Source organism: Agrobacterium sp. ST15.13.015, assembly GCF_027871645.1.
In the GTDB taxonomy this organism is placed as follows: domain Bacteria; phylum Pseudomonadota; class Alphaproteobacteria; order Rhizobiales; family Rhizobiaceae; genus Agrobacterium; species Agrobacterium leguminum.
Map to the genome: position 1 here is coordinate 288,358 of NZ_JAQAHF010000005.1, position 56,762 is coordinate 345,119.

The window sequence follows — 56,762 nt, forward strand, 5'->3', positions numbered from 1 at the left end:
TCCTCCCGCCGCGCAACGGCCTTGGCGGCGGCGTCGAGAAGCGCGATCAGCGCAGGGAACATGTCGCGGAACAGGCCGGAAATGCGAAAGGTGACGTCTACTCGCGGCCGCCCCAGGCTCGCCGGCGGCAGCACCTCGATGCCGGTGACCCGGCCGGTGGCGGGGTCGTGGATCGGTCTCGCCCCCATCAGATGCAGCGCCTGCGCTACATCCTCACCGCCATTGCGCAGGCTGGCGCTGCCCCACAGATCGAAAACCAGATGTTTCGGCCAGTCGCCATGGGACTGAAGATGATGGCGCAGCACCTCTTCGCCCGCCATGCGGCCCAGCTCGAACGCCGTCGGCGTCGGCATGGTGCGCGGATCGGCGGCATAGAGATTGCGGCCCGTGGGCAGCACATCGAGCCGCCCGCGCGCAGGTGCGCCGGAAGGGCCGGGGACGATATGCCGGCCATCGAGCGCGGCAAGCAGGGCAGCTTTTTCCGATTTGGCGCTTTCAAGCCTCAGAAGATCGGTCTCGTCTTTTGCACAGCGGCCAAAAACATGCTGGCCGTCCTTGATGGCGAAATCCTTGAGGTCGCAGAGAAAGGCGTCGATGCGTGAGAGAGCCGCATCGGCATCATCCTTCGCAGCCACGCCCGCTTCCGCCGCAAGCCCGGTCTCCAGCGCTTTTTCGACGATCAGTTTCGCCAGCCGATCACGCCGGCGGCGATCCAGCCCATCCGCCTGCGCATATTCATCGACCAGCTGCTCCAGCGCCGACTGTTCCGGCGAAAGCCCGGCATTGACCAGCACAGGTGGGACATGGCCGATGGTCACGGCCGCGATCCGCCGTTTTGCTACCGCCGCCTCGCCCGGATTGGAAACGATGAAAGGATAGACGACCGGCAGCGAGCCGGTGACGATCTCGGGAAAACAATTGCGGGAAAGCGCCACCGTTTTGCCGGGCAGCCATTCCAGCGTGCCGTGCGCGCCAACATGCACGATGGCATGCGCACCCGCAATGCGCTGCATCCATGCACCGAAGGCAACAAGCGCGTGGCGCGGCGGCAGGGCAGGGTCGTGGTAGTCCACCCGGCGATCCTCATTGCGGCCCCTGTCCGGCGCAAGCGTCACGAACACTTCGCCGAAACGGGCGGCGCGGAACCGGAATGCGCCGTCAATGAGTGCATCGTCATCGGTTGCCACGCCCCATGTTGCGTTTACGGATGCGGTGGATGCCGGCGGCAGGGCGGAGAAAAAAGCCTCGTAGGTGGAAAGATCAATTGCCGCTTCCTGCTGTTCGACACAGTCGAGCAGCGCCCGCGCGGTCTTAGGAATATCCTTGACCGTATAACCGGCCCCGGCAAGATCGTGCAGCATTTCGAGAACGCTTTGCGGCACATCGAGACCGACGGCATAACCGGTTCGCCCGGGTGCCGCACCGGGATAATCGGGCATCAGAATGACGATGCGGCGATCCCGTGGAAGGGCATTCCTCAGCCGCAGGAAAGCGGCGATGCGATTTGCCACCTGCTCGACGCGATCAGCCTCGGGTACATTGAGCAAACTCGCGCCGCCATCCACGCGCGCCTGTTTGAAAGAAATCGCACCGGCGAGAATCCGGCCATCCAGTTCCGGCAGGACGACATGCATGGCAAGATCGGAAGGATTGAGACCCCGCGCGTTTTCCGCCCATCCGTCCCGCCGCGTCGTCGCCATCACCACCTGAAACACCGGCACGCCGAGACGGTCGAACAGCGTTGTGTCATTGTCATCCGTCTGGCTGGCGAAGGCGGTGGCGGCAATGATGGCGGCGGGCTTCAGATCGGGAAGAACCGTTTCGAGAAAACGGATCGCCTCGCCATCCTTCAGACCACTGACAAAAATCGGCAAGGGTGCAAAACCGCGCTGCGAGAGCGCCTCGAAAAGCGCATCCACCGGTGCTGCATCTGCCGCCAGAAGCATGGAACGATAAAACAGAATGGGCAGAACGGGCGCACCGTCGGGAAAACCCGGGCACGCTAGCGCCCTATCCACAACGCCCCTGCCGGGCCGGTAAAAACCGGCTTTCGGCAGCGGTTCGGCTTCAATATCCGGCCATGCCTCGCCCCTTGCAAGAGCGGCGAGACCAAGGGCAAGCCGATCCATATTCTCCTGCCCGCCCTCACGGAAGAAGGAGAGGACCGAGGCCAAAATCCGCCGATCGACGGTCGAGGCCGCTTCCAGTTTCTCGTCCCTTTCGCTGCACTCACCCGGCAAAAGCAGAAGCTTGATGCCGCGCCTGCGCGCAAGAATGGAAAGCTGATCGACACCGTAACGCCAGCGTTCCGCACCACCGAGAATCCGGATAAGAATAACCCTGGCATGTTCTGCCGTCTTTTCGATCCAGAGATCGACCGACATGGGATGTCGAAGCTCGGAGAGGTTGGCGGCTGACACGGAGGGGAGCGCAACCTGTGTTCGCCGCCAGGCCTGTTCCAAGCCGGCCAGATCGCTTGCCGAAAAAGACAGCACCACCACATCCGACCGGGGCTGGTTGAGATCAACCGGCTCGATCAGGTCGTCCAGAGACGAGGATGTGGTGGCGAGGATGTGCATCGTCAGGCGGCCAGCATCTGTTCGATCTTTTCGCGGTTGATGCCCTTTTCCCCGATGACGACGAGGCGGCTGCGGCGTTCCTCACCCGCAGCCCAGGGCCGGTCGTAATAATGGTTGACGCGGCTGCCGACAGCCTGCACCTGCAGCCGCATAGGCTTTGCGGAAACCTCGATAAAGCCCTTGATGCGCAGGACATTTTCCGCAGCCGCCGTCTCGGCGATACGGGCTGCCAGCGCGTCCGGATCGGTCACGGCCGGCAGATCGATGACGAAGCTGTCGAAATCGTCATGCTCGTGGTCGAGTTCACCGTCATGGTGGGTACGGCGGTTTTCGATGTCCTCTTCCACCGCAAGGCCAAGGCCGATCAGCACGGCGGGTTCGATGGCGCCATTGGAGGCCACGACGATCTTTGCCGCCTTCGGCAGATGTTCGAGAACATGCGCCTTGGCCTTGTTGAGGCCGGCATCGTCAAGAAGATCGGCCTTTGTCAGCACGATAAGATCGGCGCAGGCGACCTGATCCTCGAAAACCTCTTCGACCGGGTCATCGTGATCGAGCGCCTCGTCATTGGCCCGCTGGGCGGCGAGTGCTTCCATGTCGTGCGCCACCTGTCCTTCAGCAAGGGCGGCGCCATCCACCACGGCCACGACGGCATCCACCGTCACGCGGCTCTTGATCGCCGGCCACTGGAAGGCCTGCACCAGCGGCTTCGGCAGGGCGAGGCCCGAGGTTTCGATGAGGATATGCTCCACCTTCGGCTGACGGCTCAGAATCTGTTCGATGGCGGGCTGGAAATCATCCGCCACCGTGCAGCAGATGCAGCCATTGGCCAGTTCGACAATGTTTTCTTCCGGGCAGCTTTCAATACCGCAACCTTTGAGAATCTCGCCATCGATGCCGATATCGCCGAATTCGTTGACGATGATCGCCAGCCGCTTGCCGTCCAGCTTTTCGAGAAGGCCGCGCAGCAGCGTGGTTTTGCCAGCCCCCAGAAAGCCGGTGACGATGGTGCAGGGAACGCGGTCCAGAAGGGTGCTCATGATCTCTCCTCGGTAAAATCGAATGGGGGAATGCGCGCCACCATGCCGCGCTTTAAGGGTTCGGGGCGGCCGCGCCAGGGCATCAGGCCGTCGGGGGCGGCAGCCAGCAGCCGCGCACCGGTCAGCAAATCTTCCGCATCACCGGTCGTCAGCCCGCCGAAGACATAGGACCAGCCATTGGCGCTGCGCAGCACGGCACTAAGCCCGCGCTTGCAATTGGCGAGGCAGTTGACGGAACGAACGGTGACGCCCGTTTCCTCCGCCTTTGCGAGGACGGCATCGGCGAAACGCGAACCGGGGCGCGGTTCGGCATTGGGATCGGCTTCATCGCGACAGCTTCTGCAAACGAAGACGGTCACGCCGGACGCCGTTTCGTCCTGCGTGTTTCCGCCTGCACATGAAGATGTTGCTGAAATATCCAAACCGTATCGCTTCCCGCGCCTTGCAAAAAATCTCGGGGGTGCGGATGTCGAATACGGTATGCGGACAGGCGCAAACCGGATGTTCGATCTAACCGACTGACCGGAGCACCCCGCCCGGCAGACGTTTTTCCTGAAACGGCAGGTCTCCTGGCTCGCGGCTTTACACCCTGACACCGCCTTCCCGAACCCGTTGAGGTGTCCAGTGGCTTTACGGTGCGGGCTTACCGCTTACAGTTGCGGGGGCAGCCACGGAATGACCCGGTAGTCGGGCTGGAACCGTGTTCCCTCTTAGCTTTTCCCGTTGCCGGGAAAAGACCGTCAGTTCGTTACCCTTAGGCTGAACGGGCGTGGGGGTCAATGCCGCGGCCCCGTGGCCCGCACATTGCTGGGTGCGGCAAATTGGGTATAGTCGCCGCTCCGAATGGCGGGGGCACCGGGTCCCGCGCCGCTGGATGAAAAGGAAAACGCGATGACACGCGACATCAGCGACAGCGAAGCCGAACGTCACCGGCAGAAAATGGTCAACCGCAAGACGGTGCAGGACGCCGAAGTTGCGGAAAAGACCATCGAAAAAGGTCTGCTGATGATCAATACCGGTCCCGGCAAGGGCAAATCCACCGCCGCATTCGGCCTTGCCCTGCGCATGCTCGGCACCGGGCGGCGGGTCGGCGTCGTTCAATTCATCAAGGGCGCATGGTCGACGGGAGAACAGCAGGCGCTGACTTTGTTCGGCGACAGGGTCGTGTGGCGCACCATGGGCGAGGGGTTCACCTGGGACACGCAGGATTTGAAACGCGACATCTCAGCGGCGGCAAAGGCCTGGGAAGAAGCCAAAATCCTGATGGCCGACGAGACCATCGGCCTGCTGATCCTCGATGAGCTGAACATCGCACTCCGTTACGATTACCTGCCGCTGGAGGACGTGGTCGAAACGCTTTCCAGCCGCAGGCCCGATCTGCATGTCATCGTCACCGGCCGCAATGCCAAGCAACCGCTCATCGACGCGGCCGATATGGTGACGGAAATGACCCTCGTGAAACATCACTTCAAGGCGGGCGTAAAGGCGCAGGCAGGGATAGAATTCTGATATGGCTGCACGCGTGCTGATGTTTCAGGGAACCGGCTCGGATGTCGGCAAATCGCTGATGGTTGCCGGCCTTGCCCGCGCCTTCGTCAGGCGCGGCCTGTCCGTCATGCCGTTCAAACCGCAGAACATGTCGAACAATGCGGCGGTGACCGCCGATGGCGGCGAGATTGGCCGCGCGCAGGCGCTGCAGGCTCGCGCAGCGGGCGTGCCGCTTTCCGTGCATATGAACCCGGTGCTCCTGAAGCCACAGAGCGAGACCGGCGCCCAGGTGGTGGTGCAGGGCAAGATCGCCGGCAATGCCAAAGCGGCCGATTATCAGCACATGAAGGCCGGGCTGATGCCGCGTGTGCTCGAAAGCTTCAACCGCCTGAAACAACAGGCCGATCTGGTGCTGGTGGAAGGCGCGGGCAGCGCTTCCGAAATCAACCTGCGTGCCAATGACATCGCCAATATGGGTTTTGCCAGAGCTGCGGACGCGCCTGTGATACTGATCGGCGATATCGACCGGGGCGGCGTCATCGCCAGCCTTGTCGGCACGAAAGCCGTACTCGAAGCTGAAGACGCGGCGATGATCGAAGGTTTTATCGTCAATCGCTTTCGCGGGGATCCGGCCCTGTTTTCAGACGGCATGCGAATAATTGCGGAAAAAACCGGCTGGGCCTCTATCGGGCTCCTGCCGCATTTTTCCGATGCCGCGAAGCTGCCGGCTGAAGATGCTCTCGGGCTTTCCGGCCCGGCTGAACGGAAACCTGGCGCGAAGATCCGCATCGCCGTACCGATCCTGCCGCATATTTCCAATTTCGATGATCTCGATCCGCTGGACATGGAACCGGATGTCGAACTGATCCGCGTGCGGCCGGGCGAAACCATTCCCGCCGACTGCCGGCTGGTGCTGCTTTGCGGCTCGAAAGCCACCATCGCCGATCTTGCCGTGCTGAAAAATACGGGGCTCGACATTGATATCAAGGCGCATGTGAGACGCGGCGGCCATGTTCTGGGCCTCTGCGGCGGCTACCAGATGCTTGGAAAAACCGTTGCCGATCCCGAAGGCATCGAAGGACCGCCGGCAACAGTCGACGGGCTCGGCCTGCTGGATGTCGACACTGTTCTGACGGGCAACAAAAGGCTGGTTTCCGTTACAGGGAGAAGTTTCGACGGAATTGATTTATCCGGCTATGAAATGCATGTCGGTGAAACCACGAGCGGAACCGACAGCCTGCCGTTTTCAAAAATTGATGGGCATGAAGACGGCGCTGTGTCGCCTGACGGCCGCATCTTCGGCACTTATATTCACGGCCTGTTTTCAGATGACCGCCAACGCAGCGCGTGGCTTGAGCGGCTTGGCGGACAGAACACGGAACTGAACTACGATGGACAGGTGGACGCCGTTCTTGATCGCCTCGCAGCGCATATGGAACAGCACCTCGATCTCGACCGTCTGCTTGCTATAGCGCGATAAGGATCGCCAGAAGTCCCAGCAGGCCGATCAACAACAGGTCGGCAACCCGCGCAAGCCCCAGCGCCGTGCGAATATCGCCGGCGACCAGCGCCGACCTGCCGCCTTCGCCCATGAAACGCGCCTCGATCATCTGCCCGCCATAGGAGCGCGGCCCTGCGAGCGCAAAGCCGAGAGCGCCGGCCAGCGCCGCCTCCGGCCAGCCGGCATTGGGAGAACGGTGATGATGGGCATCGCGACGTATCGCGGCAATGGCCCCGCCGGGTGATGCACCCTTAACAAAAAACGCGGCAACCACGAAAAGACCGCCGCTCAGCCGTGAGGCCGGCAGATTGACCAGATCGTCCAGCCGGGCGGAGGCCCAGCCGAAGGCCTCATGGCGGGGTGAGCGATGACCGATCATGCTGTCGGCCGTATTGATCGCCTTGTAAGCCGCACCGCCCGGCAGCCCCAGGAGACCGAGCCAGAAGGCGGGCGCGACGATGCCGTCGGAAAAATTCTCTGCCAGACTTTCGATGGCCGCCCTGCAGATTGCCGCCTCGTCCAGCTTTTGCGGATCGCGCCCGACGATCATCGATACCGCCTTACGGCCACCTTCCACACCCTCGCGTTCCAGCGCAGTGGCGACAGCCTCCACATGCTGCTCGAGACTTTTCTGCGCCGGGAGCGAAGCGCCAAGCACGGCGACCAGCAAAAGGCCGAAGGGCAGGAAAAGCAGAACGGATTGCACTAACCATGCGACAAACAGCGTGAGCCCGACAAAAACAACGAGGGCCGCCACCCCTGCCCCCTTGCGCTGTGAAAATGACGCGCTCTCCCGGTTCCATTTTTTGTCCAGCAGCGCGATAAGCGAACCGATCCAGGTGACGGGATGGCCGATGCGTTTGAACAGCCAGTCCGGATAGCCGGTCAGGCGTTCGATGACGAGCGACAGGAAAGCGAGAGCAAAGAACATGGGCGAGACAGTACCAGAAAAGGCGAAAGCTGCGATCCGTCACGGCGGCAATCTCGGCAGGGCGCGTCTGCTGTTTCCTGAAGCGCCGGAACCATGGATCGACCTTTCGACCGGGATCAATCCGCACTCCTATCCTCATTCGCCGATCCCCGCCAGCGCATTCGCCCGCCTGCCGGAACCGGACGCCGCCGAAGAATTGAAACATCTGGCCGCAACCCATTTCCGTGCGCCCTCCGCCCGGCTTGTGGCGCTTTCTCCCGGCACCCAGATGCTGATGCCATTGCTGGCCCAGATCGCTATCGCCCGCGGGGCCAAGAGCGGCGCAGTACTTTCACCAGCCTACGCGGAACATGCCCGGACCGCACGCTTGGCCGGACTGGCTATGACCGAGGTGGAAAACATCGAGGCGATGTCGGCTCACGACTATGCCGTGGTGGTCAATCCCAATAATCCCGATGGTCGCATCACGGATCGCGCCACATTGTTGTCGCTGGCCGACGCCATGCGCCGCAAGGGCGGACTGCTCGTCGTGGACGAAGCATTCATAGAGACGGGACTTGCCGAAAGCCTCGCAGATGCCGCCGGTCAGGAGGCGCTGGTGGTCCTGCGCTCCTTCGGCAAGTTTTACGGCATGGCGGGCGTTCGGCTGGGTTTCGCGATTGCGCAGCCCGATATCGCTGCTGAACTTGAGGCAAGGCTCGGCCCCTGGGCGGTTTCCGGCCCGGCGCTGCACATCGCGGTGCAGGCTCTGGCGGATGGGAAATGGCAATCATCCATGCGTCTGCACCTTGCCGAAGACGCCCGGCGCATGAACGCCATGCTGGAGAAAGCGGGGCTGGCAATTGCCGGTGGCACAACGCTGTTTACTCTGGTGCGGGATACACGCGCCGCAGACCTGTTCAGCCATCTTGGCCGACACGGTATTCTGGTCCGCATTTTTGATGAAAGGCCGAACGACATGCGTTTCGGCCTTCCCGGTAGCGAAACGGAGTGGCAGCGGCTCGAGGAGGCGCTGTCATCCTTTGACTATTCCTCGAAGGTATAGGTCTCAATCGACTCCGGCTTCATTTCGATGGAGAAGCCCGGCAGTTTCGGCGGCATGTAAGCGGCATTTCTGATATCGCAGGGCTCGATGAAATGCTCGTGCAGGTGGTCGACATATTCGATCACGCGGCCTTCCTTCGTGCCTGATACGACCAGATAGTCGATCATCGACAGATGCTGCACATATTCGCAAAGGCCGACGCCGCCGGCATGCGGCCACACCGGCAGGCCGTATTTCGCGGCGATCAGCAGCACCGCCAGCACCTCGTTCAGCCCACCCATGCGGCAGCTGTCGATCTGCACCACATCGATGGCGCCCTCGGCGATGAACTGCTTGAACATGATGCGGTTCTGGCACATTTCACCGGTCGCCACCTTAACGGACCCGATGGCCGCACGGATCTTGCGATGACCGGCAATGTCGTCCGGGCTGGTCGGCTCCTCGATGAAGAATGGCTTGGCGAAGGCGAGCTTCTTCACCCAGTCGATTGCCTGATCCACTTCCCATACCTGGTTGGCGTCGATCATCAGGTAACGGTCGGGACCGATCACCTCACGGGCAATGGTGAGGCGGCGGATGTCGTCTTCCAGATCGCGGCCAACCTTCATCTTCACATGGTTGAATCCGGCATCGATGGCTTCCTGGCAAAGGCGGCGCAGCTTGGCGTCGTCATAACCGAGCCAGCCGGCAGAGGTCGTGTAGCAGGCATAACCTTCGCTCTTCAGCGTCTCGATACGTTCCTTCTTGCCGCTTTCGGCTTTTTTGAGGATCGCAAGCGCATCGTCCCGGGTCAGCACGTCAGTCAGATAACGATAGTCGACGATATCGGCGATTTCTTCCGGGCTCATATCGGCAACGAGCTGCCAGACCGGCTTGCCCGCCTTCTTGGCCAACAAATCCCACACGGCATTGACGACGGCGCCGGTTGCGAGATGCATCGCACCCTTGTCCGGCCCGATCCAGCGCAGCTGGCTGTCGCTGGTCAGATGCCGCCAATATTTGCCGGGGTGCTCGGTGACGGTGGCAAGATCGGTGCCAACGACCAGATGACGCATCGCTTCGATGGCCATGCAGCAGATGTCGTTACCGCGGCCGATGGTGAAGGTCAGCCCGTGGCCTTTGAGACCCGGCTCATCGGTATCGAGAATGACATAAGCCGCCGAATAATCCGGGTCGGGGTTCATCGCATCCGAACCGTCGAGGCTCTGAGAGGTCGGAAAACGCAGGTCGAAAACACGCAGATCAGTAATTTTGGTCATGGCCGTTCACTCGCGGTCAGTGTCAAAGGAAATCGTTCAATCGTGGTGGAAGGTTTCTTCCATCATCGCCCACCACTCGCCTTCCTTCCGGCTTTCGAGCGGTTGCTGGCAGGGAATGGTGAAGGACCACCATTCCTGGTTCTTGGGGCTTGCGGCCATCTTCGCCATGTCGGCGCTGATATCGCTGCCGTGATATTCCCAGTAGCCGAAGAGCAGATTTTCCGGCTCGCGCAGGAAGATCGTGTAGTTGTGTATATTGCAGTCGCTGATAAGCGCCAGAACTTCAGGCCACACAGCCGCATGCAGCCTTTTATACTCCGCGATCATCTCCGGTTTGACGCCTATGACCATGCCCATGCGCTGCATGAAAAACTCCGTTATTGCTTGATGGTGGCGAGCGCAGCGCGCAGCTTCGACTGTGGCAGGCTCAATCCCAGCCGTTCCGCTGCGGCAATGATCGGGGCGAAGCGGCGGCGTTTCTTTTCATCGTGGTTGCCGGCGATATCGGAGAGCCGATGGGCGAGAAAGGGATTGCGCAAACGCTCCCGCAGCACGCCAATATAGGCCTGCGCATCATCCCCCATGCCTTCAGCAGCAAAAACCGGCAGAACCTCGTCCCGCCAAAGCGTCTCAAGATCCGTAACGAGAGCATCGTCGGCCATTGCCTGACGCACCGTCTCGTCCTTCGCACGCGCATCCTGCAACCAGCGTTCCGCCAGATAGGAGTGGCCGAGATTGAGCAGGAAAAGCTTCAGCTTTTCATAGTGATCGAGATCGTCCGTCAGCACCACGGCAGGGTGCGTGCAGGGAAGGACAAGCCCGTCCTGCTTCTCTATAGCCCATAGCGCATAGGGTTCCGCCACGGCACCCACCGGGTCGATAGGCTCGGAGACGATGCGATCCACCAGACTATTGGCGAAACGGCACTTCTCATTCAGATAAAAGGCAAAACCAGCCGGCAATTGCCACTCATCGGCAAGCCGGCGAATGACCTGTTTCAGCCTTTCGCCATTGCGCGGCACGAGTTCGCAGGGGAAGATGGAGACAGGTGCTTCCGGATTGCGCTGAAAACGCTCCAGCAGCAACATGCAGAGTTTCGCCGGAAAGCTTTTCGGTACAACCGTGAAATCGCCAGCAAGCCCGGCGTTATCCGCCGAATCCAGCTCATAACCGCGATCGCCCGTATTGGACAGAATGACCGCGGCCTCGCAGGCAAGTCGGCGCACATCCGCCCAGTCGGTCGCAGCCGTCAGCGCCCGCGCGACAGCTCCGCCCTGAATTTCCTCGTCCACTTCCTGCCCCTCGCGGATGCCGCGAATGCGCACGGGGTAGGGGACGCCGCTGTTCAGCGCCGCAACACGCTTCAGGCTCTCCGCATTGCCGGTCGTCTGGACAATCGCGATGCGCCCGATAGCCTCGCCCTTTTCCAGCGCCTGCGAAACAAAGAGATCCGCATGCGCCAGAAGAAAGCGGCTGGTGCCGAATTGCAGGATGGGCGTATCGGGCGTCATGCGACCTCCACCATGCCCTTGATAACTCCGGCCTTCGGATCGGTCAGACCAGCGAATCTGGAGGGCACATCGGCAAGCGTCATGCGATGGGTGATCAGCGCTTCCGGTACCTTGCCTTCGCGCAACGCCTGCAGGACGCGTTCGAAATCCTGAGGCGTGGCATTGCGGCTGCCGAGCAGCGTCGTCTCCCGCTTGTGGAACTCCGGATCGTTGAAGCTGATATCGCTGGCAACGATAGAGACCAGCACATAGGAACCGCCATGGCCGACAAAGGAAAAGCCGCGCTCCATGGCTTTCGGATTGCCGGTCGCATCGAAGACCGCATCGAAAAAATCGCCGCCGGTGATGTCGGAAAGGCGATCCCTGTCGCCCTCGCCGAGCGCCACCGTATGGGCGACGCCGAGATGCTCCTTACAGAACTCCAGCCGGTCGGTGCGTCCGTCGATCATCGTTACTTCGCCGCCATCAAGAACCGCAAAAACCGCAACCGCCATGCCAATCGGGCCGGCGCCGACGATCAGAACCTTCTGCCCCTTCTCGACTGCGCCACGGCGCACCGCATGCGCACCGATAGCCAGAAATTCGGTCATCGCCGCCTGATCGAGACTCAACCCCTCTGCCTTCAGCACGAATTGTTGCGGCACGCTCAGATATTCGACCATGCCGCCATCGCGATGAACGCCCAGCACACCGATATTGCGGCAGCAATTGCTCTTGCCCTTCAGGCAGGCGCTGCATTTGCCGCAAGAGATATAGGGAATGACGGTGACCACATCGCCGGCGGACAGATGGCTGCCTTGCGGCGCTTCTTCCACCGTGCCGGAAAGCTCATGGCCCATGATGCGTGGATAGGAAAGATAAGGCTGGTTGCCGGTGAAGATGTGCAGGTCCGTGCCGCAAACCCCGATGCGGCGAATACGCACCAACACTTCACCTTCGCCACGGACTGGTTTCGGCAGTTCCTTGGAGACGAGTTGACCTGGGGTTTCGCAGAAAATCGCCAGCATGCATCACCTGTGGGAAAGGGAATAAAAACGAATGGCGTTACCGCCGAAAACTGCTGCATGGTCTTCTGCCGGCACGATATCGTGGCAGAAATCAAGCCATGCCTGATAATCGCCCGCCAGCCGCAACACCGGCCAGTCGCTGCCAAAAATCACGCGGTTGCCGCCAAAGAGTTCCAGAATGGTCTCGGCATAAGGCCGTACCGCTTCCGGCCGCTGCTCACCGCGCTCGGTCAACAGACCGGAGAGTTTGCAATGGACATTCGGGAGAGCCGCCAGAGCGGCCATATCCTTGCGCCAGTTGCTGTAGTGACCGGTAGCAATCAGGGGCTTCGCGCCATGGTCGATGACGACAGGCAATTGCGGATGGCGGCGGGCAAAGGCGAGAAGATGCGGCAGATTGGGCGGCAGGACCAGCGCATCGAACGTCAGACCATGTTTTACCAGCGCCGCCACGGCGGGATCGAGTGCCGGATCATCGATCCAGGCGACATCCTCCATGCCCTGCAACATCGGGCGGACACCCTTGAACGCCGGATGTTTTGCCCGACGGGCGATTTCACTCGCTGCATCGGCGGATTTCATGTCCACCCAGCCGACCACACCCTTGATGAAATCGGTCTTTTCCGCCAGTTCCAGCATGAAATCCGTGTCAGCCGCCGTCTCCATCGTCTGGACCAGCACGGTGCCGGAAACGCCGGCAGCGGCCAGCAAAGGCGACAGGTCGGCGGGGAGAAAATCCCGGTAGATGGCGGCGAGCGACGGCGGCGGCCATTGCCCGGCGCGATCTTTCATCAGCCAGAAATGCTGGTGGGCATCGATGAGCATTGCCTCAGGCCTTCCCGCCGGGCACCGGCGCGCCTTCAGCAATCAGGCCGCGCCTGTGCAGTTCGGACCAGAATTCATCCGGGATAGACTGCTCGAACCACTCGATATTGGAGGCGAGCTGCTGCGCATTGCGCGCACCCGAAACGACCGTGACCGACGCCGGATGGGCAAGCGGAAATTGCAGCGCGGCCGCCTGCAGCGATACGCCGAGTTCCTCGCAAACACCCTGCAACGCATCGACACGCGTGAGAATATCGGCAGGCGCGTCGGCATAATTGAATTTGCGGTTGCCGGCCAGAATGCCGGAATTGAATGCACCGGCGACAACGATGGCGACACCGCTTTCGGCGCAACGGTTCATGAACGCAAGGCTCTGCTGCTCCAGCAGCGTATAGCGGCCGGCGAGCATGGCGACGTCGATATCGAAGACATCCATGGCGTCGCTGACGATTTCCCACTCATTGACGCCGAGGCCGACGGCCCCCGTCGATCCTTCCTCGCGCAGCTTGCCAAGCGCGCGGAAGCCACCGCCGGTGGTCAGCTGCTCCCAGTAATGCTGGTGCTTTTCGCCATGGGTGAAGGAGCCGATATCATGCACATAAAGAATATCCGGCTTCAGAACACCGAGCCGTTGCTGGCTTGCCTCGAAGGAACGCAGGATACCGTCATAGGAATAATCATAGACCGGGCGGAACGGCAGGGGCGCTATATAGGCATCCTCCTCCGGACCGACGGTCTCGTCAGGTACCATCACACGGCCGACCTTGGTGCTGAGCGTATATTCGTTCCGGTCATGCTCCGTCACCATAGTGCCGAGGCGACGCTCCGACCGCGTATAGCCATAAAACGGCGCGGTATCGAAATAACGCATGCCGCTTTCCCATGCCTTGTCGAACGCACCCTTGGACTCTTCATAGGGCGTGACGCGGTAGAGATTGCCCATCTGGGCGCAACCGAGGCCCATGACGGTGACGTCGACGGCGCGGCGCGGCAATTTACGTGTATCGGAGACTTTCATCGCAGGGACTTTCCAGCTTGTCTTTGGAAAGACGCGCCGCCGCAAAGCGGCGCGTCATCACGCAATCAATAAAGAACGTTCTTGGCTTCCGGCTTTTCGATATTGTCTTTGGTGACAACAACGACGCCGGTGTCGACGAACTTTTCGACCTTTTCCTTGCCGATGAGCTTGGAAATGGTCTCTACGCCCTTTTCACCCATCTGATAGGAACCCTGAACCACGATACCGGCCAGCGTGCCATCCTTGACGAAGCCCTGAAGGTCCTGATTGCCGTCGAAGCCGATGGCGACAACCTTGCCGGCCTTACCGCTCTGGGCGAGCGCGCGACCGACGCCGATTGCCGTCGGCTCATTGGCGCCGAAAATGCCCTTGAGGTCGGAATTGGCGGCCAGAACGTCGGTCGTCTGGTTCAGCGCGGTCGCCATCTGCGACTGCGAATAGAATGGGCCGACGATCTTCAGGTTGGAGTTCATCTGGATGTAATCGGTGAAACCGCCGACACGGCCGATTTCAGAACCGGCACCGGCGACATAGGACATGACGGCGATCTTGCCTTCCTTGCCCACCTTGTCGATCAGCGCCTGCGCTGCCAGTTCACCGGCTTTCTTGTTATCGGTCGCCAGAAACGACTGGTAATATTGCTCCGAGCCCTTTGCGAGCTGCGAGTCGATCAGAACCACCGGAATACGGGCTTCCCAGGCCTTCTTGACGGCAGGCACCAGCGCGTCCGGATCGGAAGGTGCCAGAACAATGCCCGCGACCTTACGGTTGATGGCGTTTTCGACCATGTTGACCTGGTCGGCAATGGCGGACTCGGCAGCCGGCCCCTGGAAGGTCATGGTATTGCCGGAAGAGTTCCTCATCGCCGCATCAGCGCCCTTCTGGACGTTCTGCCAGAAGGTGGAGTTGACGGTTTTGACGATGACGGCGATTTCACCGGCCTGCACGGTGGAAACGCTCCACAGCGCAATTGCGGATGTCAGAAGGGCAGTCGCAATTTTCTTCATTTCTTCCTCCGTGATGTCGGCATACCGGGCCTCCCCTTGCCGATCTTTTTTGCGGAAAGGGTCCGCAGGCCCTTGATCAGCGGCGGTTGCGCAACTGGTCGATCCAGACGGTGACCAGAATGACGAGGCCGATGATGATCTGTTGTGTGAAGGCGGAGACGCCATTCATGTTGAGACCGTTGCGCAGGATGCCGATGACGAAAGCGCCGATGGCCGTACCGGAAATCGTTCCCACGCCGCCGATCAGCGATGTGCCGCCGATAACGGCGCTGGCAATGGCGTCCAGCTCATACATAACACCCTCGTTCGGCTGGGCGGTGACGAGGCGAGACATCAGCACGCAGCCCGTCAGCCCGGCGAGCGTGCCGGACAGGATGTAGGTGAAATTTGTGACGCGGGCGACATTGACGCCGGAAAGGCGCGCGGCTTCGGCGTTGGAACCGACAGCGTAAATGTGACGGCCGAGGATCGAGCGGTTGAGCATGAAGGAAACGGCAAGCGCAATCACCACCATCAGGATGACGGGGTAGGGGATGCCGGGAAACACCACATTCGGAAAGCCGTCGTCACCGATAGTGACGATGCGGAAGAGGGCGCCATTGCCGAGTTCGCCGAAAGATTCGCCGAGGCCGGAGACGGCGCGCGCACCGGTGATCTGTAGGGCCACACCGCGGGCGATCAACATCATACCGAGCGTGGCGATGAAGGGCGGCAGCTTGAAACGGGTGACCAGAAGACCGTTGATGAGACCGCAGAGTGACCCCGTCAGAATGCCGAGCAACATGCCGACCGGCACCGGCATGCCGAGTTCCTTCACCGCAAGGGCGGCGACGACACCGGCAAGCGCAAGCACCGAACCGACGGAAAGATCGATGCCGCCGGTGATGATGACACAGGTAGCCCCGATGCCGAGCAGGGCGATGGACGTGACCTGCAACGCAATCGTCATGCCGTTATTGACGGTGAAGAAGGCGCTGCTGGTGGCGGAAAAGACCGCGACAAGCGCAAAGAGGCTGCCAAGTGCGGCAAACTTCTGGATAATATCCTTCTGGCGGTCGCTGACTGCGAAGCTCTTCTTGGGTTCTGCAATATTGGCCATGTCGTTCCTCACTGCGCGGTCCGGCCGTAACCGGACGCATACCGCATGATTTCTTCCTGATTGGTCTTGGCGGTTTCGAGCACGCCCGTAATCCGGCCCTGGTGGAAAACGGCGATACGATCCGTCAGTCCCAGAATTTCCGGCAGTTCCGAACTGATGAGAATGACGCCGATGCCCTGCGCGGCGAGCTCGTCCATGATCTTGTAGATCGCGAATTTCGCGCCGACATCGATGCCGCGTGTCGGCTCGTCGAAGAACAGCACGCGAGATTGCCGGAACAACCATTTGCCGATGATGATTTTCTGCTGATTGCCGCCGGAAAGCAGCCGCACCGTCTGCCCGATCGAGGGAGTACGGATATTCAGGAGATCGACGTAGCGCTTTGCCACATCGTCATGTTTCTTGAAATCGATCAGGCCGAAACGGTTGGAAACCTCGCCGAGATTGGCAAGCGTCGTATTGGCCGCCACCGACATCTTGATGGCGAGGCCATCGCTTTTGCGGTCTTCCGAGAGATAGGCGATGCCTTCTTCGATGGCGTCCTGCGGCGAGCTGATCGAAAGCTCCCGCCCGTTGAAAACGATCCTGCCCGCATCAAGCGAATCTGCGCCGAAGATGGCCCGGGCGACTTCGGTGCGGCCGGCGCCCATCAGCCCGGCAAAACCGAGGATTTCACCACGTCGCAGCGAAAAACCGACGTCGTGGAACACGCCGCTGCGCGTCAGGCCCTCGACGGAAAAAATAACATCTTCCGTGGGGCGCGATGTACGCTCGGGGAATTTGTCTTCCAGCGAACGCCCGACCATGCGCGTGACGATGTCGTCAACGGTGATCGAAGCGAAATCGTCGGTCGAAATATAACGTCCGTCGCGCAGAACCGTCACACGGTCGACGATTTCGGCCATTTCATCGAGACGATGGGAAATATAAACGATCCCGACACCGGATGCCTTGAGATCGCGGATGACCTTGAACAGGAGCCGCGTCTCCTGCTCGGTCAGCGAGGAGGTCGGCTCATCCATGATGAGCACTTCAGCGTCAAGAGAAAGCGCCTTGGCGATTTCCACCATCTGACACTGGGCGACCGAGAGACCGCGGACGATCTGGTCGGGGTCGATATCGACACCCAGCCGGTCGAGACAGCGCTTGGCATCGAGGCGCAGCTTCTTGCGGTCGACGAGGAAACCGCGACGCGGTTCGCGCGCAAGATAGATGTTTTCGGCAACGGAAAGATGCGGAACGAGGTTGAGTTCCTGATGAATGATGGCGATGCCCGCAGCTTCGGACTCCAGCGGCGATGCATATTGCACCTTTACACCTTTATGAAGGATGGTGCCGTCGCTCGGCTGATAGACGCCGCTGACGATCTTCATCAGCGTCGATTTTCCCGCACCATTCTCACCGCAGACGGCATGCACCTCGCCGGCGCGCAGATCGAAATGCACGTTCGACAGTGCTTTGACGCCGGGAAATTCCTTGCTGATGTTATCGAGGCGCAGGAGCACCACGCGCTGTCCATGCGCCATCTGTTCAGGCGAAAAATCGCCTCGAATTGTCGATGCGCCCTGCGACATCTGGAAACCTCCCACCCGTATCCCCGCTCCACCGGGGCCATGAACAGGCCAAATGGTTAGGCCGGTTTTTTAGAATGGTCAAGCCAATTAGTCCAAAATTTGCGAAGCCATATCCAAAGCGGAAGCGACACATGAAACAATAACCAATAATAAATGAGTTATTTCATATGCTTAAGTAATTCCTTGCGTATTGAAACGCTTGGCGTTACGGTAAGGCCAAATACGGATTGCAGACAGGACTCGTCGAAAAACACATGAGTGGTCAGGCCAAAATAGCGGAACCGCGCAGGCTTTATCAGCAGATTGCGGACCAGATACGCGAACTCATCGATATGGGTGAATTCCTGCCCGGCACGCGGCTTCCCGCCGAACGCGAACTTGCACAGAAGCTCGGCGTATCGAGGCCTTCCTTGCGCGAGGCGCTGATTGCGCTTGAAATCGACAACACCGTCGAAATTCGCATGGGTTCCGGGGTTTATGTGTCGGCGGAAGCGTTGCAGACGACCCACCATACCAAATCGCTCGGTGACAGCCCCTCCGAACTGATGCAGGCGCGCGCTGCGCTGGAGGGTGCCACCATCGTGCTGGCGGCAAGCCGGATGACCGATGAGACAATCGCGGCCCTCCGGCAAATACTCAATACCATGCAGCGGGAAATCGAGGCCGGTCGCAAGCCTCTGGATCAGGATCGGCTGTTTCACGTCACCATCGCCGAGCAATCCGGTAACAGCGTTTTGGCCCGAATGGTGGCCAACCTCTTCGATGAGCGCCACAGCCCCATTTCGGCCCAGCTTCGCGTGAAATTCGAAGACCGCGATACCTGGACCCATGCGCTTCAGGAACACGAGGCCATTCTGGCGGCGCTTGAACTGAAAGATCCGCTGCTGGCGCAGGCCGCCATGCATACCCATCTGGAAGGTTCGAAGAGACGCTGGGTCGAAAACTGATCTGGAAACATAGCAGGCAATATACCGGGAGGAGGAAAACCCGTGAGTGAGAATTCCGAGGCAACCATTTTGCTGAACGCCAACGACAATGTTGCGGTGGCACGTCGGTCCATTCCGGCCGGCGGCGCGACGGGCAGGGGCGATCTGGCGGCGCTCGAGCTGATCGGGCGCGGGCACAAGGTGGCCCTCAAATTCATCAAATCGGGCGATGAGGTGCTGAAATACGGACAGGTCATCGGTATCGCCACCCAGGATATCGAGCCCGGCCGGCACGTGCACCTGCACAATCTCGCCATGGTGCCTTCCGAACACGCGCATCAGTTCAGCGTCGATATCGAAGAAAAGGGCATGGTGCCGGAAGCCGAACGCCGAACGTTCAAGGGTTATGACCGCGGCCTCGGTGGCGTCGGAACGAGAAACTATATCGGCGTCATCGCTTCGGTGAACTGTTCCGCCACGGTGTCGCGTTACATCGCGGATTATTTTAACAAACAGGGCGGCCTTGATGGTTTCGACAATGTCGATGGCGTCGTGGCGCTGACCCATGGCGGCGGCTGTGCGCTGAATACGAAATCGGAAGGTTACCGCCTGCTGATCCGCACTATTCAGGGCTATGCCCGCCACCCGAATTTCGGCGGAATTCTGCTGATCGGCCTCGGTTGCGAAACCAACCAAATCGCGCCCATTCTCGAACATTACAAGATGGAAGAGGGTGAGCGGCTGCGCACCATGACGATCCAGCAGCATGGCGGCACCCGCAAGACAATCGATGCGGCGATTGCCGAGATCAAGGCCATGCTGCCGATGGTCAATGTCGCCCGCCGTACGGAGCAACCGCTTTCCAAGCTGAAGGTGGCACTGGAATGCGGCGGCTCGGATGGTTATTCCGGTATTTCGGCCAACCCGGCTCTGGGTTATGCCTCTGACCTCATCGTCCGCAACGGTGGAACCACGGTCCTCTCCGAGACGCCGGAAATTTACGGCGCTGAACACCTCCTGACAAAGCGCGCCGTCACACCTGCCGTCGCCGAAAAGCTGCTACAGCGTATCGACTGGTGGCGTGATTATACCGCCCGCAATGGCGACGAACTCAACAACAATCCCTCCCACGGTAACAAGCTTGGCGGCCTCACCACCATTCTGGAAAAATCCCTGGGCGCGGTCGCCAAGGGCGGCTCCATGCCGCTGAAGGCGGTTTATGAATTCGCCGAAACCGTAACGGAGCAGGGTTTCGTCTTCATGGATACGCCCGGTTACGACCCTGTTGCCGTCACCGGCCAGGTCGCCGGCGGCTGCAACGTCATCTGTTTCACCACTGGCCGCGGCTCCGTTTCGGGCTTCAAGCCGTCACCCTGCATCAAGATCGCCACCAATTCCGAAATGTATGAACACATGAAGGAAGACATGGATATCAATTGCGGTGAGATCGTCACCGGCGCTGAAACCATCGAAGAATCCGGCAAACGAATTTTCGAGCATATTCTGGCGGTGGCCTCCGGCGAAAAGACCGTCAGCGAGATCTACGACTACGGCGACAATGAATTTGTACCGTGGCAGGTCGGCGCAGTGACCTGACCGAAAATTAAAACTGTCCCACGTGAAACAAAAGGCCCGGAAAGTGATTTCCGGGCCTTTGTTATTTCAGGTTGTTTCCGCGTTTAGTGGCGGAAGTGGCGCATGCCGGTAAAGACCATCGCCACATTATGCTCATTCGCGGCGTCAATCACTTCCTGATCGCGCATGGAGCCGCCCGGCTGGATGACGGCGGTGGCACCTGCGGCAATCGCGGCGAGCAAACCGTCGGCAAAGGGATAAAATGCTTCCGAAGCGACGGCGGAGCCGCGCGTCAACGGTTCGGCAAGGCCAAGAGCCTTGGCGGCATCTTCCGCCTTCTGGGCAGCGATACGGGCCGAATCCACACGGCTCATCTGGCCCGCGCCGATGCCAGCCGTCTGCCCGTCCTTGGCGTAAATGACGGCATTGGACTTCACATGCTTTGCGATCTTGAAGGCAAATTTCATATCTTCAAGTTCCTGCGGCGTCGGCGCACGCTTGGTGACGACCTTGAGGTCGAGATCCTCGACCATGCCATTGTCGCGGCTCTGCACCAACAGGCCGCCCGAGACGGTCTTCGCGGTAATGCCCGCCGCGCGGGGATCAGGCAGGCCGCCAGCGGCCAGAAGGCGCAGGTTCGGCTTGCGGGCAATGATGGACTTCGCTTCTTCGGTAACATCAGGCGCGATGATGACTTCAGTGAAGAGTTTGACGATTTCTTCCGCCGTTTCCGCATCGAGCGTGCGGTTCAGGGCGATGACGCCGCCAAAGGCCGACACGGAATCGCATGCCAGCGCCCGCCGGTAAGCTTCGGCAAGTGTCGGACCCGTCGCCACGCCGCAGGGATTGGCGTGCTTGATGATGGCGACTGCCGGCGCATTTTCCGGCAGGAATTCCGCCACGAGCTCGTAAGCTGCATCGGTGTCATTGATGTTGTTATAGGAAAGCTGCTTGCCCTGAAGAAGCGTGGCCGTTGCAACGCCCGGACGCTTTTCGCCGGTGAGGTAAAAACCAGCGCTCTGATGCGGGTTTTCGCCATACCGCATCTTTTCCTTCAGCGCGCCGCCGATGGCGCGGTAATCCGGTGTTTCGATCGCAAGCGCCTCGGCAAACCAGTTGGAAATCACCGCATCATAGGCGGCGGTGCGGGCATAGGCCTTGGCGGCAAAACGCTGGCGCAGCGCATAGGATGTCTGGCCGTCATCGGCCTGCAGGGCTTCAACCAGATCGGGATAGTCAGACGGATCGGTAACCACCGTGACATAGGCATGGTTCTTGGCGGAAGCGCGGATCATCGCCGGGCCGCCAATATCGATGTTCTCCACCGTCGTCGGATAATCGCCGCCCTTGGCGCGAACTTCCTCGAAGGGATAGAGATTGATGACCGAGAGATCGATTGCCTCGATGCCGTGCGCCTTCATCGCCTCGACATGCTCTGCATCGTCCCGGATGGCCAGAAGCCCGCCATGGACATTGGGATGCAGCGTCTTGACGCGACCGTCCATGATCTCGGGAAAATTCGTTACGTCGGAGACATCCGTCACCGGCAAGCCTGCTTCGGCAATGGCCTTCGCCGTTCCACCGGTCGACAGAAGTTTGACGCCAAGCTTCGACAGAACCGTCGCCAGCTCGATAATGTCAGTCTTGTCGGACACGGAAAGAAGCGCCGTGCGGATTTTGACCTTATCGGGGGCGGGGATTTTTTTGGACACGACGGCCATCAGGCATACTCCGTTTAACGGGGAGGACAGGCTGGAATGGGATTGATCCAGCAATTGCCGCCGCGTTAACACAGCTTACCGGATTAATAAACAGCGGGGATGCCGAACGGAGAAAACTATGGTGGTTTTTGACCGGCACCGCCGGAAATTGTCTAGGCCTGGCGTTCGATGAGCCAGCGGATTTCCCGCGTATTTGCGAGATTGAAGGGGAGCTCGATCTGCTGCGACGGGCGCATACCGGATGCATCGGCCATGAAGACATCCTCGGTGACGAAAAGCTCCAGCCCCTGCGCGGAAAACAGCCAGACGGTTCCATCCGCTGCCTCCAGATAGGCAGACTCCTCATCCCGTTGATGTATCTGAATGTGGGGATGAATATGGAAACGTGAAACCGCTGTGACTGACTGCAATTGCGTTTTTACCGCACTCGCATCGGCCCGAAGCAGATCCCGACCCTTTATCTTGGTGCCGGCCGCATTCAACTCTATTTCCCGCTCATGGTGGCAGCCGAAATTCTGCAAATAGCCGTCATGAGACGCCCAGAGAACGTCATTGCCGTTTGCATCCGTTCCACGCCGGCTGTCGACGTGGCTGACGCCTGACACCATGATCGGACCAAGCAACCGCGAGCGCGACAGTCTGCACGATGATGTATCCGCAAGCGTGACGGTGGAATGCGCCGCCGTGGAACGGCTGGCCCGCTGATATTCCGGCGCGGCGTTGCGTGGAAAGCCGGAATTAACGATGAAGCGGTTCTTGCCGCAGGACATTTCGAAAGACAGGCAACCCGAATGGGCATTGCGTGAAAGCTCCGCCGAGCCGGGATAGCCCGTATCCACGATGATGACCGTATCGTCCGTCGCAAGCCGGTGGTAGTTCACGTCCGGCAGAACCTTGGAGGGCCGGCCGGCCGTTTCATCATAGCGCAGCACGGAAACAAGCTCATTGGCGAGCGTCGCCGTAGCGCCGTTGAACAGCGCCAGATCGCCGCCCTGATGCCGGAAGAACCGGATCGCCGGGAACATGCGGTCTATCGCCGGCACCAGGCCGGAGGGCAGATCATGGCCCAGATTGATATAACTTTGCCGAAGCGGCAGGAGATCGAGCAGCAGGTCCAGCATGACGCGTGGATTGCGGGAAACATGCCCGCCATCGGGCAGAATCTGGCGTTCCATTTCCTGAGCCAGCTTCATTCCATTCCGCGTGATCCGCGAAAGGCGCGTTGGCATGGCGATGGAAGCCATGGCCAAGGCAATCCTGATCCTCAGCCGCGCTTCGCCATCCGGCGCATGTCGGACGATTCTTTCGAGATAACGCACATGAAAGGCGAGGCTTTTCAGGAACCGGCGATAAAAACCGGCATCGGCCTCGTATAAAACCACGGGAGAGTGCGAAAGCCAGGCAATCAGCCTTTGTGCGGCGATTTCCGGCGACCAGGCAGTGCCTGCAAGCCGTTTGCCATGAAGCGCCATCCATTCCGCAACAATACGACGCGCCCGTTTGCAGGCCTCGCTCGATTTATCAGAGCGAATATGCCGTAGCCAACTGAATGCATGCAGCCGTTCTTCAAAGACCGCCGATGGATATTCCACCTGAAATGGCGAAGCTCCTCCGGTTTCGACGACACGCCCGGCCAGCGCGATGCGGCCCCGCAACAGTTCCTCGGCGAAATAGGGATCGATGGCTCTGAGATCGGTCGGCGCCGCCACCAGACCGTCTGGTGCACGGGTGGCAAATCGCGACATATGCAGGCGCAAAGGGGTGAGGCCGACACACAGATGACGATACGCCATCCGCGACAGAAGACCGGCGGCATTCATGCTGCCTGCAAAGGACCCTAACAAGCTGTGTTTCCCGTTTCACATGTTTTGTTTTTATCAGTGAACCGCGACGACCGGAACGTTTTCGATAAATATCTAATGATTCGCGAAAGCTTGGCTTTTTTCTACTTCTTACGCAAGACACTGCTAAAAAACCCGTCGACACCGCCGAACATGTCCGGTGTCGTGCGAAGATCGCCATCGGGGCTGATGGCCGCTTCCATTCCAGGCCAATCCTCGCGGCGGACGGCAACACGCTCCACACCCGGATTTTCCGCCAGAACCTCGGCAATCATCGCTTCTCCTTCGGAAGGATCGAGCGAGCAATTGGAAAAGACCACGAGGCCGCCGGGGCCAACGAGCGTCAACGCATGCCGCAGCATCTGGCCCTGAAGGGCAGCGAGTTTGGCAATGTCGTTCTCATCCTTGGTCCAGCAGACATCGGGATGTTTGCGAAGTGTCCCGGTGGAAGAACAGGGCGCATCGAGAAGGACTGCGTCAAAAAGCTGTTCCGGCTGGTACTTCAGCATATTGGCTTCCACCGTTTCGGCGCGGAGGCCAAGCCGGTCGAGATTTTCCCTGAGGCGACGAAGACGGTTACCGGACTGATCCAGCGCCGTCACATTGGCGCCCGCCAGTGCAAGCTGCGCGGTCTTGCCGCCCGGAGCAGCACAGAGATCTGCGACACGTTTACCCGCGATGTCGCCCATAAGGCGAACCGGCATGCTGGCGGCGAGATCCTGCACCCACCACGCACCTTCAGCGAAGCCTTCAAGCGACGGGATCTGCCCCTCGAATTCACCCAGGCGCACGCTGCCATTCGGCATGAGCGTACCGCCCAGTTTTTCCGCCCAGAGAGCAGGATCAGCCTTGATCGTCAGATCAATTGAGGAGGGTGTCAGCTGCGCCTCCGAAATCCTTTGCGCAACCTCATTGCCGTAAGCGGAAACAAGCCGCGCATGGAACCAGTCCGGCAGTACCGGAACGCCGGCGACAGCCTTCTCGATATCCGCTTTTTCACGACCGAGCCGTCGAAGAACGGCGTTCACCAGTTTGACGAAACGCCGGTTGCGCGGATCGCGGTGAGCTTGCTCCACGGCGAGATCGACAGCGGAATGATCCGGCACATCGAGGTAAAGCATCTGCGCCGCACCGACGACGAGAACGTGATGCAGCGAACGCGCGCCCTGCGGCAGCGGCCCATCCAGCAGCACCGACAATGCCGTTTCAATCCGCGGGAGGTGGCGAAGCGCGCTGTTGACGATGGCTCTCACCAGCGCCCGGTCCGCAAGCGACAGGGCTCGATAGACGGGATTGCCGTTTTCGCTATCGAGCATCCCATCCAGCGAGGTCTTCTTTTCCAGAACGGCCGCCAGAATGCGGGTCGCGGCGATGCGCGCGGCGAGACCCGGCTTGTCCTGGAAAGACGAAGGGCCGTCTTCACGGCCCCTCCCATTTGCTGGTCTCGGTTTTCTGGACCGCGCCGGCTTATTCTGAATATCGGATGTCAAGACCACGGCCCCTTGCGCTCGTTTTCATTGCCGCGTCCCCAGCCTGTTTTGGGAACGGAGCCTGATTTGCGCAGAGGTCTATCACCCGATGGCGGCGGCGTCGATCCTCGCGGGGAAAACTCCTGTGCCATGGCATGCAGCGCGGCCACGCGGTTTTCCGTATTCGGATGGGTGGAGAAGAGATTGTCCATGCGCTCGCCGGAAAGCGGATTGATGATGAACATATGCGCCGTTGCCGGGTTACGCTCGGCATCGTCATTGTGGATGCGCTGCGCCATCCCCGAAATCTTCTGCAAGGCGGAAGCAAGCCAGAGCGGATTGCCGCAGATTTCCGCGCCGCGCCGGTCAGCGGAATATTCCCGCGTGCGGCTGATCGCCATCTGCACCAGCATCGCTGCCAGCGGCGCCACGATCATCGCGACCAGCACGCCGATAAATCCGAGCGGATTATTGTTGTTCTCCCGGTTGCCGCCGAAGAAGAAGGCAAAATTGCCGAGCATGGAGATGGCGCCCGCCAGCGTGGCGGTGATTGTCATGGTCAGCGTATCCCGGTTCTGCACATGCGCAAGCTCATGCGCCATGACACCGGCCACTTCCGCGGGCGTCAAACGCTCTAGAAGTCCTGTCGAAGCGGCAACAGCAGCGTTCTGCGGATTCCGCCCGGTCGCGAAGGCATTCGGTTGCGGGCTATCGTAAATATAGACCTTCGGCATCGGCAGACCGGCATTCTGCGACAGGTCGTGGATCATGTGAAAAAATTCGGGCGCATTCGCCTCATCGATCTCCCGCGCATGATAGGCGGAGAGAACCATCTTGTCAGAGTTCCAGTAGGAAAAAATATTCATACCAGCCGCGATAACCAGGGCGATCATCATGCCGCCCTTGCCGCCGATCAGAAAACCGACACCCATGAACAATGCGGTCATGAAGGCCAGAAGCATTGCCGTGCGCATCATGTTCATCCGTTAAACTCTCCTTGTCACTCACCGGGAATATTCCGGGGTTTATAAAGCCCCTCGGATTATATAATCTGGTAAGCGGCAAACGTATTTCAATATCCCGTCATAGGGAGGATTTCATGCAGAATGCGGATAATGACAACGCCACAGACAGTGGCGCGGAAAGTGTAAAGCGACTTTCGCCGGCGGCGCAGCGAGCGTTGAAAGAAGCGGAAGAACGGCGCAAGCAACAGGCCGATCTCCAGTTGCCGCCGGAAACCGGCGGCCGCGGCGGCGCGGAACCCGTGCGTTTCGGCGATTACGAAATAAAAGGCCGGGCCATCGACTTTTGAACGCCGTAAATAAAAATACCCGCCAAAGGCGGGTATTTTATATTTTAAAACAAATAGTTACTTATTTCTGCTCCAGAAGCCGGCATACCGCTTCAAGCTGTTCCAATGTCCGATAACCGATACGGATTTGCCCCGATCCGCCCTTGTGGCTGATCTTCACATCCAGCCCGAGAGCATCGGACAGGCTGCGTTCGAGCGCGATCGTATCGGAATCCTTTTCCGCCGCAGGTCGCTTCTCCGCAACATCGCCCTGCGATTTGATATCGTTCTGCGCCAGGCGCTCGGCATCACGGACCGAAAGTCCCTTGGATACGATTGTTTTCGCGAGCGTCGCCGGATCGGAAGTGGAAACAAGCGCGCGGGCATGACCTGCAGAGAGCGAACCATCCGCCAGCATATCCCGTACCGGATCGGGAAGCTTCAAAAGCCGCAGGCTGTTGGCAACGTGGCTTCGGCTTTTGCCGATGATTTCGCCGAGATCATTCTGCGTATAGCCGTGTTCGGCGATCAGCTGCTCATACCCCATAGCTTCTTCAAGCGGATTGAGGTCGGAACGCTGTACGTTTTCGACAATTGCCAGTTCCAGCGCCGTGCGGTCATCCACATCGCGAACGATGACGGGAACATCGGTAAAGCCCGCCAGCTGCGCCGCACGCCAGCGCCTCTCGCCCGCAATAATCTCGTATCGGTTGACTCCAACCGTTCTTACGACCACAGGCTGAACAATTCCATGCTGACGAATGGAGGCGGCAAGATCCTGCAGCTCATTCTCATCGAAATGACGCCGCGGGTTTCTCTGGCTGCGAGCGATGAATTCGATGGGAATGGTACGATCGGCGTTAACGGCGCGCTGGGGCTCACCCACCGGCACAGGCTGGTCCATTTCTCCGATCAATGCGGCAAGACCGCGCCCCAGCCGACGCTTGGAAAGATCATCACTCATAAGATATTACTCCATACATTCCGGCAAACGTCAGGCGGCTTTACGCAGACGCTCTCTCTGAATCACTTCGGACGCTAGCTGCAGATAGGCCTGGCTGCCGGCACATTTTAGATCATAGAGAATTGCCGGTTTACCATAGGACGGCGCTTCGGAAACACGCACATTGCGTGGAATGAGCGTGTGGTAAACCTTTTCGCCCAGATGCGTGCGCACATCCGAAACCACCTGCTGTGCAAGATTATTGCGCGCATCGAACATCGTAAGAACAATGCCCTGTATGTCGAGTTGCGGGTTCACCGATCCACGAATCTGACTGACCGTATCCAGCAACTGGCTTAGGCCCTCCAGTGCAAAGAACTCGCATTGCAACGGCACGAGCACGGAATGTGCGGCCGTCATGGCATTCATCGTCAAAAGATTGAAAGAAGGGGGGCAGTCGACGAGAATATAGGAATAGCCTCTGGCTTCCTGCGTCTCCATGGCCGCACGCAGCAAGAAAACGCGGTTGGAAACATTCGCAACCTGCATCTCGAAACCGAGCAAATCCATCGTGGAGGGTACGATGTCGAGATTGGGAACGGCGGTGGGAACAGCAACTTCCGCTACCCCATGGTCTCCTACCAGAAGATCATATGACGAAAGCTTGCGCTCCTTGCGGTCAATTCCAAGCCCGGTACTCGCATTACCCTGCGGGTCCAGATCGACAATCAGCACGCGCTCACCAATAGCCGCCAGCGCGGTAGCCAGATTGATGGCGGTTGTTGTTTTACCAACGCCGCCTTTCTGGTTTGCAACTGCGATAATCCGGTTTTTTTCCAAAGTCATGCCGCACCTGGCCAGCTTATCAGCGCCTCAAAGCGAGGTTGCTGATTTCAAGAACAACAGAATCTGCCTCAATGGCACTCTGATGTTTTACCAGATCAAACTCCCAGCGACCATGTGCTTTCTGCACTTCAGAATCATAATCCCGGCCTTTATTAAAATAGGCCTTGAGATTTGGGTTATTCTGCGCCCAGGGATGAATATAATCGAAAAGCAGATCCAGCTCGGCGAGCGCGCGCGCTGAAACGGCCTCGCAATTTTTGATGATTTCCGGTGCTGTTTCGATCCTGACGGGGTGGACTGCACCTCTTGCACCGGTTTCCTTCAGTGCAATTCGCAAGAATGCCGCCTTTTTATTGTTGCTTTCGACCAGATCAACCCAACCGTCGCCAAGCTCCGTCAGAAAAATCGCGGTGACGACACCTGGAAATCCGCCGCCGCTTCCAAGATCAATCCACTTTTTTGGCTGAGGAGAGAGCTGGAATATCTGCGCGCTGTCGGCCACATGGCGGTTCCAAAGCTCGGCAAGAGTGGAAGGCGCTACCAGATTTGTAGTTCTGTTCCACTTCTTAAAAAGCTCGACAAAATGTTCGAGCCTTTCCTGTGTTTCACGTGAAACACTCTGGCCGTTTATCTTCATAATCCGACTCGCTATTGGTGCATGCGTAATTTTTCACTTCGCGTTGCGGAATCCTTCCGCAGAAGTGCGAGCAGCAGCGATATCGCAGCCGGCGTCATGCCGTCAACACGAGCGGCCTGGGCAATATTCTCAGGACGGGCTTTTTCCAGCTTTTGTTTAAGCTCATTGGAGAGGCCGGACAAACTCTTAAAATCAAAATCATCCGGGATTTTTCTGTCTTCGTCCCGCTTGATATCGATGATATCGGCGCTCTGTCTCTGCATATAGACCGCATAACTCGCCTCGATCTTCAAGACCTCGGCAACTTTTCCGTCAATAGCACCCAATTCCGGCCAATGTCCGGTAAGGACTTCGAGAGTCATATCCGGATAGGCCAGCAAATCATAAACGGACCGGCGTTGGCCGTCCTGATTAAGTTTCAACCCCTGCTTCGCCGCCTGGGATGGGCTGATGGAAATCGCCTTCATCAGCTCTCGACCGCTATCCAGATCAGAAATGAAATTGGCGAAGCGTTCCTGCCGTTCACGGCCGACAATGCCAGCCATCTGGCCAACTGGTGTAAGCCGCAGATCCGCATTGTCTACGCGCAGCGAAAGACGATACTCCGCTCTGGACGTAAACATGCGATAGGGTTCGCTGACACCTTTCGACGTCAGGTCATCAATCATGACGCCGATATAAGACTCGGTTCGGCTAAAATAGATAGGATCGGCATTGCCCGCATAAAGCGATGCATTCAAGCCGGCGACGAGACCCTGAGCGCCCGCCTCTTCATAACCCGTCGTACCATTAATCTGACCGGCCAGAAACAATCCGGGAATCTTGCGGCATTCCAGCGACGGCTTCAGCTCTCGCGGATCGACATAATCATATTCGATCGCATAACCCGGCTGCAGAATCGTCACCCGTTCAAGGCCCGGTATCGTTCGGATAAATTGCTCCTGAACAGAAGCGGGAAGCGACGTCGATATGCCGTTTGGATAAATGGTGTGATCGTCCAGACCTTCCGGCTCGAGGAATATCTGGTGACCGTCCCGTTCACCGAACCGGGTGATCTTATCCTCAATCGACGGGCAATAACGCGGACCGACCCCTTCGATCTGTCCAGAATACATCGCCGACAGATGAATGTTGTCCTGAATGATCTTGTGGCTAGCCGGGGTGGTGCGAGTTACACCACATTCTATTTGCGGATTGAGAATACGATCCGTCATAAAGGAAAATGGGACAGGATCCTCATCGGCGGCCTGCCGATCCACCGCATTCCAGTCAATCGTCCGTCCGTCCAGTCGGGCAGGGGTGCCGGTTTTCAGGCGACCCATAACGAGGCCCAGCCGCGAGAGCGTGTCCGAGAGGCCGACAGACGGCATTTCTCCCACACGTCCCGCCGGAATCTTTTCGGAACCGATATGAATGAGACCACGCATGAAGGTTCCGCTCGTCAGCACAACCGCGCCACAAGGAATCCGGCTACCGTTCTTCATGATAACGGCTGCGACGCGATCATCGGCCATCTCAATATCGAAAGCATCGCCTTCAATAATGGTGAGGTTTTCAATCGCATCGATCTCGCGTTGCATGGCTTCGCGGTAAAGCCGCCGGTCGGCTTGCGTGCGCGGACCACGCACGGCCGGTCCCTTTTTGCGATTGAGCATGCGGAATTGGATGCCCGCTGCATCGGCAACACGACCCATCAAGCCATCCAGCGCATCGATCTCACGAACGAGGTGTCCCTTTCCCAGACCGCCAATGGCGGGGTTGCAGGACATGACGCCGATCGTCTCACGCTTGTGGGTAACAAGGGCGGTTTTTGCACCATGCCTCGCAGCAGCGGCCGCGGCTTCGCTGCCCGCGTGGCCACCGCCAATAACAACGACATCGAATGACTGGTGCATATCCCTGCGCCCTGTTCTCTCAGCATCGACATCGCCGCTCGGCCGCCGATGTTTCACGTGAATCATTTTCCTATGCAGAATTCCGAGAAGATCACGCCTAGCAAATCTTCCACATCAACGCGGCCGGTGATCCGTCCGAGCGATGTCGCCGCGAGTCTTAAATATTCCGACCTTATCGCAAGGTCCAGGGTCTCGGAATCGAGCGCATCACTAACATAGTTCAGCGTCTCTTCAAGTCGTTTTTTATGTCTCGCGCGCGCCGGAACCAAAGTCTGGCCGGCACCGACGCGTTTTTCTATCTCCTGCCTCAGCATCGAACGCAGTTCGCTCAGGCCTATTCCTTCCTTGGCTGAGATAGACAAATCAAATCCATCATCCAAGACAGGGGAATGAAGCGCTGTTTTCGTTCTAACTCGCAAGTAACTCTGGTTCTTGAATGATTCGAAATTTTGTTTCGGAAACGAATCCTTATCCTGCAGCAGCAGAATGAGGTCTGCTGTTTCCGCTGTCAGAACCGCGCGCCGGACACCTTCGAGCTCCACGACATCCTGTGTTTCCCGTATCCCTGCCGTATCGAATATCCGGACGAGATATCCTTCCAGATTGATGTCAACGCTCAAGACATCTCTCGTCGTGCCGGCAATATCGGTAACGATCGCAACATCGCGGCCGCTAAGAGCATTCAACAGAGTGGATTTGCCCGCATTCGGTTCACCGACGAGCGCGACCTTGAACCCATCGCGAATGATTTCTCCGCTTTCGCCACCCTGGAGATGATCGCCGATTTCCTTTTGGAGAAGCGCCATGGCTTCCCAAACCTGAGCCGCCACGGAATCCGGAACATCCTCCTCGTCGGCAAAATCCAGTTCCGCTTCGATGAGCGCGCGAGCGCGCGTCAGGCGGCTGGCCCAGCCATCATAGAGCGCCGACAATTTGCCAGTGCTCTGTTCCACCGCCAACTGCCGCTGCATTTCCGTTTCAGCCTGCAACAGATCGGCGAGACCTTCGACCTCAAGGAGATCCATCTTCCCATTCTCGAAGGCTCTACGGGAGAACTCACCGGCATCGGCAGGCCGAAGTCCTCCGAGATTTTCAAGCTCGGCAAAAATCGAAGCCATGACCGCGCGACTGCCATGGCTATGAATTTCAACACAATGCTCACCCGTGAAAGAATTTGGACCCGGAAAAACGATTACCAGCGCCTGGTCGATGATCTCATCGTTTCGATTCCGAATCGAGCAGAGCGTCGCCTTTCGTGGTGAAGGAAGTTCCCGGCCCGTCAACATCTCCAAGGCATCGAAAGCCTTGGAGCCGCTGATCCTGATAACAGCCACACCGGCCGGCAGAGCACCGCTGGAGAGCGCATAGATCGTATCGGCGGAAGCTGGCATCATTCACCTCGGTCTAAAACAGTCAAGCCGCATCCGAATAAACGGATACGGCTTTAAAGCTCTTATGATGAATCCGGCTAAAGTTCGGATCAGGTATTCATCGATTCGAAGAAATCCGAATTGTTCTTGGTCTGCTTCAGCTTGTCGATCAGGAATTCGATGGCGTCCATCGTACCCATCGGCGCGAGAATACGGCGAAGAACGAAAATCTTCTGCAGATCCTGACGCGGCACCAGCAGGTCTTCCTTACGCGTACCGGATTTCAGAATATCCAGTGCCGGGAAGATGCGCTTGTCGGCAACCTTGCGGTCGAGCACGATTTCCGAGTTACCGGTACCCTTGAATTCTTCGAAGATGACTTCATCCATACGGCTGCCGGTATCGATCAGCGCAGTCGCGATAATGGTCAGCGAACCGCCTTCTTCGATGTTGCGAGCGGCGCCGAAGAAGCGCTTCGGGCGCTGCAGCGCGTTGGCGTCCACACCACCCGTCAGAACCTTACCGGAGGAGGGAACAACCGTGTTGTAGGCACGGCCGAGGCGCGTAATGGAATCGAGCAGGATGACGACGTCACGACCATGTTCGACCAGGCGCTTGGCCTTTTCGATGACCATCTCGGCGACCTGCACGTGACGAACGGCCGGTTCATCGAAGGTAGAGGACACAACCTCGCCCTTAACCGAACGCTGCATGTCGGTCACTTCTTCCGGACGCTCATCGATCAGGAGAACGATCAGGTAGCATTCCGGATGGTTTGCCGTGATGGAATGGGCGATGTTTTGAAGCAGAACGGTCTTACCGGTGCGCGGCGGCGCCACGATCAATCCGCGCTGACCCTTGCCGAGTGGTGCGACGAGATCGATCACACGCGACGACAGGTCCTTCGAGGTCGGAACATCCAGTTCCATCTTGAAGCGCTCATTCGGATAAAGCGGCGTCAGATTGTCGAAGTGAACCTTGTGGCGGATCTTTTCCGGATCATCGAAATTGATCGTATTGACCTTGAGGAGCGCGAAATAACGTTCGCCTTCCTTGGGGCCGCGGATCGGGCCTTCGACTGTATCGCCGGTCTTCAGCGAGAAGCGGCGGATCTGCGACGGCGAGATATAGATATCGTCCGGACCGGGCAGATAGTTTGCATTTGCGGATCGCAGGAACCCGAAACCGTCCTGCAGGACTTCAACGACGCCCTCGCCGATGATTTCGATGTCCTGGCTCGCGAGAACCTTGAGGATTGCGAACATGAGCTCCTGCTTGCGCATGGTGCTCGCATTTTCAACTTCCAGGGATTCGGCAAAAGTCAGCAAGTCGGTAGGCGATTTGCTCTTAAGTTCCTGAAGCTTCATTTCAGCCATGAAGAGAAGACCGTTTGATAATGTAATGTCGGGGGAGGGCGTGTTCGCGAATCAGATGCTGTGGGAGATACCGCAGATGACTGAATAATTCACATGCCACGAAGATGAGTGGCCCGAAAATAGCGATTGAACACGGCCGCTGCAAGAGGAAAGCACGAATTCCGCGAAATTTATCGTCGCACCGTCTTAACCGAAGGGTTTCACAACCACAAGTATGACGATGAGGATCATCAGCACCGTCGGAACCTCGTTCATCAACCGCCAGTGACGGGCAGGCCGCTTGTTTTCATCCCGCGCGAAACGTTTTGCACTACGCGTGAAATAAACATGGGTCACAGTCAGAAGCACCACCAGCGCGATCTTTGAATGCAGCCAGCCACCGGAAAAACCATAAACCGACCAGGCGAGATAAAGTCCCAATATCCAGGATATCATCATCGCCGGGTTCATGATCACCTTGATCAGCCGCTGCTCCATCACCTTGAAGGTTTCGGATTGCTGCGAACCGGCCGGTGCATCCGTGTGGTAGATGAAGAGCCGCGGCAGGTAAAAAATCGCGGCCATCCAGGAAATGACGGCGATAATATGCAGCGCCTTGATCCAGAGATAGAGATCGGCCGGATCTGCATAAAATAACAGGGCGACGAAGGCAGCAAAGACACCGAGCGCGACGCCGGCCCGCAAAGCCGCCCGGTTTCCGGAACGGGTGGAGGTCTGTTTTTCGCCGCTCATGCCCCGGTTCCGCCGGCACGTACCCTCTGCACCAGCCGGGTGACGTTTTCCGGGTCAGCCTGCGGGGTGATGCCATGGCCGAGATTGAAGATCAGCGGACCCTGTGCAAGAGCCTGCAGCACGGCATCTATACCATCCTGTAACGCCTTCCCTCCTGCCACCATCAGCATGGGGTCGAGATTGCCCTGCACGGGCCCTTCCTTCTGCAAGTCCCTGGCGAAGCTCAGCGGCACCGACCAGTCGAGCCCGATGGCGTCGGCGCCCGTCTTGCGACGATAATCCTTGAGAAGGTAACCAGCCCCCTTGGCGAAGGCGATAATTTTTGCCGAAGGCCGACGGGCGCGCACCGATGCGATAATGCGGGCAACGGGTTTTATCGCATAATCCTCAAATTCCTTCTCACCGAGCACGCCGGCCCAAGAATCGAAGATTTGAACCGCATCTGCGCCCGCATCGATCTGCGCGACCAGATAATCGGCGGAAACGTCGGCGAGGAAAGCCAGCAGCTTTTCCATGGCCACCGGCTCCTGATAACCGAATAGCCGCGCCGGGGCCTGATCCGGCGTTCCGTGTCCCGCGATCATATAAGTCGCAACCGTCCACGGCGCGCCGCAAAAACCGAGAAGCGTCGTTTCTCCGGGCAAAGAGGTGCGCAGACGGGAAACGGTTTCGAAAACAGGAGAAAGATGCGCCATGACATTTGTGGCATCCAGCTTCTCGATACCGCTCACATCGATCGGGTCCATGGCCGGACCTTTTCCTTCGCTGAAAGACACGTTGCGGTGAAGCGCATCCGGTATCACCAGAATATCGGAAAAGAGAATGGCGGCATCTAGCCCGAACCGGCGAATGGGTTGGAGAGTAACCTCCGTCGCCAGTTCGGGATTATAACAGAGATCGAGGAAACTACCGGCGCTCTTACGCGTTTCCCTGTACTCGGGAAGATAACGCCCAGCCTGTCGCATCAGCCATATGGGCGGCGGTGTGACCGTCTGCCCGTTCAACACCGTCATAACCTTGCGTTCGCTCATGGCACCTAGCTTCTAAAAAATAAAATCAAAGAGATTTAAAAGATTTTCTATTTCTTAGAGTCTGTGGGTAGCAAGGATTAAAATCGTTCCAGTCGAAATGCCGCAGCCGCAAAGTTTCAAGCGTGCCTGCGGATGTTATCGGCGCGCTTGCTTTGGAATAATCGGGATAATAGAAATTTTATAAATAATTTCAGTTATTTATGACGAACCAGGAAAACAGGACGACTGTGGATAATCTGGGGAAAATTTTGAACGGTTTCACGTTCTTCCAACAATTCACAGGCACGTCGGAGACGATTGAAGCCACTTGCGGATTGTGGAAAAACACCACCTTATTCACGTCGCGGTTCGACCCGCAGGACAATTCAGAGATTTGTCCCGGTTTATCAACAGCGGGAGAAAAACAGCGTGGAGAACAAAAAAAGCTTCTTCCATCTGCACCTGATTTCGGACTCGACGGGAGAGACTCTGATGTCGGCCGGTCGGGCCGTTTCGGCACAGTTCCACGCTTCCATGCCGGTGGAACATGTCTATCCGATGATTCGAAACCAGAAACAGCTCGCACAGGTCGTTGATCTCATCGACAAGGAACCGGGCATTGTTCTCTATACGATCGTCGACCAGCAGCTGGCCGAGTTTCTGGACCTGCGGTGCCATGCGATCGGGGTGCCCTGCGTAAATGTCCTTGAACCCATCATCGGCATCTTCCAGACCTATCTAGGTGCGCCGTCCAGACGGCGGGTGGGCGCGCAACATGCCTTGAATGCGGATTATTTTGCGCGGATCGAGGCGCTCAATTTCGCCATGGATCATGATGACGGGCAAATGCCCGAAACTTATGACGAAGCCGATATCGTCATCATCGGCATCAGCCGCACCTCAAAAACACCGACCAGCATCTATCTCGCCAACAGGGGAATAAAGACCGCCAATATACCGGTCGTTCCCAATGTGCCTTTGCCCGACAGCCTCTACGCGGCCACGCGACCGCTGATCGTCGGGCTGGTCGCGACATCGGACCGAATATCGCAGGTGCGTGAAAACCGGGAACTCGGCGCGACGGGCGGATTTGACAGCGGCCGCTACACGGACCGCGCCACCATTATGGAAGAGCTGAAATATGCGCGAGCGCTCTGCGCGCGCAACAATTGGCCGCTAATCGATGTCACGCGCCGCTCCATCGAGGAAACGGCGGCGGCGATCCTTGCCCTTCGTTCGAGGACACGATAATCCGAACCGCACCATTCGGAGCAGACAGTCGATGCAACAAGAATTGATCCTCGCCTCGTCCAGCGCATCCCGCCAGATGCTAATGCGCAATGCGGGGCTGACATTTTCGGCCATCCCCGCGGATATTGACGAGCGTGCGCTCGATGAACAGCTGGAACGAGACGGCGCCAATCCGGAAGAGGTTGCACTGGAACTCGCCAGGGCCAAGGCTCTTGCGGTTGGCGCGCTTTATCCGGAAGCACTGGTCCTCGGCTGCGACCAGACCATGGCGCTCGGCACCCGCGTTTATCACAAGCCGAAAACCATGGCGGAGGCCGAAGCGCATCTGCTGTCATTGTCCGGCAAGGTCCATCGCCTGAACAGCGCTGCCGTTCTCGTCCGACATGGCGAAGTCGTGTGGCAGATCGTTTCCAGCGCCGAGCTGACCGTTCGGACTTTAAGCGCCGAATTTGTCTCCCGCCACCTGCAACGGGTGGGAGAAAAGGCCCTGAGCAGCGTCGGCGCGTATCAGCTCGAAGGAGAGGGAATCCAGCTATTCACCTCGATCGAAGGCGATTATTTCACGATTCTCGGCCTGCCGCTTCTGCCGCTTTTATCGAAACTGCGCGACATGGATGTCATCGATGGCTGATTCACGTGAAACATTAACCATAAACGCCTTCGTTGTCGGCTATCCGATCAAGCATTCGCGATCGCCTATTATCCATTCCTACTGGCTGAAGAAATTCGGCATTGCCGGTTCCTATAAGGCCGTGGAAATCTCTCCGGACGATTTCGCGAATTTCATTGCAACGCTGAAGCAGGGCAAGCCGGGCACGGCCGTCGGCGGCAATGTCACCATTCCCCATAAGGAAGCGGCTTACCGGCTGGCAGACAGACCCGATGCTCTGGCGGAAGAACTCGGCGCTGCCAACACTGTCTGGATGGAGGAGGGTGAGCTTCACGCTACCAATACGGATGGTTATGGTTTCGTCTCCAATCTCGATGAGCGGCATCCGGGCTGGGACAGGACAGAGCGAGCAGTGGTTCTGGGTGCCGGCGGCGCTAGTCGAGCGGTCATTCAGTCGCTGCGTGATCGAGGCATCGCCGAAATCCACGTCCTCAACCGTACCGTCGAACGGGCGTGCGAACTGGCCGACCGTTTTGGGTCGCGGGTTTTTGCCCATTCCCAGGCAGCGCTTCATGAGGTCATGCAGGGTGCCGGTCTTTTCGTGAATACGACGTCGCTCGGCATGGATGGAACGGAAGCGCCACATATTGATTTTTCGCCGCTGGCAGATCAGGCCGTCGTAACCGATATCGTCTATGTGCCGTTGAAAACACCGATCCTGAAAATGGCGGAAGAGCAGGGCGTCGCAACCGTCGATGGGCTCGGCATGCTGCTTCATCAGGCTAAACCCGGTTTCAAGCGATGGTTCGGCAAAACGCCGGAAGTCGATGAGGCCCTGCGTTCGCTCATCATCGAGGATATGGAGAAACATTGATGATCGTCATCGGTCTCACCGGCTCGATTGGAATGGGAAAAACGACGACGGCGAAGCTGTTTGCCGGGGAAGGAGTTCCGGTTCTCGATTCGGATGAGGTCGTGCACGGGCTTTACCGGGCGGAAGCCGCCCCGCTGATCGAAGCGGCCTTTCCGGGCACCACCGTTTCCGGTGCGGTGGACAGGCAGAAACTCGGTGAGATCTTGCGGCAGAATCCGGCTAATTTCAGAAGACTGGAAGAGATCGTGCATCCGCTGGTGCGTGGAAGGCAGGAGGCGTTTCTGGCGCAGGCAAGGAAAGAGGATCGGCAATTCGCCGTCCTCGATATTCCGCTGCTGTTCGAAACCGGGGCGGAAGGCCGGGTCGATAAAGTCGTTGTCGTCAGTTGCGCGCCGGAGATTCAGCGAGAGCGGGTTTTATCCCGACCTGGAATGACGGAAGAGAAATTCGAAATGATCCTCGCCCGCCAGATGCCCGACGCCGAAAAGCGCCGGCGTGCCGATTTTATCGTCGATTCCGGAAATGGTGTCGAAGCGGCACGGGATCAGGTAAGACAGATTCTGCAGAAACTGGCCGCTCAGTCGCGCCGCGGAGAGATGAATGCGTGAGATCATTTTCGATACGGAAACCACGGGCCTTGAATCGAAGCTAGACCGCGTGATTGAAATCGGCGGCATCGAGCTGATCAATCACTTTCCCACCGGCCGCACGCTGCATCTCTACATCAGCCCGGAAGATCGCAAGGTTCACCCCGACGCACTTGCCGTTCACGGGATTACCGACGAGTTTCTGAAGGATAAACCCAAATTCGCCGAGGTCGTCGACCAGATTCGCGACTTCTTCGAGGGCGCGCGCTGGGTGGCGCATAACGCCACATTCGACATGGGCTTCATCAACGCGGAATTCGCCCGTCTCGGCATTGAGCCGGTTGCCGCCGATCTGGTGACGGATACGCTTTCGCTCGCCCGTCGCAAGCACCCTATGGGACCGAACTCGCTCGACGCACTTTGCCGTCGTTACGGTATCGACAATTCCCACCGTACCAAGCACGGCGCTCTTCTCGACTCCGAGCTGCTCGCCGAAGTTTATATTGAAATGATCGGTGGGCGCCAGACGGCGCTCGGTTTCGGTTCCGCCGCCAAGCAGGAAACCATCATCGTCGAGGAAGACGTTGCGCTTGAGCCACTGCAAAGGCCGCGGGCTTTGCCCTCGAGGCTGGATGCGGAAACGGTCGCGGCCCATGGCAAACTGGTTCTCGGCATGGGCGATAAGGCGATCTGGAACCGTTACCAGAATTGATGCCTGTCCAGGCACCGGAAACGGTGAATGCCGTCAAAGAAAAACCCAGGCATGAACCCAGGTTTTGTTTTGTCTGAATTCTGCAGCGCAGAGCCGCGTCACTTAGTTCGGTACGGCCTGAACCTTGGCCTTTGCCTGTTCCTCGGCAACGCGCTGGGCGAACATCTGCGCAAAATCTATCGGATCGATCATCAGCGGCGGGAAACCGCCATTGCGGGTAACGTCCGCAATGATCTGGCGCGCGAAGGGGAACAGCAGGCGCGGGCATTCGATGAACAGCACCGGCAGCATATGTTCCTGCGGGAAGCCGGCGATGCGGAACACGCCGCCATAAACCAGCTCGGCCGCGAACAGCACCTTGTCGCCATCCTTGGCTTCAGCATTCAGCGTCAGGACAACATCGAAATCCGAACCCGAGATCGGGTTTGCATTGACGTTGACATTGATGTTGATCGACGGCGCATTATCACGGGCCTGAAGCGAGCGAGGAGCACCCGGATTTTCGAAGGAAAGATCCTTGATGTACTGGGCAAGAATGTTGAGGGAAGGACTTACTGCGCCCTGTGCACCATTTTCAGCGGTCATTACATTTCCTCACGGCGTGAATTCGTGGAAGGCGGTCTATCATTTCGACCCGGGCCTTACAACCCTTCGTGATTGGGTCATCGCGACCCATTCCGCCCGGGATCAGGGTTTGGGCAGATCGCGATCGTCCGGGTTGCGCGACCATGGCGAACCCTCTGGCTCTTCGCGATGAAACTCCTCCTCGTCGAGATCCACCACCTTCGAATTGCGCGCATGTCCCGGATCATTCCGAAAGCCGGAAAAATCACCGGGCTGAGGACCGGATTGCTGGCCGGATTGCCGAAACGAACCCGCAACGACGACGCGCGGCCCGAAGGCTTTCCAGAAAAAGCGCCGCACGCTGGGCGAGAGAAGCAGAAGGCCGAGAATGTCGGTAATGAAACCGGGAATGAAGAGCAGGATCCCGGCAACAACGCGCATGGCGCCATTCACCAGCTCATCCGCCGGCTGCGCACCGGTACGTCCCGCATCCTGAAGATTTCTCACCATGCCGATGCCGCCGAGCCGCAGGATGAGCAACCCCAGAAACGAGGTGAACAGGACAAGCGCCAATGTCAGCCACAAACCGATTGCCTTGCCGACGATGATGAAACCGGCAATTTCGAGGATGGGCATCATCAGGATGACGATGGGGAGAAAGGAAAAACGCATCTTCTAGCCTTGCGTGTGCATCTCTGGCAGATTGCCGGTTCCCGGGACACCGATGATTGAATCTGCACATTTGAATGATGATAAGATGCAGACTATATGATGGTGAGGTTTTCGAATTTAAATGGCGGTTTTGGTAAAAGATGGGCTTCAGCGACTTTATCACATTGTTTTTTCTCGTTGCAGCGGTGCTGATCTTCTTTCAGCTGCGCAGTGTCCTCGGTCGCCGCACGGGCAATGAGAAGCCGCCATTCGACCCCTATAGCCCGCGAGATGTGGCGAAGGGTCCCGTTGCAGACGATAACAAGGTCGTGACCCTGCCAAGGCGCAGCGAGGGTGACGAAGAAAACCGTTTTGCCGAGGCGGATGCACTTGCCCCCGTCGATACGCCACTCAATGCGTCGCTGCGTGAGGTGATGACCAGGGACCCGTCCTTTGGGCCGAAGGAGTTCCTGAACGGCGCCCGCATGGCCTATGAAATGATTGTCATGGGCTTTGCCGATGGCGACCGCAAGACGCTCAAGAACCTTCTGTCGAAGGAGGTTTTCGACGGTTTCGAGGCTGCCATTTCCGAGAGGGAAGGTCGGGGCGAGGTGGTGAAGTCCACCTTCGTGGGTATCGAGAAGGCAGATATCACCCAGGCCAGTGTGCGTGATTCCGAAGTGCAGATCACGCTGAGGATCGTCAGCCAGCTGATTTCGGCGACCTATGACAGGGATGGCAAGCTGGTGGATGGCGATCCGGATGCGGTTGCGGAGGTGGATGACATCTGGACCTTCTCGCGCGATATCCGCTCGCGCGATCCGAACTGGAAGCTGATCGCTACCGAATCCGAGCAATGACCGCGCCCTTTTCGATCGAAGAAGTTTCTTTCAGCGACCTGCCCGGATGGCGGCAAGACGATCCGGGCAAGCTTTTTCCGGCGATGGCGACAATCCTGTCGCATCTTCGGAATGCGAAACCCTACAGGACCGGCGCGCTCGGGGTCACGGCGGCGGAACTGGTCTCGCTTCTGGAAAGCGCAGAGAAAAACCAGACAAGCGACCCGGAGCAGGCGCGACGGTTTTTCGAAACCAATTGCGTGCCTTTCAGGATTTCTCCAGCTCAGGGAAAAAGCGGTTTCGTGACCGCTTTTTACGAACCCGAACTGGAAGTGTCGTCTGAGCCCGACGACATCTGGCGTTATCCGATTTACCGCCGGCCGTCGGAGCTGGTGGATATCGACGACGCCAATCGTCCTGCCGGTTTCGATACGTCCTATGCTTTCGGCAGGGAGGATGAAAACGGTATTTCCTATTTTCCCGACCGTCGGGAGATCGATGAAGGGTATCTGGAGGGCAGGGGCCTTGAGATTGCCTGGGCAAGATCGAAGGTCGATCTGTTTTTCGTTCATATGCAGGGTGCGGCGCGTCTGGTGTTTCCCGACGGCGCGGTAAAGCGTATCACCTATGCGGCCAAGGCCGGGCATGCTTTTTCGCCGATTGGCCGTCTGCTTCTCGAACGCGGCGAACTCGATCCGAAAACCGTGTCGATGCAGACGATCCGCAAATGGCTCGCTGACCATCCGGATGAGGTGGATGGGGTACTATGGCATAACCGTTCCTATATTTTTTTCAGGGAGGTGGATGTCGCCGATCAGGACATGGGGCCGATTGCAGCTGCTAAAGTTCCGTTGATTGCGGGGCGAGCGCTTGCGGTGGACAGGCTCATCCACACGTTCGGGCTTCCCTTCTTCATCCATGCGCCGTCGCTTACCCATCTCGATGACGGAAAACCTTTCGCGCGTCTGATGCTGGCGCTCGATACCGGCTCGGCCATCGTTGGTCCCGCGCGTGGCGATATTTTCACCGGCTCCGGTTTCGAAGCGGGAGAGCTGGCCGGTACGGTGCGCAATGAGGCCGATTTTTATATACTGATACCGCAGATGGCTGCGCAGAGGTATAGGCGATGAAGAGCAGTCGCAAGCTCGGCAAGGAAGAGCGCATTCTGTGGGGAAAGGTCGCAAAAACCACGCGGCCGATCTCCGGCAGACTGGAAGACCTGCTGGCTTTCGATGACATAGAGGAGCCTCCGGTGGAGCCCGATGTTCCGCAGGCCGGCAAAGTCGCTTTTCCGCGCATGCTTTTGGAGCCGGCCGAGCCGTCGCCACCGGCTCCGGACAAGAAGCCGAAGATTCATCAGCCGATGGAAAAACCGGTCAAACGCAAGCTCACCCGTGGCCGGCTGCCGCTGGAAGGGCGGATCGATCTGCACGGTATGTTCCAGAGCGAAGCCCATGCGGTGCTGCTTGATTTTCTGTTGCGCGCGCATGAGCGCGGTCTGAGGCATGTGCTCGTCATAACAGGTAAGGGCCGCTCCATCGGCAGCGACGGCGCGTTGAAAAGAGCGGTGCCCATGTGGTTTTCCAAGCCGGAATATCGCCACCTGATTTCATCCTATGAGGATGCATCCGCCAATCATGGCGGCGACGGCGCGCTTTATGTGCGGTTGGCGCGTCGGCGGGGTGAAAAATCATGACGCCCTTTGCGGAGGCCGTGCGGCAACTTCGCGAGCGCAAGGGCGTGACGCAGAAGGAAATGGCCGCCGCAATCGGCGTATCGCCGGCCTATCTTTCCGCGCTGGAGCATGGCAAGCGCGGCAAGCCGAGTTTCGATCTCCTCCAGCGCATCGCCGGATATTTCAACATCATCTGGGATGAGGCGGAGGAATTGTTCTTTCTGGCCGGTTCGTCCGACCCGAAAGTGGTGATCGACACCATCGGCCTGCCGCCGCAATATACGGCTTTCGCCAACCGGTTGGCACGGGATATTCGCAAGCTGCCGCCGAGTGTGGTAGAGGAACTGTCAGCCGTGCTGCAAAAAAGCCGTTCTTGCGATTGAAACCCCTCTATCCCCTGCTTTATGCAGCATCCTGAAGCATGCGGCCTTTGGGATTGGGTGTAGAATTTCTATAGTCGCATGTCGGATTTGAGTGATTCGCTGGCTTCAGGCCCTCTCACTGGAAACCTGGCCCGAGAAAACTTTGGAAAGAGTATTTATGACCGAAACATCGTCAAGCGAAGTCGGCGCGAACGCGGAATATGGAGCCGATTCGATCAAGGTCCTCAAGGGCCTTGATGCCGTGCGCAAACGGCCCGGCATGTATATCGGCGACACCGATGACGGTTCCGGCTTACATCACATGGTCTACGAAGTCGTTGACAACGCCATCGATGAAGCGCTTGCCGGTCATGCCGATCTGGTGACGGTGACGCTGAACGCCGATGGCTCCGTGACGGTGACGGATAACGGACGCGGCATTCCGACCGACATCCATTCTTCCGAAGGCGTTTCCGCCGCCGAAGTCATCATGACCCAGCTGCATGCGGGCGGCAAATTCGACCAGAACTCTTACAAGGTGTCAGGCGGCCTGCATGGCGTCGGCGTTTCCGTGGTCAATGCGCTTTCCGTCTGGCTGAAGCTCAGAATCCGCCGCAACGGCAAGCTGCACGAAATCGGCTTCACCCATGGTGTCGCCGATGCGCCGCTTTCCGTTATTGGCGAATATGAAGGCCGCTCCGGCACGGAAGTGACCTTCCTTGCCAGCCCTGAAACCTTCACCATGACGGACTACGATTACGGAACGCTCGAGCACCGCCTGCGCGAACTCGCATTCCTGAATTCCGGCGTGCGCATCCTGCTCACCGACAAGCGCCATTCGGACATCAAGCAGGAAGAGCTGCTGTATGATGGCGGTCTCGAAGCCTTCGTTCGTTATCTCGACCGTGCGAAGAAGCCGCTAGTGGACAAGCCAGTCGCCATCAAGGGCGAAAAGGACGGCATTACGGTTGAGGTCGCGCTGTGGTGGAACGATAGCTACCACGAAAACGTGCTCTGCTTCACGAATAACATTCCCCAGCGCGACGGCGGCACCCATATGGCCGGTTTCCGCGCGGCTCTGACCCGTCAGGTGACCTCCTATGCCGAAACCTCGGGCATCCTGAAAAAGGAAAAGGTGAGCCTGCAGGGTGAGGACTGCCGTGAAGGTCTGACGGCCATTCTTTCCGTCAAGGTTCCCGATCCCAAGTTTTCCTCGCAGACGAAAGACAAGCTCGTGTCGTCCGAGGTGCGTCCGGTCGTGGAAAGCCTTGTCAACGAAGCGCTCTCCACCTGGATGGAAGAACACCCTTCCGACGCAAGAATCCTCGTGGGCAAGGTGGTGGAAGCGGCGGTCGCGCGTGAAGCCGCCCGCAAGGCGCGCGAACTGACACGCCGCAAGGGTGCGCTCGATATCGCCTCTCTGCCCGGCAAGCTCGCCGACTGCTCGGAGCGCGATCCGGCGAAATCCGAACTCTTCCTCGTTGAGGGTGACTCCGCTGGCGGTTCGGCCAAGCAGGGCCGCTCGCGCGAAACCCAGGCGATCCTGCCGCTGCGTGGCAAAATCCTGAACGTCGAGCGCGCCCGTTTCGACAAGATGTTGTCCAGCCAGGAAATCGGCACGCTGATTACGGCGCTCGGTACCTCCATCGGCAAGGACGAGTTCAACGCCGACAAGCTGCGTTACCACAAGATCATCATCATGACGGATGCTGACGTCGACGGCGCCCATATCCGTACCCTGCTTCTGACCTTCTTCTTCCGCCAAATGCCGGAGCTGATCGAGCGTGGCCATCTCTATATCGCCCAGCCGCCGCTTTATAAGGTCACGCGTGGCAAATCCGTGCAGTACCTCAAGGATGAAAAGGCGCTGGAAGAATACCTGATCTCCATGGGTATCGAGGAAGCGTCGCTGACGCTCGGTTCTGGCGAAGTGCGTATCGGCGCCGATCTTCGCGAAGTCATTCTGGATGCGGTGCGCATGCGCTCGCTGATCGACGGGCTGCATTCGCGTTACAGCCGCTCTATCGTGGAACAGGCCGCTATTGCCGGCGCGCTGAACCCCGAACTTTCGGCTGATGCTGCCCGCGCCGAGGAAACCGTTGCCGAAGTGGCGCGGCGTCTGGATATGATCGCGGAAGAAACCGAACGTGGCTGGTCCGGCACGGTGCTGCAGGATGGCGGCTTGCGCTTCGAGCGCATGGTGCGCGGCGTCAAGGAAGTCTCGACGCTGGATATGGGACTGCTCGGTTCGGCCGATGCCCGCCATATCGATCAGCTCGCAGCCCGCACGCGCGATATCTACGCTACGCCGCCGGTTCTGCAACGCAAGGACGGCACCATGGAACTGGCCGGTCCACGCGCGCTTCTGGATGCGATTTTCGCCGCCGGCCGCAAGGGTCTTTCCATGCAGCGCTATAAGGGCCTCGGCGAAATGAATGCCGAGCAGCTGTGGGAAACCACGCTCGACGCCAATGTTCGCTCCCTGCTGCAGGTAAGGGTGAGTGACGCAACGGACGCCGACGGCCTGTTCGCCCGCCTGATGGGCGACGAGGTGGAACCGCGCCGCGACTTCATTCAGGAAAATGCGCTGAGCGTCGCCAACCTCGACATTTAATCCTGTGGGGTTTTCGCGTAACGATTCACGTGAAACGAAAATTTAATAAAAGGCCCGGCGGTCAATTTCCGTCGGGCCTTTTGTCATTCGGAGAACATCAATCACCCTTGCCGGTGAAGCGCCCTTCGAAGGCCACATCCGAAAGCGGCAGACGCTTGCTCGGCACTTCCCGTTCCGCCAGATCATCAGGGAGAACGGACTTGTCGGTCAGCGTGCCGATGGCGACCCCGGCCTCCACCTTGTAGCCTTCCGGGATGTTCAGTTTTTCAACGATCTTGTCCTTCAATATGCCAGCCATGCCATGGGCGTGGTAACCGAGCAGGTGAGCCTGCATGGCAAGCGAAAACCAGGCAGCGCCGGCATCGAAGGAATGGGTCGCGGATGGTTTTTTTTCACCGTCGCGCGAGATGTTATAGTCGCGGGAAATGACAAACAGCAGCACGGAGGCGTTTTTTGCCCAGCGCTGGTTTCCCTCCATCAGCAGTTCCACGAAGAGCGGCCAGTCTTCGCTATCCTTGTGCGCATAGACAAACCGCCATGGCTGATAGTTGGAAGCAGACGGCGCCCAGTGTGCCGCATCCAGAATGGTCATCAGATGCTGGGACGGCATGGCATGGCCATCGAAGGCGCGCGGAGACCAGCGATCGAGGAAGAGGGGATCGACGGGATATTCTGATTGCCGGGAATTGCTGTTCGTCACGGGCCATGTCCTTTTGATTGACGGGAAGGAAAAGGTATTTTTCGAAACTTGGCGCAGTCAAGGGGTGACAAGTATGAATGCATCGTTCATATATGCATCACCTTGTCAGACAACCGGGAGAGAGTTCCATGAAATTGATGCGTGTCGGCCAGCCCGGCCAGGAAAAACCTGCAATCCTTGATGCGGAAGGAAAAGTCCGCGATCTGTCCGCCCATGTCAAAGACATTGGCGGCGAAGCCATTTCTCCCGAGGGCCTCAAGAAGATCGCCGCGATCGACCTCGGCACACTTCCGGTGCTGAACGAAGAGCGCATCGGCGCCTGCGTTGCCGGAACCGGAAAATTCATCTGCATCGGCCTCAACTTTTCCGACCACGCCGCCGAAACGGGTGCCACCGTACCGCCAGAACCGGTCATTTTCATGAAGGCGACCTCGGCCATCGTCGGTCCGAATGACAACGTCACCATTCCGCGCGGTTCTGAAAAGACCGACTGGGAAGTCGAGCTCGGCGTCGTCATCGGCAAGACCGCCAAATACGTCTCGGAAGCCGATGCTCTCGATTACGTCGCCGGTTATTGCGTTTCGCACGATGTTTCCGAGCGCGCCTTCCAGACGGAGCGCGCCGGTCAGTGGACCAAGGGCAAGTCCTGCGACACTTTCGGCCCCATCGGCCCATGGCTGGTGACGAAGGACGAAATCGCCGATCCGCAGAACCTCGGCATGTGGCTGAAAGTGAACGGCCAGACCATGCAGGATGGCTCCAGCAAAACCATGGTGTATGGCGTCGCCCACGTTGTCTCCTACCTCAGCCAGTTCATGTCGCTGCATCCCGGCGATGTCATTTCCACCGGCACCCCTCCTGGCGTTGGCATGGGCCTGAAGCCGCCGCGTTACCTGAAGGCTGGTGACGTCGTGGAACTCGGCATCGAGGGTCTCGGTTCCCAGAAGCAGACTTTCGTCGCCGACATCTGATCGCCGGCAGGCATCAACGAAAAGTGAGGCGCCGGCGGGAAACCGCCGGCGCCTTCGATTTTGTGCACCTGCGAAAAGCTGCTATGGTTGAAAAAAAGAGCGTGATCGCGAGGGAGGCGTCATCAGTGTTCTACCACCTCTACGAAATGAACCATGCGGCCATGGCGCCGCTGCGCGCCGGCGCCGACATGATGCGTCAGGCTTGCAACAATCCGCTCAACCCGCTTTCCAGCACGGCTTTCGGAAGAAGCCTCGATGCCGGTTTTGAGGTCTTTGAGCGCATGACGCGCCGTTACGCTAAACCGGAATTCGCTCTTTGCAGTACGATTGTCGATGGCCACACCGTCAATGTTGTCGAAGAGACCGTCTGGTCGCGTCCGTTCTGCAATCTGCTTCGTTTCAAGAAGGAACTCGATCCAGCCCGTAAGTCCGATCCGAAGGTGCTGCTGGTGGCGCCGATGTCCGGCCACTACGCCACCCTGTTGCGGGGAACGGTGGAGGCCCTGCTGCCTTCGGCGGATATCTACATCACCGATTGGACCGACGCCCGCACCGTGCCGGTGAGTGAGGGCACCTTCGATCTCGATGATTACATCAGCTATGTCATCGAGATGCTTCGCGCGATCGGACCGGGGGCGCATGTGGTAGCCGTCTGTCAGCCATCCGTGCCGGTACTGGCCGCCGTTTCCCTGATGGAGGCTGATGGGGATAAATTCGCGCCGGCATCCATGACGCTGATGGGCGGTCCGATCGATACGCGCATCAATCCAACGGCTGTCAACGGTCTTGCCAAGGCGAAACCCATTGAATGGTTCCGCGACAATGTCGTCATGCAGGTGCCGTGGCCGCAGCCGGCTTTTGGCCGCAATGTCTATCCGGGCTTCCTGCAACTCTCCGGTTTCATGTCCATGAACCTCGACAAGCATATGACGGCGCACAAGGATTTTTACCTCAACCTCGTCAAGAATGACGGCGATTCCGCTGAAAAACACCGCGAATTTTACGATGAATATCTAGCCGTCATGGATCTGACGGCGGAGTTCTATCTGCAGACAGTGGAAACCGTCTTTATCGACCATGCGCTTCCGAAAGGGAACATGCTGCACCGGGGCAGGGCGGTCGATCCCGCAGCCATTCGCAACGTCGCATTGTTTACGGTGGAAGGTGAGAATGACGATATTTCCGGCGTCGGCCAGACGAAGGCCGCGCATGATCTCTGCCGGAATATCCCTGAAGACAAACGCGCCCATTACATGCAGCCGGATGTCGGGCACTACGGCGTCTTCAACGGTTCGCGCTTCCGCAAGGAAATCGTGCCGCGCATGCTGGATTTTATCCGCAAACATCAGACAGCTTAAGGACAAGACGGCCGGCCGTGCCGCGCATTTGCATGGCCAAGCGACGGACGAATCGGTTATGAAGAGTTCATGTTTTCGCTCCTCAGAAAATCCCTGAAGTCGCCGGTCCCAAAGAAGATTGCGCCCAGCCAGCGCACCGTCGCAGTGGCGGGCAGGCAGGTGCCGATTACGGTCAGGGAAAATCCGCGTGCCACGCGCATTACGCTGCGCATCGAACCCGGCGGCCGGGCGCTGAAGCTGACGATCCCGATGGGCCTGCATCACCGCCAGGTGGATGATTTTCTCGAGAGGCATCAGGGCTGGCTGGAAGGCAAGCTTGTGAAATTCAGCCCCGACGACGGTTTGCGGTCGGGTGCGACCATCGATATTCGTGGCATAGCCCACCGCATTGACCATACTGGCAGCCTGCGAGGGCTGACACATGTCACGAAAGACGCCGATGGGATGGCCATTCTGAAGGTCAGCGGCGCGCCGGAACATCTGAGACGGCGGATAGCGACATTCCTCAAGAAGGAAGCGAAGGCGGATCTGGAACGGCTTGTGGCTGTTCATGCACGCACCGCCGGCCGGCCGGTCCGCTCCATCAGCATGAAGGATACCCGCAGCCGGTGGGGCTCCTGTTCCCATGATGGAAATCTGAGCTTTTCCTGGCGCATCGTCATGGCCCCGGAAAAGGTCATCGACTATCTCGCCGCCCATGAGGTCGCGCATCTGAGCGAAATGAACCACGGCCCGAAATTTTGGGCATTGTGCGAAAAGCTCTGCCCGCACACGGAAGAAGCCAAGAGCTGGCTGAAACGCCATGGTTCCAAACTTCACGCCATCGATTTCGATTGAAACCGGCGGCGCGGATCGCCATCTGGATTCACGTGAAACATTCCATCGGGAATGGATGCGATTTGGCTCGACTCTTGTCGCATTTCATGTCAGGTCGCGGGTATGAAACCGGATATCAAGATTTGCGGATTGAAGACACCGGAAGCGCTGGAGCGCGCCGTCAGGCGTGGTGCGTCCCATGTCGGTTTTATTTTCTTTGAAAAAAGCCCGCGCAATATCGAGCCCGATCTTGCCGGCAGGCTGGCGGAAGGCGCTCGTGGCGCCGCCAAGGTGGTTGCCGTCACCGTCAATGCCGATAATGATTATCTCGATGAAATCGTCGATCTCGTCAAACCGGACATTCTGCAGCTGCATGGCAATGAAAGCCCGGAACGGCTGCTGAACATCAAGGCGCTGTATGGCCTGCCTGTCATGAAGGCGATTTCCATTCGCGATGCTGCTGATCTTGCCAAAATCGACCCTTATATTGGAATAGCCGACCGTTTTCTGCTGGATGCCAAGGCGCCTGCCGGTTCCGAGCTTCCGGGCGGCAACGGCGTGTCCTTCGACTGGACCATCCTGCGATCACTTGACGGAAGTGTGGATTACATGCTTTCCGGGGGATTGAACAAGGACAATGTCGCCGAGGCGCTGGCGGAGACCAGGGCAAGCGGACTAGATTTATCGTCCGGTGTGGAAAGTGCGCCGGGCGTCAAGGATCTGTCCATGATCGACGCATTTTTCGATGTGGTGAATGATTGGTCGAAAGGCCCAAAGGGAGCTTGAAGTGAACGACGCGCCAACACCCAATTCTTTTCGCGCTGGTCCCGATGAGGACGGCCGTTTTGGCATTTACGGAGGTCGCTTCGTTGCCGAAACGCTGATGCCGCTCATTCTGGATTTGCAGGCGGAATGGGACAAGGCCAAGACCGATCCCGCGTTTCAGGCGGAACTCAAGCATCTCGGCGCACACTATACCGGCCGCCCGAGCCCGCTTTATTTCGCCGAGCGCCTGACGGCGGAACTTGGTGGCGCGAAGATCTATTTCAAGCGCGAAGAGCTGAACCACACCGGCTCGCACAAGATCAACAATTGCCTCGGCCAGATCCTGCTTGCCAAGCGCATGGGCAAGACCCGTATCATCGCCGAAACCGGTGCCGGCCAGCACGGCGTTGCCTCCGCTACCGTCGCTGCACGCTTCGGCCTACCCTGCGTCGTTTATATGGGCGCGACGGATGTTGCCCGTCAGGCCCCGAATGTGTTCCGCATGAAGCTCCTCGGTGCCGAGGTGAAGCCGGTCACGGCTGGCCATGGCACCCTGAAGGACGCGATGAACGAGGCTCTGCGCGACTGGGTCACCAATGTCGAGGATACCTATTATCTGATCGGCACTGCGGCCGGCCCGCATCCCTATCCGGAAATGGTCCGCGATTTCCAGGCCGTTATCGGCGAGGAAGCCAAGGCGCAGATGCTGGAGGCGGAAGGTCGCCTGCCGGATCTGGTTGTCGCGGCTGTCGGCGGCGGTTCGAACGCCATCGGCATCTTCCATCCTTTCCTCGATGACAAGAATGTCCGCATTATCGGCGTCGAAGCCGGCGGCAAGGGTCTTTCGGGTGATGAGCATTGCGCTTCCATCACCGCCGGTTCGCCGGGCGTGCTGCATGGCAACCGCACCTATCTGCTGCAGGATGAGGACGGTCAGATCAAGGAAGGCCATTCCATCTCCGCCGGCCTCGATTATCCCGGCATCGGCCCTGAACATTCCTGGCTGAACGATATCGGCCGCGTGGAATATGTGCCGATCATGGACCATGAGGCGCTGGACGCCTTCCAGATGCTGACCCGCCTTGAAGGCATCATTCCGGCTCTGGAGCCGAGCCACGCCCTGGCCGAGGTCATCAAGCGCGCACCGAAGATGGGCAAGGATGAAATCATCCTGATGAACCTCTCCGGTCGCGGCGACAAGGATGTCCACACCGTCAGCAAGTTCCTTGGAATGGATGTATAAGATCATGACTGCACGTATGGACAAGCGCTTTGCCGATCTGCGCGCTGAAAATCGCCCGGCCCTGATTACCTATTTCATGGGCGGCGACCCGGATTTTGAAACCTCGCTCGGCATCATGAAAGCGCTGCCGGAAGCCGGTGCCGACGTCATCGAACTCGGCATGCCCTTTTCCGATCCGATGGCGGATGGTCCGGCCATTCAGCTGGCCGGCCAGCGCGCGCTGAAAGGCGGCCAGACGCTGAAAACCACGCTCGATCTCGCTCGCGAGTTCCGCAAGGGAGATGACGCGACGCCGATCGTGATGATGGGCTATTATAATCCGATCTATATCTACGGCGTCGAAAAATTTCTGGACGACGCAATCGCCGCCGGCATCGATGGCCTGATCGTTGTCGATCTGCCGCCGGAAATGGACGATGAACTCTGCATCCCCGCTCTTGCGCGCGGCATCAACTTCATCCGTCTGGCGACGCCAACGACGGATGGCAAGCGCCTGCCTGCCGTCCTTAAAAATACCTCAGGTTTCGTTTATTACGTCTCGATGAACGGTATCACCGGTTCAGCACTTCCCGATCCCTCGTTGATCTCGGGTGCTGTCGGTCGTATCAAGGCGCATACGGAACTGCCGGTCTGTGTCGGTTTCGGTGTCAAAACGGCGGATCATGCAAAAGCGATCGGTGCCGTTGCGGATGGCGTTGTGGTCGGTTCGGCCATCGTCAACCAGATTGCGGGCAGCCTGACCAGGGACGGGCAGGCGACCGCCGATACCGTACCGGCCGTTACGACGCTGGTAAAAGGACTTTCAACGGGCGTGCGTGCATCGCGCCTTGCCGCTGCGGAATAAGCGCGCGGCCCAGTCAGGAGTAGTCAGTTGAACTGGATCACCAATTACGTACGGCCCCGGATCAATTCCATGCTTGGCCGCCGCCCGGAGGTTCCGGAGAACCTGTGGATCAAGTGCCCGGAAACGGGCGAGATGGTCTTCCATAAGGATCTGGAAGACAACAAGTGGGTCATCCCTGCTTCCGGCTACCATATGAAGATGCCGGCCAAGGCACGTCTTGCCGATCTTTTCGATGGCGGTGTCTATGAAGCACTGCCGCAGCCGAAGGTAGCGCAGGACCCCTTGAAGTTCCGCGATTCCAAAAAATACACTGACCGCCTGCGCGACAGCCGCACGAAGACCGAGCAGGAAGACACGATCCTTGCCGGCGTCGGTCACTTGAAGGGCCTGAAGATCGTCGCCGTCGTGCATGAATTCCAGTTCATGGGCGGTTCGCTCGGCATTGCCGCTGGCGAGGCCATCGTCAAGGCCTTCGAGCGCGCCATTTCCGAGCGTTGCCCGCTCGTGATGTTCCCGGCCTCGGGTGGCGCACGTATGCAGGAAGGCATTCTTTCGCTGATGCAGCTGCCACGTACCACGGTTGCGGTGAACATGCTGAAAGAAGCGGGAATGCCATATATCGTGGTTCTGACGAACCCGACGACCGGCGGCGTCACGGCCTCTTACGCCATGCTGGGCGATGTGCATATCGCCGAGCCGGGCGCCGAGATTTGCTTCGCAGGCAAGCGCGTGATCGAGCAGACCATTCGCGAAAAGCTTCCCGAAGGCTTCCAGACCTCGGAATATCTGCTGGAACACGGCATGGTGGACATGGTGATCGACCGCCGCGAAATCCCCGACACGCTGGCCAATCTGCTCAAGATCATGACCAAAGCGCCTGCTGAGACTGCAAATGCGGTCGTCCCGCTGGCCGCTTCGGCCTGAGGAAAAAAATATGTCGCCCGGAGGCATAAACTGCCTTCGGGATGATGCTATACGTTGCATGATTTCATCTTTGGTGCGGCGGACAAATGGCAAGCAAAACGCCTGAAAGGCGAACGGAAGACATGACGAAGCCCGCGATCGGTGAGGCCGAGAAGATCATCGAAGAGCTGATGCAGCTCCACCCCAAGGGGTTCGATCTTTCGCTCGACAGAATTTCTCGGCTCCTTGAGAAACTCGGCAATCCTCAAAATAGAATGCCGCCCGTCATCCATGTTGCCGGCACCAACGGCAAAGGCTCGGTCAGCGCCTTTTGTCGGGCCTTGCTGGAAGCAGCCGGACTTCCGGTGCACGTGCACACCAAGCCACATCTCGTCAATTGGCATGAACGCTATCGCATCGGTGTGGCCGGCGAGAGGGGGCGCTTTGTCGATGATGCTGTCTTCGCGGATGCTCTGCGCCGTATTGAAGTTGCCAACGAAGGCCAAAAGATTACCGTCTTCGAGATTCTGACTGCGGTCATGTTCCTTCTTTTTTCGGAATATCCGGCTGACGCAGCTATCGTCGAGGTGGGTCTTGGTGGGCGTTTCGATGCGACCAATGTGATCAACAACCCCGCTGTCTCTATCATCATGCCGATTTCGCTCGATCACGAGGCTTATCTTGGTGACCGCGTTGAGTTGATCGCGGCGGAAAAGGCGGGAATCATGAAAAAGGGTTCCCCCGTCGTCATCGGTCATCAGGAATATGATGCGGCGCTCGAAACGCTCGTCGCCACGGCGGAGCGGCTTGGTTGCCCGGTCTCGGTCTATGGGCAGGATTTTTCCGCCCATGAAGAATTCGGCCGAATGGTCTATCAGGATGAGTTCGGCCTGGCCGATGCGCCGCTGCCGCGTCTTCCCGGCCGCCATCAGCTTGCCAATGCCGCCGCCGCGATCCGCGCCGTCAAGGCCGCCGGTTTCGAGGTGACGGAACGGATGATCGAAAAAGCCATGACCTCCGTGGAATGGCCAGGCCGTCTTCAGCGCATCCTGACCGGCAAAATCGCTGAAATGGCCCCAAAGGATTCGGAAATCTGGATCGATGGCGGTCATAACCCCGGCGCGGGCGAAGTCATTGCCGAAGCGATGGCCGGCTTTGAGGAAAAAACACCCCGCCCGCTGTTCATTATTGCAGGCATGATCAATACCAAGGATCCGGTGGGCTATTTCAAGGCCTTCGCCGATATTGCGGAATATGTCTTCACCGTGCCGATTGGCGGCACCGATGCGGCGATCGATCCCGTGGTACTTGCCCATGCGGCCTTCGATGCCGGTCTCGTGGCGGCCCCCACCTCGTCTCTCACGCATGCTCTGGAAGAGCTGTCGCGCCGCTTCGACCCCGAAGGCCCGGCGCCGCGCATCCTGATCGGCGGCTCGCTTTATCTTGCCGGCAACGCGCTTGCCTTCAACGGCACGATTCCCCAATAAAAAAGCCCGGCAGCGATGCCGGGCTTTTTTCATTCCACTGATATTGCTTATGCGGCGCCCGAAATCCAGGCGGAAAGCGCTGTCTTGGGAGCAGCGCCAACCTTGATGTCGGCCACTTCGCCGCCCTTGAACATGGCGAGCGTCGGGATGGAGCGCACGCCGAACTGGGCAGCCAGTTCCGGGTTTTCGTCGATGTTGAGCTTCGCGACCTTGACCTTGCCGGCAAGCTCGGACGAAATTTCCTCAAGGCTCGGCGCGATCATCTTGCACGGGCCGCACCATTCGGCCCAGAAATCCACCACGACGGGTTCGGCGGATTCGAGGACTTCGGACTGGAAGTTGGCGGCATCGACTTTTACGGTAGCCATATCTGGCTCTCCTTTCAGCTAAACTTTTCCGCTATCGATGTGATGCGGGCGCGTCGGAATTTCAATGCCCCGGTATCTCACTTTGTCTTTATTGCGGCAAGAGCCTCCGCCATTGCATCATCGTCAACCCGCACAAAAGCGGCATTTTCCGTATAGATCAGCGCGCAGACGAATTCCTTGCCGGGATAGAGCGGTGCAAGAATTTCGCGATAGATGGCAAGCTGCGCGGTGTGGGAGAAAGGTATCTCGCGTGCCGTACGCGGCGGAACCCGGTTCGTCTTGTAGTCTACCAGAATAACGCGATCACCGTCCACCGCCAGCCGGTCGACACGGCCGGAGACGGCATAGTGCTGCCGGCCGATCGTCATCGTGCCCATGATGGAGATTTCCGCGCGGCTGTTGGCGGAAAAGGCCGGTTGCACCGCCGGTTCGGAGATGACCCGCAGAACCGCCCGGATCAAATGCTCGCGTTCGGCCGTAGGCCAGAAACGGGCCGCTCGCTCCGCATAGCGGCGGGCAGCCTCTTCCCGCTCCGTCTCGGCAAAATCCGGCAGTGCCTGCAACATGCGATGCACCAGCCGGCCACGCTGCAGCGCCAGCGAAGAGACATCGGCCTTCTCGCCGAAAAGCGGCGAACGCACGGCAAGATCATCCGCACCGTCATCAATGATGGTGCCTGCACCGGAGGGGCTGAGCGGCCTTGGCAAGGAAGGCAGGGCAGGCAGGGGGGCAAGCAGCCCGGCCGGAAGAGTATATTCTTCGTCCTGTTGCTTTTCCGGCAGCCTTTGCGGGAGAGATGTCGCGCGAGCCTCGGATTTACGCCAGACAAGCCCTTGCCATTCCTCGCCATCGGCCGTGAAAAGCTGCGGCTTGCAGTGGTCTTCATTGTTGGCAAGCGCCGCCTTGACGATGGCATGCCAGCATTCGGGGTTTTCCTTCTGGCCGCGATAACCGCAGACGACGAGGTGATCGGCGGCGCGCGTCATCGCCACATAAAGCAGCCGTCGATATTCGTCTTCGGCGGCCGTCTTCAGCCGTTCTTCGTCCGAGCG

General features: G+C 58.6%; 54 protein-coding genes and 1 riboswitch (2 of these 55 only partly in view). Of the genes, 24 read left to right on the forward strand and 30 right to left on the reverse strand.

Going from position 1 to position 56,762, the window contains the following annotated elements; genetic code table 11:
* The 3 genes in view from cobN to PIB16_RS10525 are tightly spaced (at most 2 nt apart) and all read right to left on the reverse strand, a layout consistent with a single transcriptional unit that may run on beyond the window.
* On the reverse strand, window positions 1-2,579 hold the 5' portion of the coding sequence (gene cobN / locus PIB16_RS10515) for a cobaltochelatase subunit CobN (RefSeq protein WP_271045581.1). 772 nt of this gene lie to the left of the window's left edge; only the first 2,579 of its 3,351 coding nucleotides appear in the window; its start codon is at window positions 2,577-2,579; its stop codon lies beyond the left edge, outside the window.
* 2 nt (window positions 2,580-2,581) lie between these two features.
* Window positions 2,582-3,619 (reverse strand): cobalamin biosynthesis protein CobW, encoded by a 1,038-nt coding sequence (cobW, locus tag PIB16_RS10520; protein ID WP_142844442.1) that lies wholly within the window; start codon window positions 3,617-3,619, stop codon window positions 2,582-2,584.
* Window positions 3,616-4,041: a DUF1636 family protein gene (locus PIB16_RS10525; RefSeq protein ID WP_078052285.1), complete on the reverse strand. Its 426-nt coding sequence runs from the start codon at window positions 4,039-4,041 to the stop codon at window positions 3,616-3,618. The genes cobW and PIB16_RS10525 overlap by 4 nt, the downstream gene beginning before the upstream one ends.
* 120 nt (window positions 4,042-4,161) lie before the next feature.
* Window positions 4,162-4,376: riboswitch (cobalamin riboswitch) on the reverse strand.
* Between the two features lie 134 nt (window positions 4,377-4,510).
* On the opposite strand from PIB16_RS10525, the gene cobO reads away from it, so the two are divergent.
* Both cobO and PIB16_RS10535 read left to right on the forward strand, forming a co-directional pair.
* A complete protein-coding gene (cobO, locus tag PIB16_RS10530; RefSeq protein ID WP_271045582.1) occupies window positions 4,511-5,128 on the forward strand; it encodes a cob(I)yrinic acid a,c-diamide adenosyltransferase in 618 nt (205 codons plus the stop codon).
* 1 nt (window position 5,129) lies between these two features.
* On the forward strand, window positions 5,130-6,587 hold the full coding sequence (locus PIB16_RS10535; protein WP_271045583.1) for a cobyric acid synthase: 1,458 nt from the start codon (window positions 5,130-5,132) through the stop codon (window positions 6,585-6,587).
* On the opposite strand, the gene cbiB is transcribed toward PIB16_RS10535, so the two are convergent.
* A complete protein-coding gene (gene cbiB, locus PIB16_RS10540) occupies window positions 6,574-7,539 on the reverse strand; it encodes an adenosylcobinamide-phosphate synthase CbiB (protein ID WP_271045584.1) in 966 nt (321 codons plus the stop codon). The two genes, PIB16_RS10535 and cbiB, sit on opposite strands and share 14 nt — an antisense overlap.
* Between cbiB and cobD the strand changes: the two genes are divergently transcribed.
* Window positions 7,538-8,584 carry a threonine-phosphate decarboxylase CobD gene (cobD, locus tag PIB16_RS10545; RefSeq protein WP_271045585.1) on the forward strand — a complete coding sequence of 349 codons (1,047 nt, stop codon included), beginning with the start codon at window positions 7,538-7,540 and terminating at the stop codon, window positions 8,582-8,584. The genes cbiB and cobD overlap by 2 nt on opposite strands.
* On the opposite strand, the gene PIB16_RS10550 is transcribed toward cobD, so the two are convergent.
* From PIB16_RS10550 to PIB16_RS10590, 9 genes are all read right to left on the reverse strand, one after another.
* Window positions 8,566-9,843, reverse strand: coding sequence for an L-fuconate dehydratase (locus PIB16_RS10550; protein WP_271045586.1), 1,278 nt, complete (start codon window positions 9,841-9,843; stop codon window positions 8,566-8,568). The two genes, cobD and PIB16_RS10550, sit on opposite strands and share 19 nt — an antisense overlap.
* A 36-nt stretch (window positions 9,844-9,879) precedes the next feature.
* Window positions 9,880-10,209 carry an L-rhamnose mutarotase gene (locus PIB16_RS10555; RefSeq protein ID WP_065656842.1) on the reverse strand — a complete coding sequence of 110 codons (330 nt, stop codon included), beginning with the start codon at window positions 10,207-10,209 and terminating at the stop codon, window positions 9,880-9,882.
* 11 nt (window positions 10,210-10,220) lie between these two features.
* A complete protein-coding gene (locus tag PIB16_RS10560; RefSeq protein WP_271045587.1) occupies window positions 10,221-11,354 on the reverse strand; it encodes a mannitol dehydrogenase family protein in 1,134 nt (377 codons plus the stop codon).
* Window positions 11,351-12,361 carry a zinc-binding alcohol dehydrogenase family protein gene (locus PIB16_RS10565; RefSeq protein WP_220317773.1) on the reverse strand — a complete coding sequence of 337 codons (1,011 nt, stop codon included), beginning with the start codon at window positions 12,359-12,361 and terminating at the stop codon, window positions 11,351-11,353. Before PIB16_RS10565 ends, PIB16_RS10560 begins: the two co-directional genes overlap by 4 nt.
* Window positions 12,362-12,364: 3 nt before the next feature.
* Entirely contained in the window at window positions 12,365-13,186 is an 822-nt protein-coding gene (locus PIB16_RS10570; RefSeq protein WP_174039754.1) for an amidohydrolase family protein, read from the reverse strand.
* A gap of 4 nt (window positions 13,187-13,190) precedes the next feature.
* Window positions 13,191-14,204 carry an aldo/keto reductase gene (locus PIB16_RS10575; protein WP_125146792.1) on the reverse strand — a complete coding sequence of 338 codons (1,014 nt, stop codon included), beginning with the start codon at window positions 14,202-14,204 and terminating at the stop codon, window positions 13,191-13,193.
* A 65-nt stretch (window positions 14,205-14,269) separates the two neighbouring features.
* Entirely contained in the window at window positions 14,270-15,211 is a 942-nt protein-coding gene (locus tag PIB16_RS10580; RefSeq protein WP_271045588.1) for an ABC transporter substrate-binding protein, read from the reverse strand.
* A 76-nt stretch (window positions 15,212-15,287) separates the two neighbouring features.
* Window positions 15,288-16,310, reverse strand: coding sequence for an ABC transporter permease (locus PIB16_RS10585; protein ID WP_065656837.1), 1,023 nt, complete (start codon window positions 16,308-16,310; stop codon window positions 15,288-15,290).
* Window positions 16,311-16,318: 8 nt separating this feature from the next.
* Entirely contained in the window at window positions 16,319-17,884 is a 1,566-nt protein-coding gene (locus tag PIB16_RS10590) for a sugar ABC transporter ATP-binding protein (protein WP_271045589.1), read from the reverse strand.
* A 254-nt stretch (window positions 17,885-18,138) separates the two neighbouring features.
* Here PIB16_RS10590 and PIB16_RS10595 point away from each other — a divergent pair, with 254 nt between their 5' ends.
* On the forward strand, window positions 18,139-18,831 hold the full coding sequence (locus PIB16_RS10595; protein WP_174039755.1) for a FadR/GntR family transcriptional regulator: 693 nt from the start codon (window positions 18,139-18,141) through the stop codon (window positions 18,829-18,831).
* Between the two features lie 42 nt (window positions 18,832-18,873).
* Window positions 18,874-20,406 carry a UxaA family hydrolase gene (locus PIB16_RS10600; protein ID WP_271045590.1) on the forward strand — a complete coding sequence of 511 codons (1,533 nt, stop codon included), beginning with the start codon at window positions 18,874-18,876 and terminating at the stop codon, window positions 20,404-20,406.
* An 83-nt stretch (window positions 20,407-20,489) separates the two neighbouring features.
* On the opposite strand, the gene purH is transcribed toward PIB16_RS10600, so the two are convergent.
* The 4 genes from purH to htpX form a co-directional block, all read right to left on the reverse strand.
* The gene (gene purH / locus PIB16_RS10605; protein WP_078052276.1) at window positions 20,490-22,106 is read right to left on the reverse strand and encodes a bifunctional phosphoribosylaminoimidazolecarboxamide formyltransferase/IMP cyclohydrolase; all 1,617 of its coding nucleotides are present in this window, start codon (window positions 22,104-22,106) and stop codon (window positions 20,490-20,492) included.
* 152 nt (window positions 22,107-22,258) lie between these two features.
* The gene (locus PIB16_RS10610; protein ID WP_271045615.1) at window positions 22,259-23,926 is read right to left on the reverse strand and encodes a heparinase II/III family protein; all 1,668 of its coding nucleotides are present in this window, start codon (window positions 23,924-23,926) and stop codon (window positions 22,259-22,261) included.
* 125 nt (window positions 23,927-24,051) lie between these two features.
* Window positions 24,052-25,437: an RsmB/NOP family class I SAM-dependent RNA methyltransferase gene (locus PIB16_RS10615; protein ID WP_271045591.1), complete on the reverse strand. Its 1,386-nt coding sequence runs from the start codon at window positions 25,435-25,437 to the stop codon at window positions 24,052-24,054.
* On the reverse strand, window positions 25,434-26,399 hold the full coding sequence (htpX, locus tag PIB16_RS10620) for a zinc metalloprotease HtpX (protein ID WP_271045592.1): 966 nt from the start codon (window positions 26,397-26,399) through the stop codon (window positions 25,434-25,436). The genes PIB16_RS10615 and htpX overlap by 4 nt, the downstream gene beginning before the upstream one ends.
* Window positions 26,400-26,515: 116 nt before the next feature.
* Between htpX and PIB16_RS10625 the strand changes: the two genes are divergently transcribed.
* Complete coding sequence (locus PIB16_RS10625; protein ID WP_003520210.1) at window positions 26,516-26,728, forward strand: DUF1674 domain-containing protein; 213 nt, start codon at window positions 26,516-26,518, stop codon at window positions 26,726-26,728.
* Window positions 26,729-26,789: 61 nt separating this feature from the next.
* Here PIB16_RS10625 and PIB16_RS10630 read toward each other — a convergent pair whose 3' ends face one another.
* The 8 genes from PIB16_RS10630 to hemE all read right to left on the reverse strand — a co-directional run bounded on the left by PIB16_RS10630 (window position 26,790) and on the right by hemE (window position 35,537).
* Window positions 26,790-27,671, reverse strand: coding sequence for a ParB/RepB/Spo0J family partition protein (locus PIB16_RS10630; protein ID WP_003505321.1), 882 nt, complete (start codon window positions 27,669-27,671; stop codon window positions 26,790-26,792).
* A 30-nt stretch (window positions 27,672-27,701) separates the two neighbouring features.
* Window positions 27,702-28,496, reverse strand: a complete 795-nt coding sequence (locus tag PIB16_RS10635) for a ParA family protein (protein WP_003521142.1) — start codon at window positions 28,494-28,496, stop codon at window positions 27,702-27,704.
* Window positions 28,497-28,515: 19 nt separating this feature from the next.
* The gene (rsmG, locus tag PIB16_RS10640) at window positions 28,516-29,133 is read right to left on the reverse strand and encodes a 16S rRNA (guanine(527)-N(7))-methyltransferase RsmG (RefSeq protein ID WP_271045593.1); all 618 of its coding nucleotides are present in this window, start codon (window positions 29,131-29,133) and stop codon (window positions 28,516-28,518) included.
* 11 nt (window positions 29,134-29,144) lie between these two features.
* Entirely contained in the window at window positions 29,145-31,028 is a 1,884-nt protein-coding gene (mnmG, locus tag PIB16_RS10645) for a tRNA uridine-5-carboxymethylaminomethyl(34) synthesis enzyme MnmG (RefSeq protein WP_271045616.1), read from the reverse strand.
* Between the two features lie 62 nt (window positions 31,029-31,090).
* On the reverse strand, window positions 31,091-32,422 hold the full coding sequence (gene mnmE, locus PIB16_RS10650; protein ID WP_271045594.1) for a tRNA uridine-5-carboxymethylaminomethyl(34) synthesis GTPase MnmE: 1,332 nt from the start codon (window positions 32,420-32,422) through the stop codon (window positions 31,091-31,093).
* An 86-nt stretch (window positions 32,423-32,508) separates the two neighbouring features.
* Window positions 32,509-33,774: a transcription termination factor Rho gene (rho, locus tag PIB16_RS10655; RefSeq protein WP_004444236.1), complete on the reverse strand. Its 1,266-nt coding sequence runs from the start codon at window positions 33,772-33,774 to the stop codon at window positions 32,509-32,511.
* Between the two features lie 186 nt (window positions 33,775-33,960).
* Complete coding sequence (hemJ, locus tag PIB16_RS10660; RefSeq protein ID WP_271045595.1) at window positions 33,961-34,506, reverse strand: protoporphyrinogen oxidase HemJ; 546 nt, start codon at window positions 34,504-34,506, stop codon at window positions 33,961-33,963.
* On the reverse strand, window positions 34,503-35,537 hold the full coding sequence (gene hemE, locus PIB16_RS10665) for a uroporphyrinogen decarboxylase (RefSeq protein ID WP_271045596.1): 1,035 nt from the start codon (window positions 35,535-35,537) through the stop codon (window positions 34,503-34,505). Before hemE ends, hemJ begins: the two co-directional genes overlap by 4 nt.
* 408 nt (window positions 35,538-35,945) lie before the next feature.
* On the opposite strand from hemE, the gene PIB16_RS10670 reads away from it, so the two are divergent.
* Genes PIB16_RS10670 through dnaQ form a run of 5 tightly spaced genes read left to right on the forward strand, consistent with a single transcriptional unit; the run spans window position 35,946 to window position 39,550 of the window.
* Window positions 35,946-36,767, forward strand: coding sequence for a pyruvate, water dikinase regulatory protein (locus tag PIB16_RS10670; RefSeq protein WP_003521149.1), 822 nt, complete (start codon window positions 35,946-35,948; stop codon window positions 36,765-36,767).
* A gap of 31 nt (window positions 36,768-36,798) precedes the next feature.
* On the forward strand, window positions 36,799-37,398 hold the full coding sequence (locus PIB16_RS10675; RefSeq protein ID WP_125146784.1) for a Maf-like protein: 600 nt from the start codon (window positions 36,799-36,801) through the stop codon (window positions 37,396-37,398).
* Window positions 37,391-38,251, forward strand: coding sequence for a shikimate dehydrogenase (locus tag PIB16_RS10680; protein WP_271045597.1), 861 nt, complete (start codon window positions 37,391-37,393; stop codon window positions 38,249-38,251). Before PIB16_RS10675 ends, PIB16_RS10680 begins: the two co-directional genes overlap by 8 nt.
* A complete protein-coding gene (gene coaE, locus PIB16_RS10685) occupies window positions 38,251-38,859 on the forward strand; it encodes a dephospho-CoA kinase (RefSeq protein ID WP_271045598.1) in 609 nt (202 codons plus the stop codon). Before PIB16_RS10680 ends, coaE begins: the two co-directional genes overlap by 1 nt.
* A complete protein-coding gene (gene dnaQ, locus PIB16_RS10690; protein WP_065656821.1) occupies window positions 38,852-39,550 on the forward strand; it encodes a DNA polymerase III subunit epsilon in 699 nt (232 codons plus the stop codon). The genes coaE and dnaQ overlap by 8 nt, the downstream gene beginning before the upstream one ends.
* 102 nt (window positions 39,551-39,652) lie before the next feature.
* On the opposite strand, the gene secB is transcribed toward dnaQ, so the two are convergent.
* Both secB and PIB16_RS10700 read right to left on the reverse strand, forming a co-directional pair.
* Window positions 39,653-40,135 carry a protein-export chaperone SecB gene (secB, locus tag PIB16_RS10695; RefSeq protein WP_003521154.1) on the reverse strand — a complete coding sequence of 161 codons (483 nt, stop codon included), beginning with the start codon at window positions 40,133-40,135 and terminating at the stop codon, window positions 39,653-39,655.
* A 102-nt stretch (window positions 40,136-40,237) separates the two neighbouring features.
* Window positions 40,238-40,786 (reverse strand): FxsA family protein, encoded by a 549-nt coding sequence (locus tag PIB16_RS10700; protein ID WP_271045599.1) that lies wholly within the window; start codon window positions 40,784-40,786, stop codon window positions 40,238-40,240.
* 140 nt (window positions 40,787-40,926) lie between these two features.
* Between PIB16_RS10700 and PIB16_RS10705 the strand changes: the two genes are divergently transcribed.
* The 5 genes from PIB16_RS10705 (at window position 40,927) to gyrB (ending at window position 46,255) form a co-directional block, all read left to right on the forward strand.
* Entirely contained in the window at window positions 40,927-41,625 is a 699-nt protein-coding gene (locus PIB16_RS10705) for a Tim44/TimA family putative adaptor protein (protein WP_174039761.1), read from the forward strand.
* Entirely contained in the window at window positions 41,622-42,734 is a 1,113-nt protein-coding gene (mltA, locus tag PIB16_RS10710) for a murein transglycosylase A (protein WP_271045600.1), read from the forward strand. Before PIB16_RS10705 ends, mltA begins: the two co-directional genes overlap by 4 nt.
* Complete coding sequence (locus PIB16_RS10715; RefSeq protein ID WP_271045601.1) at window positions 42,731-43,300, forward strand: Smr/MutS family protein; 570 nt, start codon at window positions 42,731-42,733, stop codon at window positions 43,298-43,300. The genes mltA and PIB16_RS10715 overlap by 4 nt, the downstream gene beginning before the upstream one ends.
* Window positions 43,297-43,662, forward strand: a complete 366-nt coding sequence (locus tag PIB16_RS10720; protein ID WP_003521160.1) for a helix-turn-helix domain-containing protein — start codon at window positions 43,297-43,299, stop codon at window positions 43,660-43,662. The genes PIB16_RS10715 and PIB16_RS10720 overlap by 4 nt, the downstream gene beginning before the upstream one ends.
* Window positions 43,663-43,819: 157 nt before the next feature.
* A complete protein-coding gene (gyrB, locus tag PIB16_RS10725) occupies window positions 43,820-46,255 on the forward strand; it encodes a DNA topoisomerase (ATP-hydrolyzing) subunit B (protein WP_271045602.1) in 2,436 nt (811 codons plus the stop codon).
* Window positions 46,256-46,352: 97 nt separating this feature from the next.
* Here the strand turns inward: gyrB and PIB16_RS10730 are convergent, their stop codons facing one another.
* Entirely contained in the window at window positions 46,353-46,955 is a 603-nt protein-coding gene (locus tag PIB16_RS10730; RefSeq protein WP_137452565.1) for a nitroreductase family protein, read from the reverse strand.
* A gap of 128 nt (window positions 46,956-47,083) precedes the next feature.
* Between PIB16_RS10730 and PIB16_RS10735 the strand changes: the two genes are divergently transcribed.
* The 8 genes from PIB16_RS10735 (at window position 47,084) to PIB16_RS10770 (ending at window position 55,342) form a co-directional block, all read left to right on the forward strand.
* Window positions 47,084-47,926: a fumarylacetoacetate hydrolase family protein gene (locus PIB16_RS10735; protein WP_003521165.1), complete on the forward strand. Its 843-nt coding sequence runs from the start codon at window positions 47,084-47,086 to the stop codon at window positions 47,924-47,926.
* A 125-nt stretch (window positions 47,927-48,051) separates the two neighbouring features.
* On the forward strand, window positions 48,052-49,284 hold the full coding sequence (locus PIB16_RS10740; protein ID WP_271045617.1) for a polyhydroxyalkanoate depolymerase: 1,233 nt from the start codon (window positions 48,052-48,054) through the stop codon (window positions 49,282-49,284).
* A gap of 69 nt (window positions 49,285-49,353) precedes the next feature.
* Complete coding sequence (locus PIB16_RS10745; protein ID WP_271045603.1) at window positions 49,354-50,121, forward strand: M48 family metallopeptidase; 768 nt, start codon at window positions 49,354-49,356, stop codon at window positions 50,119-50,121.
* 102 nt (window positions 50,122-50,223) lie between these two features.
* Window positions 50,224-50,886 carry a phosphoribosylanthranilate isomerase gene (locus tag PIB16_RS10750; protein ID WP_065656811.1) on the forward strand — a complete coding sequence of 221 codons (663 nt, stop codon included), beginning with the start codon at window positions 50,224-50,226 and terminating at the stop codon, window positions 50,884-50,886.
* Between the two features lies 1 nt (window position 50,887).
* Window positions 50,888-52,108 carry a tryptophan synthase subunit beta gene (gene trpB / locus PIB16_RS10755; protein ID WP_065656810.1) on the forward strand — a complete coding sequence of 407 codons (1,221 nt, stop codon included), beginning with the start codon at window positions 50,888-50,890 and terminating at the stop codon, window positions 52,106-52,108.
* A 4-nt stretch (window positions 52,109-52,112) separates the two neighbouring features.
* Complete coding sequence (gene trpA / locus PIB16_RS10760; protein ID WP_065657024.1) at window positions 52,113-52,952, forward strand: tryptophan synthase subunit alpha; 840 nt, start codon at window positions 52,113-52,115, stop codon at window positions 52,950-52,952.
* Window positions 52,953-52,979: 27 nt separating this feature from the next.
* A complete protein-coding gene (gene accD, locus PIB16_RS10765; RefSeq protein ID WP_271045604.1) occupies window positions 52,980-53,876 on the forward strand; it encodes an acetyl-CoA carboxylase, carboxyltransferase subunit beta in 897 nt (298 codons plus the stop codon).
* An 86-nt stretch (window positions 53,877-53,962) separates the two neighbouring features.
* On the forward strand, window positions 53,963-55,342 hold the full coding sequence (locus PIB16_RS10770; RefSeq protein ID WP_271045605.1) for a bifunctional folylpolyglutamate synthase/dihydrofolate synthase: 1,380 nt from the start codon (window positions 53,963-53,965) through the stop codon (window positions 55,340-55,342).
* Between the two features lie 47 nt (window positions 55,343-55,389).
* Here PIB16_RS10770 and trxA read toward each other — a convergent pair whose 3' ends face one another.
* Both trxA and addA read right to left on the reverse strand, forming a co-directional pair.
* Window positions 55,390-55,710: a thioredoxin gene (gene trxA / locus PIB16_RS10775; protein ID WP_003505361.1), complete on the reverse strand. Its 321-nt coding sequence runs from the start codon at window positions 55,708-55,710 to the stop codon at window positions 55,390-55,392.
* A 77-nt stretch (window positions 55,711-55,787) separates the two neighbouring features.
* On the reverse strand, window positions 55,788-56,762 hold the final stretch of the coding sequence (gene addA, locus PIB16_RS10780) for a double-strand break repair helicase AddA (protein ID WP_271045606.1). The gene runs 2,583 nt beyond the window's last position; the window shows 975 of its 3,558 coding nt (coding positions 2,584-3,558); its start codon lies beyond the right edge, outside the window; its stop codon occupies window positions 55,788-55,790.

What these genes read in the sequence shown, in the direction of transcription:
- cobW (WP_142844442.1), bottom strand. Translation starts at nt 3,619, where the DNA reads ATGAGCACCCTTCTGGACCGCGTTCCCTGCACCATCGTCACCGGCTTT.
- cobO (WP_271045582.1), top strand. Translation starts at nt 4,511, where the DNA reads ATGACACGCGACATCAGCGACAGCGAAGCCGAACGTCACCGGCAGAAA.
- PIB16_RS10535 (WP_271045583.1), top strand. Translation starts at nt 5,130, where the DNA reads ATGGCTGCACGCGTGCTGATGTTTCAGGGAACCGGCTCGGATGTCGGC.
- cobD (WP_271045585.1), top strand. Translation starts at nt 7,538, where the DNA reads ATGGGCGAGACAGTACCAGAAAAGGCGAAAGCTGCGATCCGTCACGGC.
- cbiB (WP_271045584.1), bottom strand. Translation starts at nt 7,539, where the DNA reads ATGTTCTTTGCTCTCGCTTTCCTGTCGCTCGTCATCGAACGCCTGACC.
- PIB16_RS10550 (WP_271045586.1), bottom strand. Translation starts at nt 9,843, where the DNA reads ATGACCAAAATTACTGATCTGCGTGTTTTCGACCTGCGTTTTCCGACC.
- PIB16_RS10555 (WP_065656842.1), bottom strand. Translation starts at nt 10,209, where the DNA reads ATGCAGCGCATGGGCATGGTCATAGGCGTCAAACCGGAGATGATCGCG.
- PIB16_RS10560 (WP_271045587.1), bottom strand. Translation starts at nt 11,354, where the DNA reads ATGACGCCCGATACGCCCATCCTGCAATTCGGCACCAGCCGCTTTCTT.
- PIB16_RS10565 (WP_220317773.1), bottom strand. Translation starts at nt 12,361, where the DNA reads ATGCTGGCGATTTTCTGCGAAACCCCAGGTCAACTCGTCTCCAAGGAA.
- PIB16_RS10570 (WP_174039754.1), bottom strand. Translation starts at nt 13,186, where the DNA reads ATGCTCATCGATGCCCACCAGCATTTCTGGCTGATGAAAGATCGCGCC.
- PIB16_RS10575 (WP_125146792.1), bottom strand. Translation starts at nt 14,204, where the DNA reads ATGAAAGTCTCCGATACACGTAAATTGCCGCGCCGCGCCGTCGACGTC.
- PIB16_RS10580 (WP_271045588.1), bottom strand. Translation starts at nt 15,211, where the DNA reads ATGAAGAAAATTGCGACTGCCCTTCTGACATCCGCAATTGCGCTGTGG.
- PIB16_RS10585 (WP_065656837.1), bottom strand. Translation starts at nt 16,310, where the DNA reads ATGGCCAATATTGCAGAACCCAAGAAGAGCTTCGCAGTCAGCGACCGC.
- PIB16_RS10590 (WP_271045589.1), bottom strand. Translation starts at nt 17,884, where the DNA reads ATGTCGCAGGGCGCATCGACAATTCGAGGCGATTTTTCGCCTGAACAG.
- PIB16_RS10595 (WP_174039755.1), top strand. Translation starts at nt 18,139, where the DNA reads ATGAGTGGTCAGGCCAAAATAGCGGAACCGCGCAGGCTTTATCAGCAG.
- purH (WP_078052276.1), bottom strand. Translation starts at nt 22,106, where the DNA reads ATGGCCGTCGTGTCCAAAAAAATCCCCGCCCCCGATAAGGTCAAAATC.
- PIB16_RS10610 (WP_271045615.1), bottom strand. Translation starts at nt 23,926, where the DNA reads ATGAATGCCGCCGGTCTTCTGTCGCGGATGGCGTATCGTCATCTGTGT.
- htpX (WP_271045592.1), bottom strand. Translation starts at nt 26,399, where the DNA reads ATGAACATGATGCGCACGGCAATGCTTCTGGCCTTCATGACCGCATTG.
- PIB16_RS10625 (WP_003520210.1), top strand. Translation starts at nt 26,516, where the DNA reads ATGCAGAATGCGGATAATGACAACGCCACAGACAGTGGCGCGGAAAGT.
- PIB16_RS10630 (WP_003505321.1), bottom strand. Translation starts at nt 27,671, where the DNA reads ATGAGTGATGATCTTTCCAAGCGTCGGCTGGGGCGCGGTCTTGCCGCA.
- PIB16_RS10635 (WP_003521142.1), bottom strand. Translation starts at nt 28,496, where the DNA reads ATGACTTTGGAAAAAAACCGGATTATCGCAGTTGCAAACCAGAAAGGC.
- rsmG (WP_271045593.1), bottom strand. Translation starts at nt 29,133, where the DNA reads ATGAAGATAAACGGCCAGAGTGTTTCACGTGAAACACAGGAAAGGCTC.
- mnmG (WP_271045616.1), bottom strand. Translation starts at nt 31,028, where the DNA reads ATGCACCAGTCATTCGATGTCGTTGTTATTGGCGGTGGCCACGCGGGC.
- mnmE (WP_271045594.1), bottom strand. Translation starts at nt 32,422, where the DNA reads ATGATGCCAGCTTCCGCCGATACGATCTATGCGCTCTCCAGCGGTGCT.
- rho (WP_004444236.1), bottom strand. Translation starts at nt 33,774, where the DNA reads ATGGCTGAAATGAAGCTTCAGGAACTTAAGAGCAAATCGCCTACCGAC.
- hemJ (WP_271045595.1), bottom strand. Translation starts at nt 34,506, where the DNA reads ATGAGCGGCGAAAAACAGACCTCCACCCGTTCCGGAAACCGGGCGGCT.
- hemE (WP_271045596.1), bottom strand. Translation starts at nt 35,537, where the DNA reads ATGAGCGAACGCAAGGTTATGACGGTGTTGAACGGGCAGACGGTCACA.
- PIB16_RS10675 (WP_125146784.1), top strand. Translation starts at nt 36,799, where the DNA reads ATGCAACAAGAATTGATCCTCGCCTCGTCCAGCGCATCCCGCCAGATG.
- PIB16_RS10680 (WP_271045597.1), top strand. Translation starts at nt 37,391, where the DNA reads ATGGCTGATTCACGTGAAACATTAACCATAAACGCCTTCGTTGTCGGC.
- coaE (WP_271045598.1), top strand. Translation starts at nt 38,251, where the DNA reads ATGATCGTCATCGGTCTCACCGGCTCGATTGGAATGGGAAAAACGACG.
- dnaQ (WP_065656821.1), top strand. Translation starts at nt 38,852, where the DNA reads ATGCGTGAGATCATTTTCGATACGGAAACCACGGGCCTTGAATCGAAG.
- secB (WP_003521154.1), bottom strand. Translation starts at nt 40,135, where the DNA reads ATGACCGCTGAAAATGGTGCACAGGGCGCAGTAAGTCCTTCCCTCAAC.
- PIB16_RS10700 (WP_271045599.1), bottom strand. Translation starts at nt 40,786, where the DNA reads ATGCGTTTTTCCTTTCTCCCCATCGTCATCCTGATGATGCCCATCCTC.
- PIB16_RS10705 (WP_174039761.1), top strand. Translation starts at nt 40,927, where the DNA reads ATGGGCTTCAGCGACTTTATCACATTGTTTTTTCTCGTTGCAGCGGTG.
- mltA (WP_271045600.1), top strand. Translation starts at nt 41,622, where the DNA reads ATGACCGCGCCCTTTTCGATCGAAGAAGTTTCTTTCAGCGACCTGCCC.
- PIB16_RS10715 (WP_271045601.1), top strand. Translation starts at nt 42,731, where the DNA reads ATGAAGAGCAGTCGCAAGCTCGGCAAGGAAGAGCGCATTCTGTGGGGA.
- PIB16_RS10720 (WP_003521160.1), top strand. Translation starts at nt 43,297, where the DNA reads ATGACGCCCTTTGCGGAGGCCGTGCGGCAACTTCGCGAGCGCAAGGGC.
- gyrB (WP_271045602.1), top strand. Translation starts at nt 43,820, where the DNA reads ATGACCGAAACATCGTCAAGCGAAGTCGGCGCGAACGCGGAATATGGA.
- PIB16_RS10735 (WP_003521165.1), top strand. Translation starts at nt 47,084, where the DNA reads ATGAAATTGATGCGTGTCGGCCAGCCCGGCCAGGAAAAACCTGCAATC.
- PIB16_RS10745 (WP_271045603.1), top strand. Translation starts at nt 49,354, where the DNA reads ATGTTTTCGCTCCTCAGAAAATCCCTGAAGTCGCCGGTCCCAAAGAAG.
- PIB16_RS10750 (WP_065656811.1), top strand. Translation starts at nt 50,224, where the DNA reads ATGAAACCGGATATCAAGATTTGCGGATTGAAGACACCGGAAGCGCTG.
- trpA (WP_065657024.1), top strand. Translation starts at nt 52,113, where the DNA reads ATGACTGCACGTATGGACAAGCGCTTTGCCGATCTGCGCGCTGAAAAT.
- PIB16_RS10770 (WP_271045605.1), top strand. Translation starts at nt 53,963, where the DNA reads ATGGCAAGCAAAACGCCTGAAAGGCGAACGGAAGACATGACGAAGCCC.
- trxA (WP_003505361.1), bottom strand. Translation starts at nt 55,710, where the DNA reads ATGGCTACCGTAAAAGTCGATGCCGCCAACTTCCAGTCCGAAGTCCTC.